Origin of the sequence: Streptomyces sp. NPDC056580 (genome assembly GCF_042793175.1) — a bacterium.
In the GTDB taxonomy this organism is placed as follows: domain Bacteria; phylum Actinomycetota; class Actinomycetes; order Streptomycetales; family Streptomycetaceae; genus Streptomyces.
The window spans coordinates 1-57,671 of the sequence record NZ_JBHTVE010000025.1; the positions used below are offsets into that span (position 1 = coordinate 1).

At 72.9% G+C, this 57,671-nt stretch carries 42 protein-coding genes, 10 tRNA genes, 1 other RNA gene and 1 riboswitch (1 of these 54 running past the window's edge); of the genes, 29 read left to right on the forward strand and 24 right to left on the reverse strand.

Features of this window, described 5'->3' with window-relative positions; translation table 11 throughout:
- Positions 1–228: 228 nt before the first annotated feature.
- Positions 229–316: transfer RNA gene (locus ACFQ9Z_RS36295), tRNA-Ser, on the reverse strand.
- Positions 317–388: 72 nt separating this feature from the next.
- Between ACFQ9Z_RS36295 and ffs the strand changes: the two genes are divergently transcribed.
- The 6 genes from ffs (at position 389) to ACFQ9Z_RS36325 (ending at position 9,074) form a co-directional block, all read left to right on the forward strand.
- Positions 389–487: signal recognition particle sRNA small type (ffs, locus tag ACFQ9Z_RS36300), an RNA gene on the forward strand.
- A gap of 92 nt (positions 488–579) precedes the next feature.
- A complete protein-coding gene (locus ACFQ9Z_RS36305; protein WP_383030234.1) occupies positions 580–2,880 on the forward strand; it encodes a DNA polymerase III subunit gamma and tau in 2,301 nt (766 codons plus the stop codon).
- Between the two features lie 95 nt (positions 2,881–2,975).
- Positions 2,976–4,226 carry a phosphoribosylamine--glycine ligase gene (gene purD, locus ACFQ9Z_RS36310; RefSeq protein ID WP_383030237.1) on the forward strand — a complete coding sequence of 417 codons (1,251 nt, stop codon included), beginning with the start codon at positions 2,976–2,978 and terminating at the stop codon, positions 4,224–4,226.
- Positions 4,227–4,531: 305 nt separating this feature from the next.
- Positions 4,532–6,382: a hypothetical protein gene (locus ACFQ9Z_RS36315; RefSeq protein WP_383030239.1), complete on the forward strand. Its 1,851-nt coding sequence runs from the start codon at positions 4,532–4,534 to the stop codon at positions 6,380–6,382.
- A gap of 226 nt (positions 6,383–6,608) precedes the next feature.
- Positions 6,609–8,105 carry a N,N-dimethylformamidase beta subunit family domain-containing protein gene (locus tag ACFQ9Z_RS36320; protein ID WP_383030242.1) on the forward strand — a complete coding sequence of 499 codons (1,497 nt, stop codon included), beginning with the start codon at positions 6,609–6,611 and terminating at the stop codon, positions 8,103–8,105.
- A gap of 69 nt (positions 8,106–8,174) precedes the next feature.
- Positions 8,175–9,074 carry a phosphoribosylaminoimidazolesuccinocarboxamide synthase gene (locus tag ACFQ9Z_RS36325; protein WP_383030245.1) on the forward strand — a complete coding sequence of 300 codons (900 nt, stop codon included), beginning with the start codon at positions 8,175–8,177 and terminating at the stop codon, positions 9,072–9,074.
- Positions 9,075–9,143: 69 nt separating this feature from the next.
- Here the strand turns inward: ACFQ9Z_RS36325 and ACFQ9Z_RS36330 are convergent.
- From ACFQ9Z_RS36330 to ACFQ9Z_RS36345, 4 genes are all read right to left on the reverse strand, one after another.
- Positions 9,144–9,219: transfer RNA gene (locus ACFQ9Z_RS36330), tRNA-Gly, on the reverse strand.
- Between the two features lie 331 nt (positions 9,220–9,550).
- A tRNA-Gly gene (locus ACFQ9Z_RS36335) sits at positions 9,551–9,623 on the reverse strand.
- An 81-nt stretch (positions 9,624–9,704) separates the two neighbouring features.
- Positions 9,705–9,776 (reverse strand) — tRNA-Gly (locus ACFQ9Z_RS36340).
- Positions 9,777–9,933: 157 nt separating this feature from the next.
- Entirely contained in the window at positions 9,934–10,251 is a 318-nt protein-coding gene (locus tag ACFQ9Z_RS36345) for an Lsr2 family protein (RefSeq protein WP_383030247.1), read from the reverse strand.
- Positions 10,252–10,562: 311 nt separating this feature from the next.
- On the opposite strand from ACFQ9Z_RS36345, the gene purS reads away from it, so the two are divergent.
- The 7 genes from purS to purM all read left to right on the forward strand — a co-directional run bounded on the left by purS (position 10,563) and on the right by purM (position 18,157).
- Positions 10,563–10,835 (forward strand): phosphoribosylformylglycinamidine synthase subunit PurS, encoded by a 273-nt coding sequence (gene purS, locus ACFQ9Z_RS36350; RefSeq protein WP_137307596.1) that lies wholly within the window; start codon positions 10,563–10,565, stop codon positions 10,833–10,835.
- Entirely contained in the window at positions 10,832–11,512 is a 681-nt protein-coding gene (purQ, locus tag ACFQ9Z_RS36355) for a phosphoribosylformylglycinamidine synthase subunit PurQ (protein ID WP_383030252.1), read from the forward strand. Before purS ends, purQ begins: the two co-directional genes overlap by 4 nt.
- On the forward strand, positions 11,509–13,767 hold the full coding sequence (gene purL, locus ACFQ9Z_RS36360; protein WP_383030255.1) for a phosphoribosylformylglycinamidine synthase subunit PurL: 2,259 nt from the start codon (positions 11,509–11,511) through the stop codon (positions 13,765–13,767). The genes purQ and purL overlap by 4 nt, the downstream gene beginning before the upstream one ends.
- 253 nt (positions 13,768–14,020) lie before the next feature.
- On the forward strand, positions 14,021–14,818 hold the full coding sequence (locus ACFQ9Z_RS36365) for a sterol carrier family protein (protein ID WP_383030258.1): 798 nt from the start codon (positions 14,021–14,023) through the stop codon (positions 14,816–14,818).
- A 57-nt stretch (positions 14,819–14,875) separates the two neighbouring features.
- The gene (locus ACFQ9Z_RS36370) at positions 14,876–15,322 is read left to right on the forward strand and encodes an META domain-containing protein (protein WP_383030261.1); all 447 of its coding nucleotides are present in this window, start codon (positions 14,876–14,878) and stop codon (positions 15,320–15,322) included.
- A gap of 202 nt (positions 15,323–15,524) precedes the next feature.
- A complete protein-coding gene (purF, locus tag ACFQ9Z_RS36375) occupies positions 15,525–17,054 on the forward strand; it encodes an amidophosphoribosyltransferase (protein ID WP_383030263.1) in 1,530 nt (509 codons plus the stop codon).
- A 35-nt stretch (positions 17,055–17,089) separates the two neighbouring features.
- Positions 17,090–18,157: a phosphoribosylformylglycinamidine cyclo-ligase gene (purM, locus tag ACFQ9Z_RS36380; protein ID WP_383030266.1), complete on the forward strand. Its 1,068-nt coding sequence runs from the start codon at positions 17,090–17,092 to the stop codon at positions 18,155–18,157.
- A gap of 65 nt (positions 18,158–18,222) precedes the next feature.
- Here purM and ACFQ9Z_RS36385 read toward each other — a convergent pair whose 3' ends face one another.
- Positions 18,223–18,471, reverse strand: a complete 249-nt coding sequence (locus tag ACFQ9Z_RS36385; RefSeq protein ID WP_143640034.1) for a DUF3073 domain-containing protein — start codon at positions 18,469–18,471, stop codon at positions 18,223–18,225.
- A 327-nt stretch (positions 18,472–18,798) separates the two neighbouring features.
- Complete coding sequence (locus ACFQ9Z_RS36390) at positions 18,799–19,893, reverse strand: Leu/Phe/Val dehydrogenase (RefSeq protein ID WP_383030269.1); 1,095 nt, start codon at positions 19,891–19,893, stop codon at positions 18,799–18,801.
- 198 nt (positions 19,894–20,091) lie between these two features.
- Between ACFQ9Z_RS36390 and ACFQ9Z_RS36395 the strand changes: the two genes are divergently transcribed.
- Together ACFQ9Z_RS36395 and bldC are read left to right on the forward strand one after the other, a co-directional pair.
- On the forward strand, positions 20,092–20,934 hold the full coding sequence (locus tag ACFQ9Z_RS36395; protein ID WP_383030272.1) for a hypothetical protein: 843 nt from the start codon (positions 20,092–20,094) through the stop codon (positions 20,932–20,934).
- A gap of 518 nt (positions 20,935–21,452) precedes the next feature.
- The gene (bldC, locus tag ACFQ9Z_RS36400) at positions 21,453–21,659 is read left to right on the forward strand and encodes a developmental transcriptional regulator BldC (RefSeq protein ID WP_003949541.1); all 207 of its coding nucleotides are present in this window, start codon (positions 21,453–21,455) and stop codon (positions 21,657–21,659) included.
- 463 nt (positions 21,660–22,122) lie between these two features.
- Here bldC and ACFQ9Z_RS36405 read toward each other — a convergent pair whose 3' ends face one another.
- The 3 genes from ACFQ9Z_RS36405 to hrpA form a co-directional block, all read right to left on the reverse strand.
- Positions 22,123–22,326 carry a DUF6274 family protein gene (locus tag ACFQ9Z_RS36405; RefSeq protein ID WP_383030275.1) on the reverse strand — a complete coding sequence of 68 codons (204 nt, stop codon included), beginning with the start codon at positions 22,324–22,326 and terminating at the stop codon, positions 22,123–22,125.
- 257 nt (positions 22,327–22,583) lie between these two features.
- Positions 22,584–22,658: transfer RNA gene (locus tag ACFQ9Z_RS36410), tRNA-Asp, on the reverse strand.
- 94 nt (positions 22,659–22,752) lie between these two features.
- On the reverse strand, positions 22,753–26,697 hold the full coding sequence (gene hrpA, locus ACFQ9Z_RS36415; protein ID WP_383030277.1) for an ATP-dependent RNA helicase HrpA: 3,945 nt from the start codon (positions 26,695–26,697) through the stop codon (positions 22,753–22,755).
- 128 nt (positions 26,698–26,825) lie between these two features.
- On the opposite strand from hrpA, the gene ACFQ9Z_RS36420 reads away from it, so the two are divergent.
- Positions 26,826–27,866 (forward strand): ABC transporter permease, encoded by a 1,041-nt coding sequence (locus tag ACFQ9Z_RS36420; RefSeq protein WP_383030280.1) that lies wholly within the window; start codon positions 26,826–26,828, stop codon positions 27,864–27,866.
- A gap of 15 nt (positions 27,867–27,881) precedes the next feature.
- On the opposite strand, the gene ACFQ9Z_RS36425 is transcribed toward ACFQ9Z_RS36420, so the two are convergent.
- From ACFQ9Z_RS36425 to ACFQ9Z_RS36445, 5 genes are all read right to left on the reverse strand, one after another.
- Positions 27,882–28,193 carry a hypothetical protein gene (locus ACFQ9Z_RS36425; protein ID WP_383030282.1) on the reverse strand — a complete coding sequence of 104 codons (312 nt, stop codon included), beginning with the start codon at positions 28,191–28,193 and terminating at the stop codon, positions 27,882–27,884.
- 141 nt (positions 28,194–28,334) lie between these two features.
- Positions 28,335–28,408 (reverse strand) — tRNA-Phe (locus ACFQ9Z_RS36430).
- 24 nt (positions 28,409–28,432) lie between these two features.
- Positions 28,433–28,507 (reverse strand) — tRNA-Asp (locus ACFQ9Z_RS36435).
- 36 nt (positions 28,508–28,543) lie between these two features.
- A tRNA-Glu gene (locus ACFQ9Z_RS36440) sits at positions 28,544–28,616 on the reverse strand.
- A gap of 80 nt (positions 28,617–28,696) precedes the next feature.
- On the reverse strand, positions 28,697–30,250 hold the full coding sequence (locus ACFQ9Z_RS36445) for a metallophosphoesterase (RefSeq protein ID WP_383030284.1): 1,554 nt from the start codon (positions 30,248–30,250) through the stop codon (positions 28,697–28,699).
- Positions 30,251–30,333: 83 nt separating this feature from the next.
- Between ACFQ9Z_RS36445 and ACFQ9Z_RS36450 the strand changes: the two genes are divergently transcribed.
- From ACFQ9Z_RS36450 to ACFQ9Z_RS36465, 4 genes are all read left to right on the forward strand, one after another.
- Positions 30,334–30,684: a metallopeptidase family protein gene (locus ACFQ9Z_RS36450; RefSeq protein ID WP_185091318.1), complete on the forward strand. Its 351-nt coding sequence runs from the start codon at positions 30,334–30,336 to the stop codon at positions 30,682–30,684.
- 838 nt (positions 30,685–31,522) lie between these two features.
- The gene (locus ACFQ9Z_RS36455) at positions 31,523–33,679 is read left to right on the forward strand and encodes a DEAD/DEAH box helicase (protein WP_383030288.1); all 2,157 of its coding nucleotides are present in this window, start codon (positions 31,523–31,525) and stop codon (positions 33,677–33,679) included.
- A 186-nt stretch (positions 33,680–33,865) separates the two neighbouring features.
- Positions 33,866–35,392 carry an amino acid permease gene (locus tag ACFQ9Z_RS36460; protein ID WP_383030291.1) on the forward strand — a complete coding sequence of 509 codons (1,527 nt, stop codon included), beginning with the start codon at positions 33,866–33,868 and terminating at the stop codon, positions 35,390–35,392.
- An 89-nt stretch (positions 35,393–35,481) separates the two neighbouring features.
- Positions 35,482–35,554, forward strand: a tRNA-Lys gene (locus ACFQ9Z_RS36465).
- 235 nt (positions 35,555–35,789) lie between these two features.
- On the opposite strand, the gene ACFQ9Z_RS36470 is transcribed toward ACFQ9Z_RS36465, so the two are convergent.
- Positions 35,790–35,939, reverse strand: a complete 150-nt coding sequence (locus ACFQ9Z_RS36470; RefSeq protein ID WP_383030293.1) for a hypothetical protein — start codon at positions 35,937–35,939, stop codon at positions 35,790–35,792.
- Between the two features lie 279 nt (positions 35,940–36,218).
- Here ACFQ9Z_RS36470 and ACFQ9Z_RS36475 point away from each other — a divergent pair, with 279 nt between their 5' ends.
- Positions 36,219–36,998 (forward strand): SDR family NAD(P)-dependent oxidoreductase, encoded by a 780-nt coding sequence (locus tag ACFQ9Z_RS36475; protein WP_383030296.1) that lies wholly within the window; start codon positions 36,219–36,221, stop codon positions 36,996–36,998.
- 54 nt (positions 36,999–37,052) lie between these two features.
- Here ACFQ9Z_RS36475 and ribA read toward each other — a convergent pair whose 3' ends face one another.
- Positions 37,053–37,697 (reverse strand): GTP cyclohydrolase II, encoded by a 645-nt coding sequence (gene ribA, locus ACFQ9Z_RS36480; protein ID WP_383030299.1) that lies wholly within the window; start codon positions 37,695–37,697, stop codon positions 37,053–37,055.
- 137 nt (positions 37,698–37,834) lie between these two features.
- Positions 37,835–38,374 carry a MarR family winged helix-turn-helix transcriptional regulator gene (locus ACFQ9Z_RS36485; protein ID WP_383030302.1) on the reverse strand — a complete coding sequence of 180 codons (540 nt, stop codon included), beginning with the start codon at positions 38,372–38,374 and terminating at the stop codon, positions 37,835–37,837.
- Between the two features lie 69 nt (positions 38,375–38,443).
- Here ACFQ9Z_RS36485 and ACFQ9Z_RS36490 point away from each other — a divergent pair, with 69 nt between their 5' ends.
- From ACFQ9Z_RS36490 to ACFQ9Z_RS36510, 5 genes are all read left to right on the forward strand, one after another.
- Positions 38,444–39,577 (forward strand): dihydrofolate reductase family protein, encoded by a 1,134-nt coding sequence (locus tag ACFQ9Z_RS36490; RefSeq protein WP_383030305.1) that lies wholly within the window; start codon positions 38,444–38,446, stop codon positions 39,575–39,577.
- Between the two features lie 65 nt (positions 39,578–39,642).
- A tRNA-Met gene (locus ACFQ9Z_RS36495) sits at positions 39,643–39,716 on the forward strand.
- 215 nt (positions 39,717–39,931) lie between these two features.
- Positions 39,932–41,104 (forward strand): PP2C family protein-serine/threonine phosphatase, encoded by a 1,173-nt coding sequence (locus tag ACFQ9Z_RS36500; protein WP_383030308.1) that lies wholly within the window; start codon positions 39,932–39,934, stop codon positions 41,102–41,104.
- 235 nt (positions 41,105–41,339) lie between these two features.
- Positions 41,340–41,506: riboswitch (cyclic di-AMP (ydaO/yuaA leader) on the forward strand.
- Positions 41,507–41,515: 9 nt separating this feature from the next.
- A complete protein-coding gene (locus ACFQ9Z_RS36505) occupies positions 41,516–42,562 on the forward strand; it encodes a M23 family metallopeptidase (RefSeq protein ID WP_383030312.1) in 1,047 nt (348 codons plus the stop codon).
- 155 nt (positions 42,563–42,717) lie between these two features.
- Positions 42,718–43,665: an aldo/keto reductase gene (locus ACFQ9Z_RS36510; protein ID WP_383030314.1), complete on the forward strand. Its 948-nt coding sequence runs from the start codon at positions 42,718–42,720 to the stop codon at positions 43,663–43,665.
- Between the two features lie 28 nt (positions 43,666–43,693).
- On the opposite strand, the gene ACFQ9Z_RS36515 is transcribed toward ACFQ9Z_RS36510, so the two are convergent.
- From ACFQ9Z_RS36515 to ACFQ9Z_RS36530, 4 genes are all read right to left on the reverse strand, one after another.
- The gene (locus tag ACFQ9Z_RS36515; RefSeq protein ID WP_383030316.1) at positions 43,694–45,160 is read right to left on the reverse strand and encodes a PrsW family glutamic-type intramembrane protease; all 1,467 of its coding nucleotides are present in this window, start codon (positions 45,158–45,160) and stop codon (positions 43,694–43,696) included.
- Between the two features lie 44 nt (positions 45,161–45,204).
- On the reverse strand, positions 45,205–46,056 hold the full coding sequence (gene trmB / locus ACFQ9Z_RS36520) for a tRNA (guanosine(46)-N7)-methyltransferase TrmB (RefSeq protein WP_383030320.1): 852 nt from the start codon (positions 46,054–46,056) through the stop codon (positions 45,205–45,207).
- A gap of 65 nt (positions 46,057–46,121) precedes the next feature.
- Positions 46,122–47,339, reverse strand: coding sequence for an L-2-hydroxyglutarate oxidase (gene lhgO, locus ACFQ9Z_RS36525; RefSeq protein WP_383030338.1), 1,218 nt, complete (start codon positions 47,337–47,339; stop codon positions 46,122–46,124).
- 61 nt (positions 47,340–47,400) lie between these two features.
- The gene (locus ACFQ9Z_RS36530) at positions 47,401–48,825 is read right to left on the reverse strand and encodes an MFS transporter (protein ID WP_383030322.1); all 1,425 of its coding nucleotides are present in this window, start codon (positions 48,823–48,825) and stop codon (positions 47,401–47,403) included.
- A 743-nt stretch (positions 48,826–49,568) separates the two neighbouring features.
- Between ACFQ9Z_RS36530 and ACFQ9Z_RS36535 the strand changes: the two genes are divergently transcribed.
- Positions 49,569–51,647 (forward strand): asparagine synthase-related protein, encoded by a 2,079-nt coding sequence (locus tag ACFQ9Z_RS36535; RefSeq protein WP_383030325.1) that lies wholly within the window; start codon positions 49,569–49,571, stop codon positions 51,645–51,647.
- Between the two features lie 371 nt (positions 51,648–52,018).
- Here ACFQ9Z_RS36535 and ACFQ9Z_RS36540 read toward each other — a convergent pair whose 3' ends face one another.
- Positions 52,019–53,938 (reverse strand): sigma-70 family RNA polymerase sigma factor, encoded by a 1,920-nt coding sequence (locus tag ACFQ9Z_RS36540; protein WP_383030328.1) that lies wholly within the window; start codon positions 53,936–53,938, stop codon positions 52,019–52,021.
- A 324-nt stretch (positions 53,939–54,262) separates the two neighbouring features.
- Positions 54,263–55,066 (reverse strand): TetR/AcrR family transcriptional regulator, encoded by an 804-nt coding sequence (locus tag ACFQ9Z_RS36545; protein ID WP_383030330.1) that lies wholly within the window; start codon positions 55,064–55,066, stop codon positions 54,263–54,265.
- A 379-nt stretch (positions 55,067–55,445) separates the two neighbouring features.
- Here ACFQ9Z_RS36545 and ACFQ9Z_RS36550 point away from each other — a divergent pair, with 379 nt between their 5' ends.
- Both ACFQ9Z_RS36550 and ACFQ9Z_RS36555 read left to right on the forward strand, forming a co-directional pair.
- Entirely contained in the window at positions 55,446–56,825 is a 1,380-nt protein-coding gene (locus tag ACFQ9Z_RS36550; protein WP_383030333.1) for an NAD(P)/FAD-dependent oxidoreductase, read from the forward strand.
- A 134-nt stretch (positions 56,826–56,959) separates the two neighbouring features.
- Positions 56,960–57,671, forward strand: partial view of a SpoIIE family protein phosphatase gene (locus ACFQ9Z_RS36555; protein WP_383030341.1) — the beginning only. Its footprint extends 935 nt past the window's final position; the window shows 712 of its 1,647 coding nt (coding positions 1–712); its start codon is at positions 56,960–56,962; its stop codon lies off the right edge, out of view.

The following is a 57,671-nucleotide window of genomic DNA, read 5'->3' on the forward strand; positions in this document are numbered from 1 at the left end:
TCACCCACCGGCTGCCCCTGACCGAGGCACCGACCGGCTACGACCTGTTCAAGAACAAGAAGGACCACTGCGAGAAGGTCGTCCTCAAGCCGTGACAGCAGGTCGGTGACGTCTGGGCGCCTCCCGGCTCCGAGGAAAAAGCCCACTGGGACGGAAACCGAGACGCACGATGTCGAAGGGCCCCACCGCAAGCGGTGGGGCCCTTCGACATCGTGCCCGGTGAGGCACTGGCGGAGGATACGAGATTCGAACTCGTGAGGGGTTGCCCCCAACACGCTTTCCAAGCGTGCGCCCTAGGCCTCTAGGCGAATCCTCCGCCGGAAACATTACATGACCGAGGGGAGTGCTCGCGAACTCGTTCTCGCACGCCGCCATCGGGTACTGTGGGCGCAGCCCCTCACGCGGCGCTATCTGACTGAACTCCCCCAGGGCCGGAAGGCAGCAAGGGTAGGTTGGCTCTGGCGGGTGCGTGAGGGGCGCTTGCGTTCCCGGGCGGGGGCGGGGGCGGGGGCGGGTCGGGTCCGGGCCGGGAGCCTTGGGCGGGGTTGGTTGTCAGTGGTCGCCTATAACCTCGTATGCGTGTCGTCTCTCGCGCTGTACCGCCGCTATCGCCCGGAGACCTTTGGCGAGGTCATCGGGCAGGAGCATGTCACCGACCCGCTGCAGCAGGCGCTGCGGAACAACCGGGTCAATCACGCGTACCTGTTCAGCGGGCCGCGTGGCTGCGGGAAGACGACCAGCGCGCGCATCCTGGCCCGCTGCCTGAACTGTGAGCAGGGCCCCACCCCGACCCCCTGCGGCGAGTGCCAGTCCTGCCGTGACCTGGCCAGGAACGGGCCGGGTTCGATCGACGTCATCGAGATCGACGCGGCCTCTCACGGTGGTGTGGACGACGCCCGTGAGCTGCGCGAGAAGGCCTTCTTCGGACCCGCGAGCAGCCGCTACAAGATCTACATCATCGACGAGGCCCACATGGTCACGTCGGCCGGCTTCAACGCGCTGCTGAAGGTCGTGGAGGAGCCCCCGGAGCACCTCAAGTTCATCTTCGCCACCACCGAGCCCGAGAAGGTCATCGGCACGATCCGGTCGCGGACCCATCACTACCCCTTCCGGCTGGTCCCGCCGGGCACCCTGCGGGACTACCTGGCCGAGGTGTGCGGGCGGGAGGACATCCCGGTCGAGGAGGGCGTGCTGCCGCTCGTCGTGCGGGCCGGCGCCGGATCCGTGCGTGACTCGATGTCCGTCATGGACCAGCTCCTCGCCGGCGCGGCCGAGGAGGGTGTGACGTATGCCATGGCCACCTCCCTGCTCGGGTACACCGACGGGTCGCTGCTCGACTCCGTCGTCGAGGCCTTCGCCACCGGTGACGGGGCCGCCGCCTTCGAGGTCGTCGACCGGATCATCGAAGGCGGCAACGACCCGCGCCGTTTCGTCGCCGATCTGCTGGAGCGGCTGCGGGACCTGGTGATCCTCGCGGCGGTTCCGGACGCCGTCGAGAAGGGGCTGATCGACGCCCCGGCCGACGTGCTGGAGCGCATGCAGGCGCAGGCCTCCATCTTCGGCGCGGCCGAGCTGAGTCGCGCCGCCGACCTCGTCAACGAGGGCCTCACCGAGATGCGGGGCGCCAACTCGCCGCGCCTCCAGCTCGAACTGATCTGTGCCCGGGTGCTGCTCCCCGCTGCCTACGGCGACGAGCGGTCCGTCATGGCCCGCCTGGACCGGCTGGAGCGCGGCGTCGACCTCTCGGGCGGCGGCGCGCCCGCCATGGGGTACGTCCCGGGCCCCGGCGCCCACGCGGGTACGGCCCCGGTCGGCGCGCCGGTGCCGCCCGGCGGCGGCCCCGCCGCGGCCCGCGCGGCCGTACGGGGAGCGGGCGGACCGCCCGCCGGACCCGATGGGCCCGCCGGCCCCGGTCCCGGGGGCCCGGTCACCGGGCAGCCGACGGCGACCGAACCCGCACCGGCGCCCGCTCCGGCACCGGCTCCCGCACCCGCCACGGCCTCCCCCGCGCCCGCACCCGCTGCGCAGGCCCCCGCGCCCGCGGCGGCCGCTCCCGCCGAGCCCTCGGCCCCCGCCTCCGCGCAGGCCCCCGGCGCCTGGCCGACCGCCGCGACGGCCGGTGGCGGGCGGCGGCCCGGCGGCTGGCCGACGGCCGCAGCGGCGGGCTCGCAGCAGGGCGGCGCCGATCCGGCCCGCTCCCAGCCGCAGCGCCAGGCGCCGTCCGCTCCGGCGGCCCCCGCGCCGGGCGCCCCGGCCCCGGCGGCGGCACCGGCCGGCGGGCTGGACCCCCGCATGCTCTGGCCCGACATCCTCGAGGCCGTCAAGAACCGCAGGCGCTTCACCTGGATCCTGCTCAGCCAGAACGCCCAGGTGGCCGGGTTCGACGGCACCACCCTCCAGCTCGGCTTCGTCAACGCCGGCGCCCGGGACAACTTCGCCGGCAGCGGCAGCGAGGATGTGCTGCGCCAGGCGCTGGCCGAGCAGTTCAACGTGCAGTGGAAGATCGAGGCGGTCATCGACCCCTCGGGCGGCTCCGCGCCCCCGGCGCCCGGCGGCGCTCCGGGCTTCGGCGGGGGCGGCGGCGCGGGCTACGGCGGCGCACCCGCCGGCGGCTACGGCGCCCCGGCCGCCCCCCGCCCCGCCGCGCCGCAGCCGGCCGCGCCCGCACCTGCCGCGTCCCAGGGCGGCGCACCGCCCGCCCCGGCGCGGACCGCCCCCGCTCCACAGCCCGCCCGGGCGCCCGAGCCTGCCCCAGTCGCCCCCGAGGACGACATCCCCGAGGACGACGACCCCGACCTCGACGAGTCCGCCCTGTCCGGACACGAGCTGATCGTGCGGGAGCTGGGGGCGACGGTCGTGGAGGAGTTCACCAACGAGTAGCGGGCCGCGGCCGGCGGCTCGGGCCCGCCGTTCGTAGGAACCCACAGGAAACCCGCCCGGCGGACTTCGGCAACCTTGCCATTAGGCTGAACCCCGTGAAGGTCCTCGTCATCGGCAGCGGTGCCCGCGAACACGCCCTGTGCCGCTCCCTGTCCCTCGACCCCGACATCACCGCCCTGCACTGCGCACCCGGCAACGCCGGCATCGCCGAGGTGGCCGAGCTGCACCAGGTCGACGCGCTCGACGGCAAGGCCGTGGCCGCGCTGGCCGGTGACCTCGGGGCCGACCTCGTCGTCGTCGGCCCGGAGGCCCCGCTGGTCGCCGGCGTGGCCGACGCGGTGCGGGAGGCGGGCATCCCGGTGTTCGGCCCCTCCCGGGAGGCCGCGCGGCTCGAGGGATCCAAGGCCTTCGCCAAGGACGTGATGGCGGCGGCCGGCGTGCCGACCGCGCGGTCGTACGTCTGCACCACCCCGGCCGAGGCCGCCGAGGCCCTGGACGCCTTCGGGGCGCCCTACGTCGTCAAGGACGACGGTCTCGCCGCCGGCAAGGGCGTCGTGGTCACCTCCGACCTCGACGCGGCCAAGGCGCACGCGGCGGCCTGCGCGCAGGTGGTCGTCGAGGAGTTCCTCGACGGCCCCGAGGTGTCGCTGTTCGCCATCACCGACGGACGGACCGTCGTACCGCTCCAGCCCGCCCAGGACTTCAAGCGCGCCCTGGACGGCGACGAGGGTCCCAACACCGGCGGCATGGGTGCGTACTCGCCGCTGCCGTGGGCGGACCCCAAGCTGGTCGACGAGGTGCTGCAGACGGTGCTGCAGCCCACCGTGGACGAGATGCGGCGCCGGGGCACCCCGTTCTCCGGACTTCTGTACGCCGGTCTCGCGATCACCTCGCGCGGCGTGCGCGTCATCGAGTTCAACGCCCGCTTCGGCGACCCCGAGACCCAGGTCGTGCTGGCCCGGCTGAGGACCCCGCTGGGCGGCGTGCTGCTCTCCGCGGCGAACGGCACCCTGGCCGACCTCGAGCCGCTGCGCTGGAGCGAGGACGCCGCCGTCACCGTGGTGGTCGCCTCGCACAACTACCCCGGCGCCCCACGCACCGGTGACCCCATCACCGGCCTGGACGAGGTGGCCGCCGAGGACGCCCCGCACGCCTACGTACTGCACGCCGGGACCAAGCGGGACGGCGACGCGGTCGTCAGCGCGGGCGGGCGGGTGCTGTCGGTCACGGCGACCGGCGAGGACCTCGCCGGGGCGCGCGAGCGGGCGTACCGGGCGGTGGCCCGGATCAGTCTCGACGGCTCCCAGCACCGCACGGACATCGCTGAGCGGGCGGCGAGCGCCTGACCGGCCCGCTCAGCGGGCGGCGAGCGCCTGACCGGCCCGCACCGCCCTCCCGAACACCGCAGGCCCCGGATCCCGAATCCGGGGCCTGACCCTTGCTGTCCGTCACCCACCTCTGACCAAAGCCATTCCATCGAGTGAGCAATCCCCCATACGGCTGACTTGGCCCGGAGCCCCAACTATGGTGCGGCGCAAGCGTTCCGGCACTTGGCTCACCGGCATTGCGATGTCAGTGACGGGTGTCACAGTGGGGGAGTGAGCAACGCCAGGACAGCGCGGCACCGGCAGGGAGGGGGTGAGGTCGGGTCATGACCGCGAGCGGAACGGGACTCGGAGCCGAGGCGGGCGCGCGGGCCGCGCGCTCGTGGGCCCTGGCCGTGCTGCGCGTCCGCGGCCGGGCACTGGGCGTGGCCCTGCTGCCGGCGGCCGTCGAGGTGGTCCTGCTGACGGGCGGCGCCACCGGCAGGCTCACCGGCCCGGGCTGGGACACCGCCCGCTGGGCCGTGGGCGTGCCGGCCGCGCTCGTGCTGCTGGCCGCCACCGGCATCGCGCTGGTGGTGGCTCGCGCCCGCCCGGCCGTGAGCCCCACGGTCCCGGTCGCGGAAAAATCGGCCCCGGACCTGTACCGGCTGGTGCGCGACCTCGCCGACCGGCTCGACGTCCCCGCGCCCTCGGCCATAGCGCTCACCCCGGACTGCGACAGCTGGCTGGAGGACCGGACCCACCCGGCCCACGGTCCGCCCCCGCGGCCCGCGCACGACGAAGTGCCCGGCCCCGGCGGACCGGGCCCCGACGGGCGGCGGCGGCCCGCCACCGCCCCCGTCCTCGTCATCGGCTCTCCGTTCCTGTGGTGGATGCGCGTCGGTGAGCTGCGCGCGGTCCTCGCCCCGGTCGTCGCCGGTACGGGCCCCTCCGCGCACCCGGACATAGCCGCCGCCCGCCGCTTCGTACGCGGTCTCGACGCGGCGGTGGCGGTCGCCTCCACGCCCGGCCGCTGTCCGCTGACCAGGGCCGTGTGCGCGGCCCTCGGCTGGGTCGCCCGGCTGATGCTGCGCGGCTGCAGAGAACAGGCGGCCCTGATGGAGCGCGGGGTCGCCGCGGCCGCCGCCGAGCGCGCGCAGACCGTGGACTACGGGCTGCGGATCGTCGCCCAGGAGCAGGTCGGCCTCGCCTACGCGGGCTGGGACCGGCTGCTGACCAAGGTGGCGCTGCCCGCCTGGCGCATGGGCCGCTGGCCCTCCCGGCTGGACGCGGGTGTCGTGGCCGCCCTGACCGAGCTGTCCCGGCGGGACCGGCTGGCCGAGGGCTTCGCGTCCCGGCTTGGTGAGCGTCCCGCCTGCGACCTCCTGGAGGAGCCCGGCGTGGTGGACGAGGCCGCCTCCCTGCTCGCCGCCCGCCTCTTCCACGGCGGCCCGGCCGAGAACGGCCCGGACTGGGCGCCGGTGGACTGGCAGGCGTACCCGGAGGAGGTCGTCGACCGCACCTGGCGCGCGCACGCGGCACGGCTGCACCGCGTCCTGGACTCCCTCGGCGTCCGCCCCGCCGCCGGCACCCCCGACCGGGGCGGCCCCACGCTGGCCCGGGTGATGGACCACCTCATGGACGCCGCCCCGGCCGGCGCGGACGCCACCGCGGACGGCCACCTCGCCGCACCCGCCGGGCCGTCCGCCGCCCCCGCCACCGGGGACGACGAGACCGGCGGCGACACCGACACCGACGGTGGCACCGATGCCGATGCCGATGCCGACATCGACCCCGGCACCGGGCGCGGCGCGCTCCTCGCCGCCGGGCTCACCGCCGAGCTGGCCCGGGAGGAAGCCGCCGCGCCGAAGGGGGCGACCGCGGCCGGGCTGTTCCCGGACACCTCGCTGTGGGACGACGGCGCCCTGCCGCTGTTCCCGCTCCAGCCCCCGCGCACCGGACGCGACCTGCTCGCCGACCACGTCACGGCGATGGTCTGCTGTGCCGCCGTGGACACGGCCGGCGCGGCCCCCGCCCTCGACTGGCTGGACGGCCCCTCGCTGCTGCTGGACGGCGAGCGGGCGGCCGACCTCGGGCCCAAGGTGCTGCACCTGATCGAGGAGGGCGACCCCGGCCCGCTGCGCGACTGGCTGAGCGCGACCGGGATACGCCCGGAGAAACCGGTCCGGCTGGTCTGACCCGCCGGACGCCCGTGACGAATCCGCCGGGTCGTAGCGGATCCGGAGCCGTAACGGAGGGCAGACTTCCAGTTCAGGTCAATTCGCAACGAACAGTGACCGTGTCCGTGCGTTATGTGATGTGCTGGGACCGACCGCGCACATGGCAAAGGCATGCGACATACGACAGCACGACCGAGCAGCACGCACCACGCTGGCAACGGGGGCATGAGGGAGGGGAGCGTCCATGGCCTCGGACCACATCCGCCGCTGGGAGTCCGGAGCGCTCGCGCACGCCGTCACGGACCCCTTCGGCCAGGGCCCGGTGCCCTGGTTGCGCGGCAGTGAGACGTACTTCGACGACACGGGGCACGTGGTGCCCTGGTACGTCGACCCGAGCCCGCAGCAGCCCGCCGGCGAGCGGCCGCGCGTCCCCGCGCCGCGCACCTCCGGGCCGGGGCCCCGCTCGGCCGACGACGTGTACCGCCAGATCAAGGGCTTCACCTCGGCCGGGGCGGTCGCGCCCGGCGAGGCGATCGACTTCCACATCACGGTCGACCCGCCGCAGCAGTTCGGTGTCGACATCTACCGCATCGGCCACTACGGCGGCGACGGCGCCTCGAAGATCACCACCAGCCCCCGGCTCTCCGGCATCGTCCAGCCCCCTCCGCTGGCCGCCGACCGCACGGTGTCCTGTCACCACTGGTGGCTCTCCTGGCGCCTTCAGGTGCCCTCGCACTGGACCGTCGGCGCCTACGTGGCGGTCCTCACCACCGCCGACGGCTACCGCTCCCACGTGCCCTTCACGGTCCGCGACGACCACCCGGCCGATCTGCTCCTGCTGCTGCCCGACGTCACCTGGCAGGCGTACAACCTCTACCCGGAGGACGGCCGCACCGGCGCCAGCCTGTACCACGCGTGGGACGAGAAGGGCTGCCTGCTCGGCGAGGCGGACGCGGCCACCACGGTCTCCTTCGACCGCCCGTACGCGGGCGCCGGCCTGCCCCTGCACGTCGGCCACGCCTACGACTTCATCCGCTGGGCCGAGCGCTACGGCTACGACCTGGCCTACGCCGACGCCCGCGACCTGCACGCCGGCCGCGTCGACCCCACCCGGTACCGGGGCCTGGTCTTCCCCGGCCACGACGAGTACTGGACGGTCCCGATGCGCCGGGCCGCCGAGAACGCCAGGGACCACGGCACCTCCCTGGTCTTCCTCTCCGCGAACACCATGTACTGGCAGGTGGAGCTGGGCCCGTCCCCGTCCGGTGTCCCCGACCGGCTGCTGACCTGCCGCAAGCGCAAGGGCCCCGGGAAGCCGGTGCTCTGGCGCGAGATCGACCGGCCCGAGCAGCAGCTCGTCGGCATCCAGTACGCGGGCCGGGTCCCCGAGCCGCATCCGCTGGTCGTGCGCAACGCGGACCACTGGCTGTGGGACGCGACCGGGGCGCACGAGGGCGACCAGATCGAGGGCCTGGTCGCGGGCGAGGCGGACCGTTACTTCCCGCGCACCCCGCTGCCCGAGCACGACGAGCGCATCCTGCTCGCGCACTCCCCCTACACCGACAACGACGGCGTCCAGCGGCACCAGGAGACCTCCCTGTACCGGGCCCCCTCCGGCGCCTGGGTGTTCGCCTCCGGGACCTTCGCCTGGTCACCGTCCCTGGACCGCCCCGGGCACGTGGACCCGCGCATCCAGCGGGCCACGGCGAACCTGCTGGACCGCATCTGCAAACGGGACTGACCCTGGCCGCACCCCGAGCACCGGCATACGGGAGAATCGAGGCATTGGACAGAACCACGGGGAGGAACCGTGTCCGGATTCGTAGAAAAGCCCGAGCCGCTCCAGGTTCCGGGCCTGGTGCACCTGCACACCGGCAAGGTGCGCGAGCTGTACCAGAACGAGGCGGGCGACCTCGTGATGGTCGCCAGCGACCGCATGTCCGCCTACGACTGGGTGCTCCCGACGGAGATCCCCGACAAGGGCCGGGTGCTCACCCGGCTCTCCCTGTGGTGGTTCGACCAGCTCCGGGACCTGGCCCCTAACCATGTGATCAGCACCGAGCTCCCCGAGCACGCCCCCGCCGACTGGGCGGGCCGCACGCTGGTCTGCAAGTCCCTGAAGATGGTCCCGGTCGAGTGCGTGGCCCGCGGCTACCTCACCGGCTCGGGCCTGGCCGAGTACGACGAGTCCCGCACGGTCTGCGGACTGGCGCTGCCCGAGGGTCTGGTGGACGGCTCGGAGCTGCCCGCCCCGATCTTCACCCCGGCCACCAAGGCCGAGGTCGGCGAGCACGACGAGAACGTCTCCTACGAGGAGGTCGCCCGGCAGGTCGGCGCGGACACCGCCGCCCAGCTCCGGCAGGCGACGCTCGCCGTGTACTCCCGCGCCCGGGACATCGCCCGCGACCGCGGGATCATCCTGGCCGACACCAAGTTCGAGTTCGGCTTCGACGGCGACACCCTGGTCCTCGCCGACGAGGTGCTCACCCCGGACTCCTCCCGCTTCTGGCCGGCCGATCACTGGCAGCCCGGCCGCGCGCAGCCGTCGTACGACAAGCAGTACGTCCGGGACTGGCTGACCTCCGCCGAGTCCGGCTGGGACCGCAGGAGCGAGCAGCCCCCGCCGCCGCTGCCCGAGCGGGTCGTCGAGGCCACCCGGCGGAAGTACGTGGAGGCGTACGAGCGGCTGACCGGCATGAGCTGGTCCTGACGCCGAGGCCCCTCGGTGAGAAGCCGGGGGCACGCAGAAAGCCCCCGGCCGGAACCGGGGGCTTCTCCGTGGAGCGGACGACGAGGCTCGAACTCGCGACCTCAACCTTGGCAAGGTTGCGCTCTACCAACTGAGCTACGTCCGCACTGCGCCGTGGCGCGAGAGCAACTATACCCAACCTCGCCGCTGCGCGGGACGCACTGCCGCACGCCGGTGCCGGCGCCGTGCCGCGCCAGGGCGGCGACGGGCCGGCCCCGCACGTCCGGTGGATCTCCGGCGAGCAGCAACTCCTGGGCCGTGCAGCGCTTTCCGGGGCGCGCGGGGCGGGTGGCACGGGTGGGACGACGGCTCGGCCGGGGCCGCCGGATGTGGTGGTCTTCACACGTCCGTTCACATGTCCGGTGCCGACGGCGAGTGTTCGGCGGAACCGGACGCACAAAAAAGCCCCGGTCCAGAAGACCGGGGCTTTTCCCCTGAGCGGACGACGAGGCTCGAACTCGCGACCTCAACCTTGGCAAGGTTGCGCTCTACCAACTGAGCTACGTCCGCACTGCCCCCGACCGGCTCCCACCGATCGGTGCGAGCACCAGCCTACCTGATCCACAAGAGTGGTCGTGTCGACCGGTGCAGAGCGGGTGACAGGAATTGCACACTGCGCCTTCCCCCTGGAAGGGGGATGTTCTACTACTGAACTACACCCGCACGGTCCGTGGGATCCGGCCTTCCGGCCTCGCCCCGCGGCGTGTCCCAGACATTAGCTGATCAGCAGGGGGGTTGCGCAAGTCGGCTCCCGGCGCGGCCAAGTGCACGGCCCCCAGGGCCCGCTGACGGACCCTGAGGGCTCGCCCCTTCGCGGGCCTCACTGCGCGGCGCTGAACGCCTCGTAGACCTTCTTCGGGATGCGTCCGCGCGCCGGCACGTCCATCTTGTTCGCCTGGGCCCAGGCGCGTACGGCCGCCGGATGCGGGGCGACCTCCGTCTGCTTGTACGCCTTGCCGGACCGCGAGCGCTTGCGGCCCGCCTCCACGTAGGGCTCGAGCGCCTTGCGCAGTTTTCCGGCGTTGGTTTCGTTCAGGTCGATCTCGTACGACTTGCCGTCGAGTCCGAAGGCGATCGTCTCCGCCGCTTCCGAGCCGTCGATGTCGTCGAAGAGAGTGACCACGACCTTTTGCGCCACGAATATCGGTCCCTTCGTGCGGCACGTCGATACAGCTCATCGGTGATGACGTGCCGAGTATCGGCTATTGCCAATTCATTTGTACAGTGCCCGGCAATGCAAAGTGAAGCCCGACTAAATCCGCCCGCGTGTCCCCGTGCAATACATGTCGTGGGTGGGTCCGTGGAACTTTCCCAGAACTTTTCGCGAGGGGGCGCGCCCGTCACCCGATCGTGATGCGGCTCACGTAGTTTCCTACAACTCTACCCGCGTAGAAATTTTGTGCGGGTAGTCTGAAGGAACCTGCTCAGCACCACACACCGGGAGTGCCAGTGGCACGCGTCGTAGTCGACGTCATGCTCAAGCCGGAGATCCTCGACCCCCAGGGCCAGGCGGTCCAGCGTGCGCTGCCGCGCCTGGGTTTCGAGGGGATCTCGGACGTCCGTCAGGGAAAGCGTTTCGAACTGGAAGTTGACGGGCCGGTCGACGAGGCCGCGCTCGCCCGCATCCACGATCTTGCGGAATCCTTCCTCGCCAACACGGTGATCGAGGACTTCACCGTCAAGGTCGAAGAGGGAGCGGAAGTCGCGGAGGCGGCCAAGTGACCGCTCGTATTGGCGTCGTCACTTTCCCGGGAAGTCTCGACGACCGGGACACCCAGCGCGCGATCCGCCTCGCTGGTGCCGAACCGGTCGCACTCTGGCACAAGGACAAGGACCACAAGCAGGTCGACGCCGTCGTGCTGCCCGGCGGTTTCTCCTACGGCGACTATCTGCGGGCCGGCGCCATCTCCCGCTTCTCGCCGGTGATGGAGACGCTCATCGAGCAGGCGAAGGCCGGACTCCCGGTCCTCGGCATCTGCAACGGCTTCCAGGTCCTCACCGAGGCCCACCTCCTGCCGGGCGGCATGCTCGGCAACGACCACCTCCACTTCGTCTGCCGCGAGCAGAAGCTGCGGGTGGAGAACGCGCAGACCGCCTGGACCAGCGACTACCGCGCAGGCCAGGAGATCCGCATCCCGCTGAAGAACATGGACGGCCGCTACGTCGCCGACCAGTACACGCTGGACAAGCTGGAGGCGGAGGGCCGGGTCGCGTTCCGCTACCTGGACCACAACCCGAACGGCTCGCTCAACGACATCGCCGGCATCACCAACGAGGCCGGGAACGTCGTCGGCCTCATGCCGCACCCCGAGCACGCCGTCGAGCCGCTGATCGGTACGGGCCGTACCGACGGCCTGCCCTTCTTCACCTCGATCCTCAAGAAGCTGGTCAACGCATGAGCCGGACGCCTCTGGACACGGTCGAGCACGCGGCCGCGACCCCCGACGTCGAGCTGCCCTGGGCCGAACTCGGCCTGAAGAAGGACGAGTACGAGCGGGTGGTGGAGATCCTCGGCCGCCGCCCGACCGGCGCCGAACTCGCCATGTACTCGGTCATGTGGTCCGAGCACTGCTCGTACAAGTCCTCCAAGGTCCACCTGCGCCAGTTCGGCGAGAAGGCGCCCCAGTCGGACGCGCTGCTCGTCGGCATCGGCGAGAACGCCGGCGTGGTGGACGTCGGCCAGGGCTACGCGGTCACCTTCAAGGTCGAGTCGCACAACCACCCGTCGTACGTCGAGCCCTACCAGGGCGCGGCCACGGGTGTCGGCGGCATCGTGCGCGACATCATCGCGATGGGCGCCCGCCCGGTGGCCGTGGTCGACCCGCTGCGCTTCGGCGCCGCCGACCACCCCGACACCCGGCGCGTGCTGCCCGGCGTGGTCGCGGGCATCGGCGGCTACGGCAACTGCCTGGGCCTGCCCAACATCGGCGGCGAGGTCGTCTTCGACGCCTGCTACCAGGGCAACCCGCTGGTCAACGCGGGCGCCATCGGTGTCATGCGGCACGAGGACATCCACCTCGCCAAGGCCTCCGGCGCGGGCAACAAGGTCATCCTGTACGGCGCCCGGACCGGCGGCGACGGCATCGGCGGCGCGTCCATCCTCGCCTCCGAGACCTTCGACGACGCCAAGCCGAGCAAGCGCCCGGCCGTCCAGGTCGGCGACCCCTTCCAGGAGAAGCTCCTCATCGAGTGCACCCTGGAGGCGTTCAAGGAGAAGCTCGTCGTCGGCATCCAGGACCTCGGCGCGGCCGGCCTGTCCTGCGCCACGTCCGAGCTGGCCTCCAACGGCTCCGGCGGCATGCGCGTCACCCTGGACGACGTACCGCTGCGCGACTCCACGCTCTCGCCCGAGGAGATCCTCATGAGCGAGTCGCAGGAACGCATGTGCGCGGTGGTCGAGCCGGCGAAGGTCGACCGGTTCCTCGAGATCTGCGACAAGTGGGACGTCATCGCCACCGTCGTCGGCGAGGTCACCGACGGCGACCGGCTGGAGATCTTCTGGCACGGCGGCAAGATCGTCGACGTCGACCCGCGCACGGTCGCCCACGAGGGCCCGACCTACGAGCGCCCGTACGCCCGCCCGTCCTGGCAGGACGAGCTCCAGGCGGACGACGCGAACAAGCTGCCGCGGCCGGCGACGAGCGAGGAGCTGAAGGACCAGGTCCTTAAGCTGGTGGCCTCGCCCAACCAGGCCTCCAAGAAGTGGATCACCTCGCAGTACGACCACTTCGTGCAGGGCAACACCGTCCTCGCCCAGCCCGAGGACTCCGGGATGATCCGCATCGACGAGGAGTCCGGCCTCGGCGTCGCCATCGCGACGGACGGCAACGGCCGGTACGCCAAGCTGGACCCGTACACGGGCGCCCAGCTGGCCCTCGCCGAGGCCTACCGGAACGTGGCGACCACCGGCGCGAAGCCGCTCGCCGTCTCCGACTGCCTGAACTTCGGCTCGCCCGAGGACCCGGCGGTGATGTGGCAGTTCGCGGAGGCCGTCCGCGGGCTCGCGGACGGCTGTCAGCAGCTCGGCACGCCGGTGACCGGCGGCAACGTCTCGCTCTACAACCAGACCGGCGAGGCGGCCATCCACCCGACCCCGGTGGTCGCCGTCCTCGGCGTCATCGACGACGTGGCCCGCCGCACCCCGGTCGCCTTCCAGGAGGAGGGCCAGCTCCTGTACCTCCTCGGCGACACGCGTGAGGAGTTCGGCGGCTCGGCCTGGTCCCAGGTGGTCCACGACCACCTCGGCGGCCTGCCCCCGAAGGTCGACCTGGAGCGCGAGCGCCTGCTGGCCGAGATCCTGATCTCCGCCTCCCGCGACGGCATGATCGACTCCGCGCACGACCTGTCGGACGGCGGTCTCGTCCAGGCGGTCGTGGAGTCGGCGCTGCTCGGCGGCAAGGGCGCGCGACTGATCGTCCCGGACGGCCTGGACGCGTTCACCTTCCTGTTCTCCGAGTCGGCCGGCCGCGCCGTCGTCGCCGTGCCGCGCTCGGAGGAGGTCCGCTTCAACGACATGTGCGGCGCACGCGGCCTGCCGGTCACCCGCATCGGCGTCGTGGACGGCGACTCCGTCGAGGTCCAGGGCGAGTTCACCCTGCCCCTGACCGAGCTGCGCGAGGCCCACGAGGCGACGATCCCGGCCCTGCTGGCGTAACACCCCGGCGCCTGTCGCCCCGCGGGCCCCGTCCGGCACTCCGGACGGGGCCCGCGGGTCTTCCGGTGCCCGAGGCCTCCGGACGCGCGCCGAGCGCACCCCCGGGGGCCGAAGGACGCGGCCGGGGCGGGCGGCCGGCGGGCCGCGCGGTACGGCCGCCTGCGGCGTGCTGGAGGGCGTGCTGGAACCCCGGGAGCGGGCCGACGGGGTGATGCAGGTGATGCCCGGTCCCGTGCGGCATAGGGTCGCTGTCATGTCTCCGGCCAAGAGGCGCGCCCGCGCATACGACCCCGCCAGGACCCGTGCCGCGGTCCGCGCCCAGCTCGGCAACGTACGGGAGGGCGTCCGGGGCCTGGATCCAGGGCGGCTCGCCCTGCCCACCCGGCTCGGCGCGTGGACCGTACGGGAGCTGGTCGCGCACATCGGCATGGCCGTCACGGCGGTCCACCGGGCGCTGGAGCTGCCGGCCCCGCCGAAGCAGGACGTCCAGGTGGCCGAGTGGCCCTTCGCCACCGCGGCCGACTCCGCCGCGATCGACGAGTTCACCCGCGGTCTCGTCACCGAGCGGCCCGACCTCGACGCCTACCTCGCCGAGGCCGACGCCGGCCTGCGCGCCCTGCTCGACGCCCACCCCGGCGGCCGGCTGCTGCGGACCAACGCGGGCGCCCTGCCCCTGGACGACTACCTGGTCACCCGCGCCGTGGAACTCGTCGTGCACACCGACGACCTCAACGCCGCCGTACCCGGCCTGGAGGTGCCCTGCGACCGGCAGGCGCTGGCCGCCGCCACCCGGCTCCTCGCCGACGCCCTCGCCCTGAAGGCGCCCGGCGCCTCCACCGAGGTGAGGGTGCCGCCGTACGCCGTGGTGCAGTGCGTCGAGGGGCCCCGGCACACCCGGGGCACTCCGCCCAACGTCGTGGAGACCGACCCGCTGACCTGGATCCGGCTGGCCACCGGCCGGCTGGACTTCGCGGACGCCGTGGCCGCGGCGAAGGTCAGCGCCAGCGGGGAGCGGGCCGACATCGGGGCGCTGCTGCCGCTCATGGCGTGACGGGAACCGGCGGGCGGGCGGCCCCGTCGAATCCATATGAACCGGTACAAGCAGCGCATGTCCCTGACGGCGGCCGCCGTGCTCGTCCCGCTCGTGGTGGCCTGTGGCGGTACCCCCGCCGGGCAGACGGGCAGCGGTCCGGGCGGCGGGCGGCAAGAGCCCGTGACCGGCGTCGACTGGCGCGTCGACGGCCTCACCGCGGGTGGCACCACCCTGCGGGCGCCCGCCACCGCCCGCCTGCGGATCGACGCCGACGGGCAGGCGTCGGGGAACCTCGGCTGCAACGGTTTCGGCGCCCGGGCCACCGTGCACGGCGACCGGATCACGTTCGGTGACATCCGGTCCACCAAGATGGCCTGCGGCGAGGACCGGATGACCTTCGAGCGCGCCTTCGCCCGCTTCCTCACCACCGGCACCATCACCGCCACGACCGCCGACCGGAAGCTCACGCTCACCGACGGGGACGGCGACCGCCTGCACCTCAGCCGTGGCGCCCCCGGATGATGTGCGACACCTCACTCACGCATTCCGCCGGCGCCCCAGGACCGCGGCCCGAGGGAGCGGGCCCACGCCCGGAACCGGTCCAGCGGCACCCCGCTGACCTGCGAAGTCCGGGAAACCGCCAAGGTGATCGACAAACACCGTCCCGGGGCGGCCGGGCATCCCCAATTCGGACCAGTGGTCGACCTCGCCTACACTCGGTGGCGTGCCACGTGGTGACGGTCGACTCAATCACGATCTGCTTCCCGGCGAGAAGGGCCCCCAGGACGCTTGCGGCGTCTTCGGTGTCTGGGCTCCGGGTGAAGAGGTCGCAAAGCTCACGTACTTCGGGCTCTACGCCCTCCAGCACCGGGGCCAGGAATCCGCGGGAATCGCGGTCAGCAACGGCTCCCAGATCCTCGTCTTCAAGGACATGGGCCTGGTCTCCCAGGTCTTCGACGAGACCTCGCTCGGTTCGCTCCAGGGTCACATCGCGGTCGGACACGCCCGCTACTCGACCACCGGCGCCTCCGTGTGGGAGAACGCCCAGCCGACGTTCCGTGCCACCGCGCACGGCTCGATCGCGCTCGGCCACAACGGCAACCTGGTCAACACGGCGCAGCTCGCCGAGATGGTCGCCGAACTGCCCAAGGACAGCAACGGCCGTTCCACCCGGGTCGCGGCCACCAACGACACCGACCTGCTGACGGCCCTGCTGGCCGCCCAGGTCGACGAGGACGGCAAGCCGCTGACCATCGAGGAGGCCGCCCACGCGGTCCTCCCGCGGGTCAAGGGCGCCTTCAGCCTCGTCTTCATGGACGAGCACACCCTCTACGCCGGCCGCGACCCGCAGGGCATCCGCCCGCTGGTCCTCGGCCGGCTGGAGCGCGGCTGGGTGGTCGCCTCGGAGTCCGCCGCCCTCGACATCTGCGGCGCGAGCTTCGTGCGGGAGATCGAGCCGGGCGAGTTCGTCGCCATCGACGAGAACGGCCTGCGCACCTCGCGATTCGCGGAAGCGAAGCCCAAGGGCTGTGTCTTCGAGTACGTGTACCTGGCCCGCCCTGACACCGACATCGCCGGCCGGAACGTGTACCTCTCCCGCGTCGAGATGGGCCGCCGCCTGGCCAAGGAGGCCCCGGTGGAGGCCGACCTGGTCATAGCGACCCCGGAGTCGGGCACCCCGGCCGCCATCGGCTACGCGGAGGCCTCCGGCATCCCGTTCGGCTCCGGCCTGGTGAAGAACGCCTACGTCGGCCGGACCTTCATCCAGCCCTCGCAGACCATCCGCCAGCTCGGCATCCGCCTGAAGCTGAACCCGCTGAAGGAAGTCATCAAGGGCAAGCGGCTGGTCGTCGTCGACGACTCGATCGTGCGCGGCAACACCCAGCGGGCCCTGGTGCGCATGCTCCGCGAGGCGGGCGCGGCCGAGGTCCACATCCGGATCTCCTCCCCGCCCGTTAAGTGGCCCTGCTTCTTCGGCATCGACTTCGCCACGCGCGCGGAGCTGATCGCCAACGGGATGACCATCGAGGAGATCGGCACCTCGCTCGGCGCCGACTCGCTCGCCTACATCTCCATCGACGGCATGATCGAGGCGACCACCATCGCCAAGCCGAACCTGTGCCGCGCCTGCTTCGACGGCGAGTACCCGATGGAGCTTCCGGACCCCGAGCTGCTCGGCAAGCAGCTGCTGGAGACCGAGCTCGCGGCCGGTCCGGCCGCCACGGCCGCCTCCGACGCGATCCGGCGCCCGTAACACCCCTGCAGTACGACACGAAAGCTCTCACAGTCATGTCTGAGACAACTGGTGCCAGCTACGCAGCGGCGGGCGTCGACATCGAGGCGGGAGACCGCGCGGTGGAACTCATGAAGGAGTGGGTGAAGAAGACCCGCCGCCCCGAGGTCCTCGGCGGCATCGGCGGCTTCGCCGGGCTCTTCGACGCCTCCGCCCTCAAGCGCTACGAGCGCCCGCTGCTCGCCTCCGCCACCGACGGCGTGGGCACGAAGGTGGACATCGCGCGCCGGCTGGGCGTCTACGACACCATCGGCCACGACCTGGTCGCCATGGTCATGGACGACATCGTGGTGTGCGGCGCCGAGCCGCTGTTCATGACCGACTACATCTGCGTGGGCAAGGTCCACCCCGAGCGTGTCGCGGCCATCGTCAAGGGCATCGCCGAGGGCTGTGTGCTGGCCGGCTGCGCCCTGGTGGGCGGCGAGACGGCGGAGCACCCGGGCCTGCTGGGCGCGGACGACTTCGACGTCGCCGGCGCCGGCACCGGTGTCGTGGAGGCCGACCGCCTGCTGGGCCCGGATCGTATCCGCAAGGGTGACGCCGTGATCGCCATGGCGTCCTCCGGGCTTCACTCCAACGGGTACTCCCTGGTCCGCCACGTGCTGCTGGACCGTGCCGGCCTGACCCTGGAGACCGAGGTCGCGGAGCTGGGCCGGACGCTCGGCGAGGAACTGCTGGAGCCGACGAGGATCTACTCGCTGGACTGCCTGGCGCTGACCCGCACCACCGAGGTGCACGCGTACAGCCACGTCACCGGCGGCGGGCTCGCGGCCAACCTGGCCCGGGTCGTCCCCGACGCGCTGCACGCCGTGGTCGACCGCTCCACCTGGACCCCGGGCGCCGTCTTCGAGCTCGTCGGCAGGACCGGCGACGTCGAGCGCCTGGAGCTGGAGAAGACGCTCAACATGGGCGTCGGCATGATCGCGATCGTCCCCGAGGAGTCCGCGGAGGCGGCCCTGACGACCCTGGCCGACCGCGGGGTCGACGCCTGGGTGGCCGGCGAGATCACCGACCGTGGCGACAAGGCGACCGGCGCCGAGCTGGTCGGTGACTACGCGGTCTGACCTGCGGACAGCACAGAAGCCGGTCGGTGGCTGTGCCACCGACCGGACAAGTGCTCAGTGCAAGGTCAAGCGCCGCGACGATGTTGTGAGGGTCCCTCGTCCTCGTCCTCGTCGTCCTCATAGAGGTCGGCGTAGCGCGAGTACAGGTCGTCCTCGTCGTCCTCATCGTCCTCGAACGGCTCGCCGTTCGGCGGCTGGCTCGAAGTCGATGCGCCCAGTTCACTGGCCAGACGTGACAGGTCAGTCCCACCGCTGTTGTACTTCAGCTGGCGGGCGACCTTTGTCTGCTTGGCCTTGGCCCGGCCGCGCCCCATGGCTCGACCCCCTCGGTGACGGGGCTCGACGGCCCCAGAGTCTGACACGCGTTCATGATCGGAACGGGCCCTCCGTGGAGAGGCCGGTCCGTAGGGCTTCCACGGTACCTGAGCCCGCGCCCATACGGTACGTCGCCCGCAGCACGCGCGTGTGCACAGGACCCGCGAGGTGCCCCGTCCTCGCTGGTCAGTGGCGATTTTAACCACTTATCGGGGTACGACCCGCCGACGGAAGTGAGAGTTCTCTCGAAGTTCCCGTCGGCGGGTACCGCTCACCTGTGCGACCGGACGTCCGGTCGCGTCGCCGGCGGCTCGTCGCGGGGCGGGTCAGCGGGAGGCGCGGGCCTCGGCCATGCGCTGCTCGGCGATCCGGTCGGCCGCGGCGGCCGGCGGGATCCCGTCCTCCTTCGCACGTGCGAAGATCGACAGAGTGGTGTCGAAGATCTTCGCCGCCTTGGCCTTGCACCGGTCGAAGTCGAACCCGTGCAGCTCGTCCGCCACCTGGATGACCCCGCCGGCGTTCACCACGTAGTCCGGCGCGTAGAGGATCCCGCGGTCGGCGAGGTCCTTCTCCACACCCGGGTGGGCGAGCTGGTTGTTGGCCGCGCCGCAGACCACCTTGGCGGTGAGCACCGGCACGGAGAGGTCGTTCAGGGCGCCGCCGAGGGCGCAGGGCGCGTAGATGTCCAGCCCCTCGACGCGGATCAGCGCCTCGGTGTCGGCGACCGCCGTCACCGAGGGGTGCTGGTCGAGGACGCGCTGGACGGCCTCGGCGCGCACGTCCGTGATCACGACCTCGGCGCCCTCCTCCAGCAGGTGCCCGACCAGGTGGTGGCCGACCTTGCCGACGCCCGCGACGCCGACCTTGCGGCCGCGCAGCACGGGGTCGCCCCACAGGTGCTGGGCGGAGGCGCGCATGCCCTGGTAGACGCCGAAGGCGGTGAGCACGGAGGAGTCGCCGGCGCCGCCGTTCTCGGGGGAGCGGCCGGTGGTCCAGCGGCACTCGCGGGCCACGACGTCCATGTCGGCGACGTACGTGCCGACGTCGCACGCGGTGACGTAGCGGCCACCGAGCGAGGCGACCATGCGACCGTAGGCGAGCAGCAGCTCCTCGGTCTTGTCGCGCTCGGGGTCGCCGATGATCACGGCCTTGCCGCCGCCGTGGTCCAGACCGGCCATGGCGTTCTTGTACGACATCCCGCGCGCGAGGTTGAGGGCGTCGGCGACGGCCTCGGCCTCGGTGGCGTAGGGGTAGAAGCGCGTACCGCCGAGGGCCGGGCCCAGGGCGGTGGAGTGGATGGCGATCACGGCCTTGAGGCCGCTGGCGCGGTCCTGGCAGAGCACGACCTGCTCATGGCCGCCCTGGTCCGACTGGAACAGGGTGTGCAGGACATCAGCAGGCGCGCCGGTTACGTCGGTCACTGTGGTGACTCCTGAGTAAGTAGCGGCGAGTGGGGTCGGGCCCCGTACGGGTGGCGGGGCCGTGGCATGAGCGTAGAGCCTCGGGTCCCTCACCATCCGCGCAGTGTTCAGGATCACTCGCGAGGGCTCTTCGCGCACGTATCGCCGTGAAACGATTTGGTGTGGTTTCGAGCCGGGCCCGATGGGGAGGGAGCAGGCGTGCCCAAGGTGTCCTCCGTGGTCGTCCCGTATGCCGCGTACCTGCGCGTGTACGAGCCGCTGACCGCCTTCCCGGAGCCCGAGCGCACCCACTGGGCCCGCTACGCCCGGCGCCCGGACCGGCCCTCCTACCAGGACGAACTGCGCCGGTCGCTGGCCGACTTGCTGCCCACCCCGCCGGTCCCGGTCCCGGTGCACGAGAGCGGCGACGCCTTCGTGCTGGAGGCCGACGGGGTGCTCAGCGTCTGCCCCTGGCGGACCCGGCTGCGCGGCTGGCTGGCCCTGGCGGAGCTGGGCGGGGAGCTGCCCCCGCCGGTGCTGGACGCGGTGCTGCCGCCGGTGGTGCGCCGCCAGGCGGCCCAGGACTACGAGCGCTGGCTGGACCGCAACCCGGACGCGCGCCCCTGGATCCGCACCGCGACCTGGCAGATCCCGCTGAACTGGTTCGTGCTGGTCGCCGACGCCGAGCGGCGCTACGAGAAGGCGTCCGGCGAGGTGCCGCCGATGCTGCGCTACCGCACCCCGATGGTGCAGGCCCGGCGGCGGGTGGCCCGGGCGCTGCGCACGCTGAAGGACACGATCGGGGAAGGGCCGCTGATCGACGGCCTGGTGGACGTCGGCCGCTGGCTGGAGGAGTTCCACCCGCGCTCGACCGTGGAGCTGGACTACGGCGGCCTGGTGCACGCGGTGCCGGCCGGCGAGCTGGAGGACGACCACTCTGCGGCGGACGTGGCGGCCGGCATCGAGGCGCTGCGCCAGGGCGACGGGACGGCCGCCGGCGAGGCCTACGGGCGGCTGGTGGAGCGGTGGCGGGCGGTACGGGACCGGCGCTCCGCCAACTAGTGACGCAGGTCACGGTCCGAACGCTCCGGGCGGCGTACGGTCCAGGGCACTTGGATCACCTGACGGGACGTTGGTCCCGATCCGGGCTTATGTCCCAAGGGTGATGGACGGCACTTACAAGAGCCTTGCCCAAGTTGCCACCCCTCATGCCAAAATAGGACAAGGAGTCCGGGGAGGGCTCCGTCCGCTCAACTATGCTCCATCGTGGGCGGATTCTCCGCATTGCACGCTATAGGGGGTCTGGTGACTCCTGATCGCCGCTGTGACTGATCGTCACAGTGGCGTGACTGTCCGCTATGGCATGGTCCATCGGCTTCCGTCGCTGATGAACACCTGGGAGGGCAATTCCATCGGTTTGGCCGACGCGGCTGGACAGATGGTGTAGTTGTAGTGCCGAGGACAAGCCGTTCGTCCTATAACCGACTCGACCCGCGTCCACCATTTCGGGCAACGCGGGTCAAGGTGCAGAATTTAGAGGAAAGAACCGAGAAGGTTCGGTTCTCCCGAGGAGGCCGCTCATGACCGCTCGCACCCCTGATGCCGAGCCGCTGCTGACCCCGGCTGAGGTCGCCACTATGTTCCGTGTCGACCCCAAGACGGTCACGCGGTGGGCGAAGGCCGGCAAGCTCACGTCGATCCGTACGCTCGGCGGGCACCGCCGCTACCGCGAAGCCGAGGTCCGCGCACTGCTCGCGGGCATCCCGCAGCAGCGCAGCGAGGCCTGAACAACTCAATACCGGGCGAAACGGCCGTTCCCCAAACTGGCCACGACGCCCGAACCCCTAGCTCCAAGCGACGCGGGACCTGCCCCAACAGGGCCCACGCCCAGGCCGAAGAGAACGTCGTCGGCAGCGCCACAGGGTGCGTCGTAGATCGCGCTGGACTCCGCCGGGTCCAGCGCGATTTTTTTGTGCGCCGGCCCGGGCCCGGTGCGGCGGTTGTGAGCGTCCTTGTCGGACTCTGGGGAGGGCTGTCGGATCGGCTGTGCGGGCCCTCTGGGAGCGGTGCAATTGCACATATTAAATTGACCTGTTGTATGAGGGGGGTAAGTTCTGCTGTTTCAGAAACTCATACAGTGACTCCCGTCACACAGCGGGACGCTTGTTGCCTGCATCCTGTGTGCGCTAATGGAGCGGCACGCTCCCGACGCCCCCCGCGCGTAAGGGTGTTGGGGCGGCCGGCCGGTGGTCAGGCACTGCGCGGCCGCTCGTCCTCGACGGACTCCTCGCCCCGCTCCCCGTCCGCGTCCACGGAGCAGGGGCCGGCGTCCATCACCAGCCGCAGCAGGCGATGGCAGACGGGGCAGTGGCGGGTGAGGTGCCCGTAGGACGACGCGGCCGCCAGATGCGCCCTCAGCAGCGCCCGCGTCTCGTGCCTGGCCGATGCCGCCATACGCCACCTCCAGAGGCCGCACGCGGGGAAACGCGCTCTGCCTTCTGGGTACCGAGCCGAGATGACGCCGTCAAGGGCGCGGACGGCCGCACGGGGACCGGAGAGCGGCCGTCCGGGGCCCGGGGGACGGCCGGAGCGGGGTGTGACGGCAGGCCGGAGCAGGGCGCGAAGGCCAACCGGAGCCCGCGCGACGGCGAACCGGGAGCCCGGCGCGACGGCAAAAGAAGAAGGGCCCCTCTCGGGGCCCTTCTCACTTGCGGTCCTGACGGGATTTGAACCCGCGGCCTCCACCTTGACAGGGTGGCGAGCACTCCAAACTGCTCCACAGGACCAGGTTTCGCGGCACTTGCTGCTGCGCTGTGCTGCGAGAAGGACTGTACAGGAGGGTGAGCCCCCTGGTCGAACTCACCCACCGTGCCCGCCCGGTTACGGCGCCGCGGCGTCGATCGCCTTCACGATCCGCTTGTCCGAGACCGGGTACGCCGTGCCCAGCGCGTGGGCGAAATAGCTGACCCGCAGCTCCTCGATCATCCAGCGGATGTCCAGCACGTGCTGCGGCACCGGCCGTCCCTGCGGGAGCTGCTCCAGCAGCCAGGCGTACTCGTCCTGCATCTCGTGGACCTTCTCCATGCGCGTGGTGTCCCGCTGGACGCCCGTCGGCATCTGCTGCAGGCGCCGGTCTGCGGCCACCAGGTAGCGCATCAGGTCGGGCAGCCGCCTCAACCCCGCCCACGTCACGAAACCGGGCTTCACAAGGGCGTCGAGCTGCTTGCGGACGTCCGTCAGGTTCGCCAGCAGCGCGGGGCTGCGAACGGCCTTCAGGCGGCGCTCACAGGCCTGCCAGGCGGCCAGCACCTGCTGCACCTGCCCGACCGTGCGGACCGTCGTGTCGACGATCTCGGCGCGCACCTTGTCGAAGAGCTTCCGGTACGACTCCTCGTCCCACACCGGCCCGCCGAAGTCCCCGATCAGCTTGTCCGCCGCCGCCGTCGCGCAGTCGTCGAAGAGCGCCTGCACGGAGCCGTGCGGATTCGCCGACAGCGCGAGCTTCTGGGCGTTCGTCAGCCGGTCGCTCGCGAACTTCGCCGGGTTCACCGGGATGTTGCGCAGGATCAGCCGGCGGGTGCCCCGCCACATCGCCTCGGCCTGCTCGGCCTCCGTGTCGAACAGCCGCACCGAGACCGTGTCGCCGTCGTCCACCAGCGCCGGGTACGCCTTCACCGGCTGCCCCGCCCGGCGCGTCTCGAAGACCCGGGTGAGCGCGCCGATCGTCCAGTCGGTCAGGCCCGTGCGCTCCAGGGACTCCCCGCCCTGCCGGGACGCGGTGGCCGCGGCGGCCTGCGAGAGCGCCTTGCGCGCCTTCGGCTTCAGGCTCAGCCGCAGCGCCTCCAGGTCCTTGTCCTCGGCGAGCGTGCGGCGCCGCTCGTCGACGATGCGGAAGGTGATCCGCAGGTGGTCCGGCACCTTCGACCAGTCGAAGTCCTCCGCGTCGAAGGGCACGCCCACCATGCGCCGCAGCTCGCGCGCCATCGTCACCGTCAGCGGCTCCTGCAGCGGCACCGCCTTCTCCAGGAACGCCTTCGCGTAGTTCGGCGCGGGCACGTAGTTGCGGCGGACCGGCTTGGGCAGGGATCGGATCAGCTCCGTCACCACCTCCTCCCGCAGCCCCGGGATCTGCCAGTCGAAGCCCTCGTCGGTGACCTGGTTGAGCACCTGCAACGGGATGTGCACGGTGACGCCGTCCGCGTCCGCGCCCGGTTCGAACTGGTACGTCACCCGGAACTTCAGCGGCCCCTGGCGCCAGGTGTCCGGGTAGTCGGCCTTGGTGACCGCCTCCGCCGACTCCCGGATGAGCATCTCCCGCTCGAAGTCGAGGAATTCGGGCTGCTCCTGCCGCTTGCGCTTCCACCAGGAGTCGAAGTGGGCGCCGGACACCACGTGTTCGGGCACCCGCTGGTCGTAGAAGTCGAACAGCGTCTCGTCGTCCACGACGATGTCCCGGCGCCGCGCCCGGTGCTCCAGCTCCTCGACCTCGCTGAGCAGCCTGCGGTTGTCCGCGAAGAACTTGTGGTGCGTGCGCCAGTCGCCCTCCACCAGCGCGTTGCGGATGAACAGCTCTCGGGAGACCTCCGGGTCGATCCGGCCGTAGTTCACCTTCCGCTGGGCGACGATCGGCACGCCGTACAGCGTCACCTTCTCGTACGCCATCACCGCCGCCTGGTCCTTCTCCCAGTGCGGCTCGCTGTACGTCCGCTTCAGCAGGTGGCCGGCCAGCGGCTCCACCCACTCCGGCTCGATCCTCGCGTTGACCCGGGCCCACAGCCGGCTGGTCTCCACCAGCTCGGCCGACATCACGAACCGCGGCTGCTTACGGAACAGCGCCGAACCCGGGAAGATCGCGAACTTGGCGTTGCGGGCGCCCAGGTACTCGTTCTTGTTTCCGTCCTTCACGTCCTTCATCCCGACGTGGGACAGCAGCCCTGCGAGCAGCGAGACATGGACGCGGTCGGCCGGGGCGTCCTCCTCCGACAGGTGGATGCCCATCTGCTTGGCGACCGTGCGGAGCTGGGTGTAGATGTCCTGCCACTCGCGGATCCGCAGGAAGTTCAGGTACTCCTGCTTGCACATCCGCCGGAACGAGCTGGAACCCCGCTCCTTCTGCTGCTCGCGCACGTACCGCCACAGGTTCAGGTACGCCAGGAAGTCACTGGTCTCGTCCTTGAACCGGGCGTGCTGCTGGTCCGCCTGGGCCTGCTTCTCCGCCGGGCGCTCGCGCGGGTCCTGGATGGACAGCGCCGCCGCGATGACCATCACCTCGCGGACACAGCCGTTCCGGTCCGCCTCCAGCACCATCCGGGCCAGCCGCGGGTCGACCGGAAGCTGGGCCAGCTTGCGGCCGGTGTCCGTGAGCCGCTTGCGCGGGTCCTTCTGGGCCGGGTCCAGCGCGCCCAGCTCCTGCAGCAGCTGCACGCCGTCACGGATGTTGCGGTGGTCCGGCGGATCGATGAACGGGAACTTCTCGATGTCGCCCAGGCCGGCCGCGGTCATCTGCAGGATGACGCTCGCCAGGTTCGTCCGCAGGATCTCCGCGTCCGTGAACTCCGGCCGCGCGAGGAAGTCCTCCTCGCTGTACAGCCGGACGCAGATGCCGTCCGAGGTACGGCCGCAGCGGCCCTTGCGCTGGTTGGCGCTCGCCTGCGACACCGGCTCGATCGGCAGCCGCTGCACCTTCGTACGGTGGCTGTACCGGGAGATCCGGGCGAAACCCGGGTCGATGACGTACTTGATCCCCGGCACCGTCAGGGACGTCTCCGCGACGTTCGTCGCCAGGACGATCCGCCGGCCGGTGTGCGGCTGGAAGACCCGGTGCTGCTCCGCGTGCGACAGCCGCGCGTACAGCGGCAGGATCTCGGTGAACCGGTAGTTCTTCCGGGTGAGGGCGTCGGCGGTGTCCCGGATCTCGCGCTCGCCGGAGAGGAAGACGAGGATGTCGCCCTTCCCCTCCCCCATCAGCTCCTCCACGGCGTCCGTGATCGCGGTGATCTGGTCCCGGTCGGCGTCGTCGGAGTCCTCCTCCAGCAGCGGCCGGTAACGCACCTCCACCGGATACGTCCGCCCGCTCACCTCGACGATCGGCGCGTCGCCGAAATGCCGGGAGAAACGCTCGGGGTCGATGGTGGCCGAGGTGATGACGACCTTCAGGTCGGGCCTGCGCGGCAGGAGCTGCGCGAGGTACCCCAGCAGGAAGTCGATGTTCAGGGACCGCTCGTGGGCCTCGTCGATGATGATCGTGTCGTAGGCGCGCAGCTCACGGTCCGTCTGGATCTCCGCGAGCAGGATGCCGTCCGTCATCAGCTTGATGAACGTGGCGTCCGGGTTCACCTGGTCGGTGAAACGCACCTTCCAGCCGACGGCCTCCCCGAGCGGCGTCCGCAGTTCCTCCGCGACCCGCTCGGCGACCGTGCGGGCGGCGATCCGGCGCGGCTGCGTGTGCCCGATCATGCCGCGCACGCCGCGGCCCAGCTCGAGGCAGATCTTCGGGATCTGGGTCGTCTTGCCCGAACCCGTCTCACCGGCCACGATCACCACCTGGTGGTCCCGGATGGCGGCGGCGATGTCGTCCTTCTTCTGGCTGACCGGAAGCTGCTCCGGATAGCCGACCGCGGGCAGCCGGGAGCGCCGCTCGTCCATCCGGGCCTCGGCCTTGCCCACCTCGCCCTCGATCTCGGCGAGGACGGCGGCGCGGGCCTCCGGCTTACGGATCTTGCGCGCGCCCTCGAGCCGCCGGCCGATCCGGTGCGCGTCGCGCAGCGAGAGTTCGGTCAGACGGGGGGCGAGGGTGCCGAGGGCGGGGGCGGGATGCGTAGACATACGCGGTCCAGGATCTCACCTCACGGAAATCCCTGGCGAACGATTTGCCCGCGGGCCGCGTACGGCCCCGTGCCGAGCGGGTGCCGTCATGCCGCCACCGGGCCGAGGGATGATCTAGCGTGGGCGACATGTCCGATTCGCCGCACGGCGCCCACGGCCGGCCGCCCACCCGGGCCGAGCGCTGGGCCGCCTTCCGCGAGTCGCCCTTCCTGCCCGCCACCGTCCTGCTGCTGATCCTCGCCGCCTCCGCCGGGCTCTTCGCCGGCTCCTACACCTACGCGATGGCCAACCCGACCCCGCACACCATCCCCGCCGCCGTCGTCGGCCCTCACGGCGCACCCGCCGCCCGGCGCTTCATCGACGGCATGGAGCAGGCCCTGGACGCCTCCCTGGCGCTGCGGCCCTACGCCACCCGGGCCGGCGCGGTACGGGCCGTCGACGAGCAGAGGGTGTTCGCGGTGATCGAGGCGACCGACGGCGGCCGGGTGATCACCCTGGACGTCTCCTCGGCGTCCGGCGCCGGCGTCGCCCAGCTCCTCGCGGAGGCGGCGGTGAAGGTGAGCAGGGCCACCGGCACCACCGTCGCCGTGCACGACCTCAAGCCCCTCCAGCGGGGCGACCCGCGCGGCCTCGCCATCTTCTACATCTCACTGGCCGCCGTGATCATCGGCTTCGTCGGCTCCATCCAGCTCAGCGTGCACGCGCGGGCCCTGAACCCGATGGAGCGCATCGCCTTCACCGCCGCCTACTCCCTGCTGGGCGGGTTCACCATCGCCGCGGTGGTGGACTGGCTGCTGGGCGCGCTGAAACTGCCGTTCGTCGAGTCCTGGCTGATCCTGGCCCTGACGATGTTCGCGAGCGGCATGGTGTTCACGATGTTCAACACCCTGGTCGGCCGCTGGGCCATGCTGCCCACCTGGGGGCTGATGGTGCTCCTCGGCAACCCCTCGTCCGGCGGCGCCGTCTCCTGGCCGCTGCTTCCCTCCCCGCTCGGCACGGTCGGCCGCTGGCTGCCGCCGGGCGCGTCGGTGAACGCCCAGCACACCGCCGTCTACTTCCGCGGCCACCAGCACGCCTACCCGTTCCTGGTGCTGGCGGGGTGGGCCGTCGTCTCCGTCGCGGTCTTCCTGATCTGGCGCCACCGCCATCCGGGCGGCCGCCCGGTCTGACGGGGACCGGACCGCCTAGGACGCGGGCGGTTCGGCGGGCGCCGCCGCCCTTGCGGCCCGGCCTGAAGCGTTGCCGAGCGCGATCGACCGCGCGGTGTTGGACACGGCCTTGATGCCGAGGTAGGCGGTGGTCACGCTGCTCACCGCGGTGAACGCGGCGGTCAGCACGCTGACGATCACGGCCTTGTCCCCGCCCAGCCGCCACACCCCGAAGGCGGCGACCCCGGCGATGGCGACATTGCTGACCACGACGGCGAGCAGCCCGTACCGGGCCCGGTACTTCTCCAACTCCACGTCCTGAACCACCCGCGCCTCGTCCCGGCCCATCTCTTCCCCCGTTCCGGCGGCCCTGTCCAGCAGCGAGAACGTAGCGCCCCGCGCTGCCCGGCGCCACCGACTCGCTGAGCGGGGGGACCGGGACGACCGGAACGCAACAAGGCCCCGATCCGGGGATCGGGGCCTTCGTTGTGGCTGGGGCCGGGGTCGAACCGGCGACCTATCGCTTTTCAGGCGATCGCTCGTACCAACTGAGCTACCCAGCCACGAGGCTTCCGGGGAAGCCTCAGCGGTCCTGACGGGATTTGAACCCGCGGCCTCCACCTTGACAGGGTGGCGAGCACTCCAAACTGCTCCACAGGACCAAGCTTGCGTGCAACAGTGTCGCACACGGTATTGCGTGCCCCCAACGGGATTCGAACCCGTGCTACCGCCTTGAAAGGGCGGCGTCCTAGGCCGCTAGACGATGAGGGCTATCGGCCCGCCTGGGCGCTTCTCAGCGCGTCGGGGACGTGAGAAGCATATGGGATGGCGGCGGGGTTCGCCAAAACGGTTTACGGGGCGGCGGGGGAGGCGGTGTCCGGGGCGGGGGTGGTGCCGGGGCGGCGGTGGTCGAGGACCTCGTGCGGGAGGTGGCGGCTGACCTCCGCCGTGGTCAGGCCGAGGCCGCCGAGCCTGATCTCGTCCCAGGCCTGGAGGCGGCGGCTGTCGCGGTCGACGTAGAGGATCGAGGCCTCGATGGGGTCGGGGTACTTGCCCTCCACCGCGCGCAGGCCGCTGCCCCCGGTCGAGCCCTCCATGCGCAGCCGGGTGCCGTACCTCAGCAGTTCGGTGCCCTCGTGGTGCAGGTGGCCGCAGAGCACGAGCGGGACGGTGCCGTCCGTCTCGCGGGCGGCCACGGGTTCGTGGGCGACGGCCACGTCCACCGGGGTGCCGGCCGCCCGCTGGTCGCGCAGGGCCGAGGCCAGACGGTCGCCGGCGAGCCGTTCGGCCGCGTCGCCGCCGGTGGCGACCGAGCGGTCGGGGGTGTACTGCGGGTCGCCGATCCCGGCGAAGCGCAGGCCGGCGACGGTGCGGGCGCGGCCGTCGTCCAGGACGTGGACGTTCTTCATGCGTTCCAGGTAGCGCTGGGTGGCGCGCGAGTCGTGGTTGCCGCGGACCCAGACGTAGGGCACGCCCAGGTCGGCGATCGGGTCGAGGAAGCCGTTCTCGGCCGCCGTGCCGTGGTCCATGGTGTCGCCGGAGTCGACGATCACGTCGACCTTGTACTGCTTCACCAGCGAGGCGATGATCTTCCAGCTCGCCGGGTTGAGGTGGATGTCGGAGACGTGCAGCACGCGCAGGGTGGCCGGGTCCGGCTGGTACGCCGGGAGGGTGGAGGTGACGTCGTAGAGCTTGGTCACGTTGGTGACCAGGCGTGCCAGCTCCTTCTGGTAGACGTCGAACTCGGTGACGATGCTGCGCGCGTTGCCGACCACGGACGGCGCCGAGGACAGCAGTCCGGAGAACCGCGGTTCGAGTACGGACTTGGGGTTCCAGGTGGCGTAGGCGCAGGCCCCGGAGGCCGCGAGCAGGGTGAGGGCGAGTCCGCCGGCGGTGACGGCGCGGCGGGGGCGGCGGTAGACGGCGAGGCCGAGGGCGGTGGCGCCGGTGACGACGGCGGCGCAGGAGCGCAGGGCCAGGTCGAGGGTGCCGTGCTCGACGTCCCGGGCGACCTCGTCCTGGAGCCCGGAGATGCGTTCGGGGTGGTCGACGAGGGTCTGGGCGCGCAGCGGGTCGAGCTGGTCGACGTTGACGTCCAGGCGGACCGGGGCGACGTGGCTGTCCAGGGTCAGCGCGCCGAGCGGCGAGACGTTGATCTTCGTGCCGCCGGAGAGGGAGGGGCGCAGGGCCATGGTGGTGTTCATCGGTCCGACCGGGGCCCGTACGTTGCCCACGACGAGCAGGCCGAGCCAGGCGCCGACGAGGACGACGGCGGTGAGGCCGAGGGCGTTGGCCCAGGGGCGGGGGCGGGCGGCGAGTTCGAGGTCGGGGAGGCCGCCGGCGCGGGTGCGGCCGGGCTTGCGGTGGAGCCTGCGGGTCAGGGCTGCGAGGGGGACGCGGACCATTGGGCCCGTATGCCCACCGCCCGGCGCGGATATGCGGCGGCCGGACTGACTCCCGGGGCCGTTCCGTACCGGACAATGACCGTGTGCTGGAGATGACGCGCGAGGAGTTCGAGGAACTGGTCGCCGAGGCGCTCGACCGGATTCCACCGGAGCTGACGCGGCTGATGGACAACGTCGCGGTGTTCGTCGAGGACGAGCCGCCGGCCGACGATCCGGAGCTGCTCGGGCTGTACGAGGGGACGCCGCTGACGGACCGGGGCGAGTGGTACGCGGGGGTGCTGCCGGACCGGATCACGGTGTACCGGGGGCCGACGCTGCGGATGTGCGCGTCACGGGAGGACGTCGTCGCCGAGACGGAGGTCACGGTGGTGCACGAGATCGCGCACCACTTCGGCATCGACGACGCCCGGCTGCACGCGCTCGGGTACGGGTGAGCGGGCCGGAGCCGGTTCGGGCGCGGTGCGTGTCCTCTTGCGGGCGGCGGGAGTTGGGGAGGTTGACTTCCTTTCCCGCCTCCGGAGGTGGCCGCCGTGCGCCGCTGTTACGTATCCGTCCGTCTGGCCGTCACGGCGCTGGCGGTGTCCGTGGCCGCGGGATGTGTGAGCGTCGGTGACGACGACGGCGGAGCCCGTCCCGCGCATTCGGCGGGGCGGCGTGACGGCGGGGCGCCGGACGGTGCTCCGGGTGGTGGCGGGGGCGGCTTCGGGTACGGCGGTTCGGGGGGTGACGGAAAGCACGAGCACGGGGGGAAGGCGAAGCCCGGGAAGTCGGCCTCGGCCTCGGCGTCGCCGTCCGGGCAGGACGGTGAGCCGTCGGCGCCGGCGGAGCCGGGGAAGAGTTCGCAGCCGGGGGATCCGGCGCCGACCAAGGCCCAGCCGTCGCCCCCGGTGACCTCGGCGCCGCCCGAGCCGCCGGTGTCGACGCCGCCCGAGCCGAGTTCGGAGCCGCCGTCGGCGGAGCCGTCCGCGTCGGCCCACGAGGAGGCGCGGGCGCAGTTGGTGCGGCGGGTGCCGTCGCCCGCCGCGGGGGTACCGGCGTGAGGTGTGGCGGGCGGGGTGCCGCTGACCTGTGCCGATGGGTTCGGTTTGCCTTTGGGGGTGGTAGGTGCGTATGGTGGTAGATCGTTTGATCCCATTTGCCCGGCGCCACCACAGAGCGCGCCGTGTGGCGCGTACTCTCCTTTGCCGTGGCGGACCGCATTGAGGCGGTCGTATGCGAATCACGGAGTTGACGGGCGCGTGCCGAAGAGACTCCGGAAGGTTTCGCATTCGCATGTCCGTGTCCAGTACTGATCAGATCGTCATGCCCGAGAACGAGAACGTCAACGACGAACTCGTGGCCGGGACGACCGAGATCACCGAGGTCGCCGAGACCGCTGACACCCCCCAGCCCCCCCAGATCACCTTCTCCGACCTCGGTCTCCCCGAGGGCGTCGTGCGCAAGCTCGCGCAGAACGGCGTGACCACCCCCTTCCCGATCCAGGCCGCGACCATCCCGGACGCCCTGGCCGGCAAGGACATCCTCGGCCGTGGCCGCACCGGCTCCGGCAAGACCCTCTCCTTCGGTCTGCCGACGCTTGCCACGCTGGCGGGCGGCCGCACCCAGAAGCACAGGCCGCGTGCCGTCATCCTGACCCCGACGCGCGAGCTGGCCATGCAGGTGGCCGAGGCCCTCCAGCCGTACGGCGACGTCCTCGGCCTGAAGATGAAGGTCGTCTGCGGCGGCACCTCGATGGGCAACCAGATCTACGCCCTGGAGCGCGGCGTCGACATCCTCGTCGCCACCCCGGGCCGGCTGCGCGACATCATCAACCGCGGCGCCTGCTCCCTCGAGGACACCCAGATCGCCGTCCTCGACGAGGCCGACCAGATGTCCGACCTGGGCTTCCTGCCCGAGGTCACCGAGCTGCTCGACCAGGTCCCGGCGGGCGGCCAGCGGATGCTGTTCTCCGCGACCATGGAGAACGAGATCAAGACGCTCGTCGACCGGTACCTGAACAACCCGGTCAGCCACGAGGTGGACGCGGCCCAGGGCGCGGTGACGACCATGTCGCACCACATCCTCATCGTGAAGCCCAAGGACAAGGCGCCGGTCACGGCCGCCATCGCCTCCCGCAAGGGCCGCACGATCATCTTCGTCCGCACCCAGCTCGGCGCCGACCGGGTCGCGGAGCAGCTCCGCGACGCCGGCGTGAAGGCCGACGCGCTGCACGGCGGCATGACCCAGGGCGCCCGCACCCGGACGCTGGCCGACTTCAAGGACGGTTACGTCAACGTCCTGGTCGCCACGGACGTCGCGGCGCGCGGCATCCACGTGGACGGCATCGACCTGGTGCTGAACGTGGACCCGGCCGGCGACCACAAGGACTACCTGCACCGGGCCGGCCGTACCGCCCGCGCGGGCCGTACCGGCACGGTCGTCTCCCTGTCGCTGCCGCACCAGCGGCGCCAGATCTTCCGGCTGATGGAGGACGCGGGCGTGGACGCCGCGCGCCACATCATCCAGGGCGCCGGCGCCTTCGACCCCGAGGTCGCCGAGATCACCGGCGCCCGGTCGATGACCGAGGTGCAGGCCGAGTCCGCGAACAACGCGGCCCAGCAGGCCGAGCGCGAGCTGGCCCAGCTCACCAAGCAGCTCGAGCGCGCCCAGCGCCGGGCCACCGAACTGCGCGAGGAGGCCGACCGCCTCGTCGCCCGGGTCGCCCGGGAGCGTGGCGAGGACCCGGAGACCGCGGTGGCCGAGGCCCAGGCGGCCGCGGCTGAGGCCGTGGTCGAGGCCGCCGCGCGGCAGCCGGCGGAGCGCGAGACCGAGCGTGAGGACCGTCCGGCGGCTTCGGCGCCGTACGAGCGCGGTGACCGTGGTGGCCGTGGCTTCGAGCGTCGTGACGACCGGGGTGACCGTGGCGGTCGTGGCTTCGAGCGTCGTGACGACCGGGGCGAGCGCGGTGGCCGCGGTTTCGAGCGTCGTGACGACCGGGGTGACCGTGGTGGCCGCGGTTTCGAGCGTCGTGACGACCGGGGTGACCGTGGTGGCCGTGGCTTCGAGCGTCGTGACGACCGCCGTCCGTTCGACCGCGACCGTGACCGCGACCGTGGTTTCGAGCGTCGCGACGACCGTGGTGGCCGTGGCTTCGAGCGTCGTGACGACCGGGGTGACCGTGGCTTCGAGCGCCGCGACGACCGCCGTCCCGCCGACCGTGACCGTGGCGGCCGTTCCTTCGACCGCCGTGACGAGCGGGGCGGCTTCCGCCGCGACGACCGCAGCGGCCACCGGGGCAGCGACCGTCCCTTCAACCGCGACCGCCGCGACGACCGTCCGGGCTTCCGGTCCGCCGGTCACGACCGCCCCTACGGCCGTCGTGACGACCACCGCGGCACCGGCTCCTTCGGCCGCCGCGAGGACAAGCCGCGCTGGAAGCGCAACGGCTGAGGCCGGATGACCGGCTGACCGCCGGTCTCCACCGCCTGTGCACGACGGCCGCGGGCCCCGGGAACTCCTCCCGGGGCCCGCGGCCGTTCCCGTCGGCCACGCCACGGGCCGCCCCCGCGCCCCCAGCAGCCAGGACGGCGCCCCTGTGACGCATGTCACGGCATGGGGAAGGGAATCGCTGGGGGCATGACAGATGACGCGATAGCGACGAGTGGCACGGGCGGGCCGTCGGACGAGGAACGGCTCGCCCAGCTCGGCTACACCCAGGTCCTCGCCCGCCGTATGTCGGCGTTCTCGAACTACGCCGTGTCCTTCACGATCATCTCGGTCCTGTCCGGCTGCCTGACCCTGTACCTCTTCGGCATGGTGACCGGCGGACCGGCGGTGATCACCTGGGGCTGGGTGGCGGTCGGCCTGATGACTCTGTTCGTCGGTCTGTCGATGGCCGAGATCTGTTCGGCGTACCCGACGTCGGCGGGCCTGTACTTCTGGGCCCACCGTCTGGCGCCGCCCCGCTCGGCGGCGGCCTGGGCCTGGTTCACCGGCTGGTTCAACGTGCTGGGCCAGGTGGCGGTGACCGCCGGCATCGACTTCGGCGCGGCGTCGTTCCTCGGCGCCTGGCTGAACCTCCAGTTCGGCTTCGAGGTGACCCCGGGCCGCACCGTCCTGCTCTTCGCGGCGATCCTGCTCCTGCACGGCCTGCTGAACACCTTCGGCGTCCGGATCGTCGCCTTCCTGAACGGCGTCAGCGTGTGGTGGCACGTCCTGGGCGTGGCGGTGATCGTCGGCGCGCTGGCCCTCGTCCCCGACCACCACCAGCCGGCGTCCTTCGTGTTCACGAAGTTCGTCAACGAGACGGGCTGGGGCAGCGGCTTCTACGTCGTCCTGCTCGGCCTGCTCATGGCCCAGTACACCTTCACGGGCTACGACGCCTCCGCCCACATGACGGAGGAGACCCACGACGCCTCCACGGCGGGCCCGAAGGGCATCGTGCGCTCCATCTGGACCTCCTGGATCGCCGGCTTCGTCCTGCTCCTCGGCTTCACCTTCGCCATCCAGTCCTACGACAAGGAGCTGGCGTCCCCGACCGGCGCGCCACCCGCCCAGATCCTCCTGGACGCGCTGGGCGCCACGGCGGGCAAACTCCTGCTCCTGGTGGTGATCGGCGCCCAGCTCTTCTGCGGGATGGCCTCGGTGACGGCCAACAGCCGCATGATCTACGCCTTCTCCCGTGACGGGGCGCTGCCCTTCTCCCGCGTCTGGCACACCGTCAGCCCCCGCACCCGCACCCCCGTGGCGGCGGTCTGGCTGGCCGCGTTCGGCGCCCTGGCCCTGGGCCTGCCCTACCTCATTAACTCCACCGCCTACGCCGCCGTCACCTCGATCGCGGTGATCGGCCTCTACATCGCCTACGTCGTCCCGACCTTCCTCCGCGTCCGCAAGGGCGACGCCTTCGAGCGGGGCCCGTGGCACCTGGGCCGCTGGTCGGTCCCCATAGGCCTGGTCTCCGTCACCTGGGTGGCCGTCATCACGGTGCTCTTCATGCTCCCGCAGGTCTCCCCGGTCACCTGGGAGACCTTCAACTACGCGCCGGTCGCCGTCCTCGTGGTCCTTGGCTTCGCCGCCACCTGGTGGCTGGCCTCGGCCCGCCACTGGTTCCTGCGCCCGGCCCGCGTCCACGCCCCCGAACCGGCCGAACCGGTCGAGAACTAGCCACGTCGCCCACGCCGACGCGGCCGGTCGCCGATACCCGATCGGAGACCCGGCCGCGTCCGGCTATGCTCGGACAGGCAACATCGCCCGGGCCCTTAGCTCAATTGGCAGAGCAGTGGACTTTTAATCCATTGGTTGTGGGTTCGAGTCCCACAGGGCCTACCGCCGCGGGGGAGGGTTCACCCCCTCCGGCCTGCTACGCAGCGCCTGATCCGGCTTCGGCCGAGTCGGGCGCTGCGCCGTTCCCGGGGTCTGTGCGAGCGGCGCGCCGTCAGCAGCGGTGTGCCCGCCGCGGCCGGCGCCCCGGACGTCACCGGCAGGGCGGGAGGCGTACCGAGCCGCCGTGGGACGGGGCGGCCCCGCCCACCGGCCCACGAGCGCCCGCGGCCCCACCCGCTCAGTTCCGCCGCAGCACCCGGTTCAGCCCCGTCGCCACCGTCGTGGCGAGCAGCCACCCGGCGGTGACCAGGGCGACGACGGCCCAGCGCAGGGCGCCGTGCGGGGCGTACGCGGTCTGCCGGCCGAAGGCGACGACGGGGATCAGCACGTCGAGGGTGAGATGGCCGGCTGGAACCCCGGGGGTGTGTCGTCGCCGGACGGGGCGGGTGGGACGGCGGCGAAGACGGCGGTGCCCGCCGCGAAGGCCGCCGGCAGCCGGACCGCGCGCTGCGGCCGGTACCCGGCGGCCCGGAGTCGAAGGCGGCCGGCAGGGCGGCGTGCCCCGCGTCCGCCACGCGTCTGCCGGTCACGCCGGCGGGGATGTCCCGGTGTCGCCCGACGGGTGGGGCGGTTCCGGGGACTTCGGTGTGGGGCCTAGGGTGCGGGGATGGGTTCGCGGGAGTATCTGTCGGAGCTGTTCTCGCTGGACGGCCTGGTCGCGGTGGTGACCGGGGGCAGTTCCGGCATCGGGCGGGCCGTCGCGGCGGCCCTGGCGCGGGCCGGGGCGAGCACGGTGGTCGTGGCGCGCGGTGAGGCGCGACTGGCGGCCACGGTGGACGAGTTGACGGCACACGGCTGCCGGGCGGCCTGGGTGGGCGCCGATCTGGGCACCCGCGACGGGGTGCGCGCGGCGGCCGAGGAGGCGGCCGGGGTGTTCGGGGAGCCCGACATCCTCGTCAACAGCGCCGGGATCAATCTGCGGCCCCCGATGGGCGAGCTGGGCGAGGACGTCTGGGACGCCACCATGGCGGTGAACCTGGAGGCGCCCTACCTGCTGGGACAGCGTTTCGGGCCCGGCATGGCCGAGCGCGGCTTCGGGCGGATCATCCACGTCACCTCCCAGCAGGCGCACCGCGCGTTCGTGCGGAGCGGCGCCTACGGCGTCTCCAAGGGTGCGCTGGAGTCGCTGGCCCGGTCGCAGGCGGAGGCGTGGTCGCCGTACGGCGTCACCTGCAACACGCTCGTGCCGGGGTTCGTCATGACGCCGCTGAACGCGCGTCTGTCGTCCGACCCGGAGCGGGTGGCGGCGCTCGCCGCGCGCACGATGACGGGCCGCAACGGCCTGGCCGAGGACTTCGCGGGCGCGGCGGTGTTCCTGGCGAGCCGTGCCTCCGCCTACGTCACCGGCCAGTCGGTCTTCGTCGACGGCGGCCTCTCCGTGCACTAGCGTCTCGCGCCGGGATCCCGCCGGGCCCCGGAGCCCGGCGCCGCCCGGCCCCGCTCAGCCGGCGCTCAGTTCCGGCAGGACGTCCAACTCGCCCAGCGGCAGCGTGTGCTGCGTCTGCAGGACCTTCGCGCGCAGGTAGCGGACGTTGTGGGCCGTGGTGAAGACACCGGTCGGCACCCGGTCCCGGACCAGGACGCCGAGGGAGCGCAACTGCTCCGCCTTGTCGGGGTTGTTGGAGAGCAGGTCCAGCTCCCTGACGCCGAGCGCGCCCAGCATCTGCGCGGCGGCCGTGTAGTCACGGGCGTCCTCCGGGAGACCCAGCGCGGCGTTCGCCTCGTAGGTGTCGAGGCCCTGGTCCTGGAGGGCGTAGGCGTCGAGCTTGTTGTAGAGGCCGATGCCGCGTCCCTCCTGACGGAGGTAGAGCAGTACGCCCCCGCGCTCGGCGATGCGCTCGACCGCCTCGCGCAGCTGCGGCCCGCAGTCGCAGCGGGCCGAGCCGAAGACGTCCCCGGTCAGGCACTCGGAGTGCAGCCGCACCAGTGGAACCGCCCCGGGCTCGCCGAGCACGAGGGCGACGTGCTCCCGGCCGTCGGCAAGTCCGTGGAAGGTGACCAGTTCGGCGTCGGCGCGGTAGCCGTCGTGGAAGTGCAGCGGCACCCGGACGCGGGCGCGCGGGGTGGCGGCGGGGGTGTCGGACATGCGGGCCTCCGGGTTCCGTCCCTTGGCATCTGCTTCAGATTTGAATCAGTAGCTCGGTCCGGGACACTACCTCATGCTTAAAAGTTCAAGCAATGCATTTCGCACGGTCTCACAGGGCCCCCGGGGCCGGACCGTGCTCAGGGGCGGGGCGGCTCCGGCGGCCGGCCGGAGCAGGGCGACGACCGCCGCCGCCACGGCACGTCCTCCGCCGCGGCCCCCGTCTCCTCGCCCTCCAGCACCCTGGCGACCCCGGCGCAGATCTCCTCGAGCTGCCCCACCTGCTCGGGTGTCAGCCGGTCGAACAGGGTGGCGCGGACCGTCTCGACGTGTCCGGGTGCCGTACGCTCCAGCACGGTCGTCCCCTCCGGGGTCAGCACCGCGAGGCTGCTGCGCCGGTCCCAGCGGCAGTTCTCCCGGCGCACCAGCCCGTCCCGCTCCAGCCTGGTCACCGCGTAGGTCAGCCGGCTGCGGGTGATCTTCAGCGTCTCGGCCAGGTCGGTCATGCGCAGTCGCCGGTCGGGGGCCTCGGAGAGGTTGGCCAGCACCGAGTAGAACAGGTGGGGCATGCCGGCCTCCTGCTGGAGCTGCCGGTCGATGGCGTCCTCCAGCAGCCGGGAGGCGGCGATGTAGGCGCGCCAGGCGCGCTGCTCCTCGGGAGTGAGCCAGCGGGTCGTCATGCCGCCAGTGTAGGTTTGTTTCAAACTTGAACCAAGGCTCCGCCGGGGTCTTCGCGAGGGAGCGCGCCGATGCCGTACCCGTACGTCCTGCTGTCCGCCGCCGTCTCCCTCGACGGCTGCCTGGACGACACCGGCCCCGACCGGCTGCTGCTCTCCAGCCCGGCCGACTTCGACCGGGTCGACGAGGTGCGGGCCTCGGCCGACGCCATCCTGATCGGCGCCGGCACCCTTCGCGCCGACAACCCCCGGCTCCTGGTCAACTCGCCCGAGCGCCGCGCCGCCCGGGTGGCCGCGGGCCGGCCCGAGTACCCGCTGAAGATCGCGGTCACCGCCTCCGGGGATCTCGACCCCGCCGCCGCCTTCTGGCACACCGGCGGGGAGAAGCTCGTGTACACCACGGACCGGGGCGCCGTACGGGCCGCCCGCGCCCTCGGCCGGACCGCCGACGTGGTCCCCCTCGGCCCCGCGCTCGACTGGCGGACCCTGCTGGAACACCTGCACGACGTGCGCGGGGTGCGGCGCCTGATGGTCGAGGGTGGCGGGACCGTCCACACCCAGCTCCTCCAGCAGGGCCTCGCCGACGAACTCCAGCTCGTCCTCGCCCCGCTGTTCGTCGGCGACCCGGCCGCCCCGCGCCTGTTCGGCCCGGGGGCGTACCAGGGCGGCCGGCTCCGGCTCACCGAGTCCCGCCGGATCGAGGACGTCGTCCTCATGCGCTACGAACCCACCGCCCCCGGCGCCGGCCCCTTGCCCGCCGCCGCCGACCGGCACTGGCTGGCCGCCGCCTGCGAGCTGGCCGCCCTGTGCCCGCCGTCCCGCACGGCGTTCAGCGTCGGCGCTGTGGTGGTGGCCGCCGACGGCACCGAGCTGGCCCGCGGCCACTCGCGCGAGGGCGGCGACCCGGTGGTGCACGCCGAGGAGGCGGCCCTGGCGAAGCTCGATCCCGCCGACCCGCGGCTGCCCGGCGCCACCGTCTACAGCAGCCTGGAGCCCTGCTCCCGCCGCGCCTCCCGGCCCGCGCCCTGCGCCGAACTGATCCTGCGCGCGGGCGTGCGCCGGGTGGTCACGGCCTGGCGCGAGCCGGACACCTTCGTGCCGGGCGCCGACGGCACCGGGGTGCTGGCGGCCGCCGGCGTGGACGTCGTCCTGCTGCCCGAGTACGAGGGTCAGGCCAAGGCGCCGAACGCCCATCTGCTGCCCTGAGCGGCGCCGCGCGGAAACGTGTGCGCGGACCACCCCGAACATGGCGTATGCTTGAGACACAACGACGCGGGGTGGAGCAGCTCGGTAGCTCGCTGGGCTCATAACCCAGAGGTCGCAGGTTCAAATCCTGTCCCCGCTACTGAAGGCCCAGGGCCGGGATCCAGTTCATGGATCCCGGCCCTGGGTGTTTTCCGCCGTGCTCCCGGCCGGGGCCGGAAAGGCCGCCTCACGAGTCGAGTGGCGTACGTCACAGCAGGTCATCCGCTCGGGCCACAGCAGTCGCCCGCCTCCCCTGGCCCCGCCACGCTGGTCGTACGTCGAGGACACGGGAGACCAGCAGTGCGCCCTGGTGAGGTGGAGGAGAATCCGTGCGCCAGGGCGGGGAGCCGGTCCCCCGGCGACCCCGCTCCGCACCCGGACCCCGGCACCGGCCGTACGCCCCGCCCGTCCGAGCGGGCCCGCCGCGCCGGCCCGCGCACCCTGCCGCGTGCCCTCTCCCCCCTGCTCATAGCCGGCGGCCTGCTGTACGACCTGCTCACCCCGCGCGCCTTCACCGCCGTGCCCTTCTTCACGGCCGCCCCGCTGGTCGCCGCGCCCCTGGCCTCGCTGCGCACCACGCTCCTCACCGGGCTGGCCGCGCTGGCCGCCACCTGCGTGATGCACGCCCGCTTCGGTCCGGGTCTGGGCGTCGACACCGTCACCCAGATGGTCACCGTGGCGACGGTCGCCCTGCTGGCCGCCGTCATCAACCGTGTCGTACGCCTCGGCGACCGGCGGCTCGCCTCCGTCCGGGAGATCGCCGAGGCCGCCCAGCGGGCCGTGCTGCCCGAGCCCGCCGCCCGCATCGCCGGCTTCGACATCGCGGCCCGCTACGAGGCGGCGCAGGAGGGGGCGTTCATCGGCGGCGACCTGTACGCGGTGCAGGACGGCCCGTACGGCGTGCGGCTGGTCGTCGGGGACGTGCGGGGCAAGGGCATCGGGGCGGTCGCCGCCGTCGCCGTGGTGCTCGGCGCGTTCCGGGAGGCCGCCGAGCAGGAGGCCACTCTGGAGGGGGTGGCCGGGCGGCTGGAGCGCGCCCTGGCCCGCGAGGGCGCCCGGCGCGACGGAGTCGAGGCCGCCGAGGGCTTCACCACCGCGGTCCTCGCCGAACTGCCGCCGGGGGAGGGGGTGGTGCGCATCGTCAACCGCGGCCATCCACCGCCCCTGCTGCTGCACGCCGACGGTACCCTGCGCGTCCTGGCCGCGGACGAACCCGCGCTGCCGCTCGGCATGGGCGACCTGGGCCGGTGGCCCGACCACGCGGCCCGGTACCGCTTCCCGGGCGGCGCCACCCTGCTGCTCCACACCGACGGCCTGTCCGAGGCCCGTGACGCCCACGGCCGGTTCTACGACCCGGTGCGCCGGCTCGCCGGGCGCCGCTTCCCCGACCCGCGCACACTGCTCGCCCGGCTCGCCGCGGAGGTCGGGCGGCACTCCGGGGGCGGCATGGCGGACGACATGGCGCTGCTGGCCGTCAGACGCCCCTGACGGAATGTGACCGAAAGTGATCGGACGACAGCCCTCCGCTTAGCGTCTGAGTCACCATCAAAAACGACGTGACTCATGGACGACGGTCAACTCGCCCGTTTTCCACCGGTCGTGCCGCCTACGTCCACCATGAAGCGCGTTAATGATCAAGCCGAACGGCTTGGAATCTCACAGGTGGGTCTATTAACGTTCGATAACGCAGCGCGGTCGTCCCAGCCGTCACAAGAGGCGGCTCCGTGCGCACGCGCCGAATCCCGCGAGGGAACCGGGGAACCACCACCTTGGGGTGAATCACGCGGATGCCACCGTGAACCGATCCGGTTCCCGGTACGTATACGCGCGTAGGAGACCTTCCTGCTCCGAACCCGTCAGCTAACCCGGTAGGCGGAGGAGGGAAAGGAGAACGCCCGCGTGGCGTCCAACCGGCCTGCCCCCGAGGCCCCGTTCGTGCCCGGCCAGCGTGACACCGAAACGTTCGGCTACGGCGGTTACCGCGCCGAAGAGGGCCCCTGGGAGGAGTGGAACCCCACCGAGGAGTCCATCCGCCCCGTACGCGGCCGGCACCGCGTCGCCAAGCAGCGCGGCGGCGGACTCGCCCGCAGCTCCACCGTCCTCGGCGTCGGCGTCATCGCGGCCGTCGGCGCGGGCGGCATGGCCAGCGCCCAGACCGGCAAGCCGCCGGTGTCCATCTCGATGCCGGACCTGCCCTCCGTCGGCTCCCTCTTCGACGACGGCCCCTCCGATGTGCCCAAGGCCACCGAGGCCTCGCTGAGCACGGTCGGCACCACCACCACCACCGCCGCCGGCGACCAGCAGGAAGCCTCCGACGCGGGCGAGACCCTGCGCAACCGGATCATGGCCCAGGCCGAGCAGCAGCAGAGCAGGGCCGACTCCAGGGCCGCTGCCGTCGCCGCGGCCGCCGCCGAGAAGCAGGCCGCCGAGGCGGCCGCCAAGGCGCAGAAGGAAGCCGCCGCCAAGGCCGCCGAGGCCAAGAAGGAGGCGGAGGCCGCGGCCGAGAAGAAGGCCGAGGAGGAGCGGCTGGCCGCGCTGGCCAAGCAGTACACGCTGCCGACCTCGTCGTACACGATCACCTCGACCTTCGGCCAGGCCGGCTCGATGTGGTCCTCCGGGTACCACACCGGCCTCGACTTCGCCGCGCCCACCGGCACCCTGATCAAGGCCATCCACAGCGGCACCGTCACCGAGGCGGGCTGGGCCGGTTCCTACGGCTACCGCACCATCCTCACCCTCGACGACGGCACCGAGCTCTGGTTCTGCCACCAGTCCTCGATCAGCGTCTCCGTCGGCCAGAAGGTCAGCACCGGCGACGTCATCGGCCGCGTCGGCGCCACCGGCAACGTCACCGGCCCGCACCTGCACCTCGAGGTCCACCCCGGCGGCGCCGCCACCGGCATCGACCCGATGGCGTGGCTTCGCGACAAGGGCCTCAACCCCTGAGCCCGGCCCGAGCCTCCTGACCCCGTCCGGCACCCCGAACCGCCTCCCCGGCGGCCCTGACTCCATCCCCCCGGCGTCAGGGCCGCCGGTCGCGTTCCGGCATCCGTCGCGCGGTTCCGGAATGAGCGGTACCGGATTGATCGTTGTAACAAGGCATGACTGTCCAACTGCGCAAACTCGGCTCCTCCGACCTCGAGGTCTTCCCGCTCGCCCTCGGCGGCAACGTCTTCGGCTGGACCGCCGACGAGAAGACCTCCTTCGACGTCCTCGACGCCTACACGGCGGCCGGCGGCAACTTCGTCGACACCGCCGACTCCTACTCGGCGTGGATCGAGGGCAACAAGGGCGGTGAGTCGGAGACCATCATCGGCAAGTGGGTCAAGGCCCGCGGCAACCGCTCCGACGTCGTCATCGCGACCAAGGTCAGCCAGCACCCGGAGTACCAGGGGCTGAGCGCGGCCAACATCAGGGCCGCCGCCGACGCCTCCCTGCGGCGCCTGGACACCGACTACATCGACCTCTACTACACGCACTTCGACAAGCCCGAGGTGCCGGTGGAGGAGATCGTCGGCGCCCTGGACGAGCTGGTGAAGGCGGGCAAGGTCCGCCAGATCGCCGCCTCCAACATCAGCCCGGAGCGGCTGCGGGCCTCCCTCGACTTCTCCGACCGGGAGGGCCTGGCCCGGTACGTCGCCCTCCAGCCCCACTACAACCTGGTCTCCCGCGACACCTACGAGGGGCCGCTGCAGGACCTCGCCGCCCGTGAGGGCCTCGCGGCGGTCCCGTACTTCTCGCTCGCCTCCGGCTTCCTGACCGGCAAGTACCGCCCCGGCACGACGGTCGACAGCGCCCGCGCCGGCTCGGCCGCCAAGCACCTGGAGTCCGAGCGCGGTCAGCGGGTGCTCACGGCCCTGGACGAGGTCGCCGCCGCCCACGACGTCCCGGTCGCCACGGTCGCCCTCGCCTGGCTGGCCGCCCAGCCGACGGTCACGGCTCCCATCGCCTCGGCCCGCACGGTGGAACAGCTCCCGGCGCTGCTGGGCGTGGCGGAGCTGCGGCTCTCTCAGCAGGAGCTGGACCGGCTGACCCAGGCCTCCGCCTGATCCACGGCCGGGGGCGGCGGGAGGCGCCCTAGGACCGGTACGGGTTGTGCCGGGGGTACGGGTCCGGCGGCCCGTACGCATCGCCGTACGGCACCGCCCGGTCTCCCTGGGGCGCCGCCGGATATCCGTACGGCGCCGGCCGCCCGTACGGCACCGCCGGGTTCGGCTGCCCGTACGCCGCCGGGTATCCGTACGCCGCGGGGTGCCCGTAGGCCGCCGGGCGGCCGGAAGGCGCCGCCGGGTATCCGTACCGCGCCCAGTGCGCGGTCACCCTCGGCACCGGTGCCACGGTCGTGGCCGCGTGCTCCAGCGCCGGCCGGGCCACCTCACGGCGCCGCCACAGCTCGGCGAGCAGCTCCCGCTCCCGGGCCACGGCGCCCGCGCCGGCCCGCCCCCGGCGCCCCCGGTGCCGCAGGAAGGCCAGCGAGGTGGCGTACGCCTCGTACTGCGCGACGGCCCGCGCGGCGGGCCGCCCGCCGAGGTGGCGGCGGGCGTGGTCCCGGGCGGCGCGCCGCGCCCGCATCGACCCGAGGACGAACGGCTCGGCCGGCCCCAGCCACCCGGCCCGCACGTACGCCGGCAGCTCCTCCCGCACGGTGCGCAGCTCCCGCTGCCGGGTCCAGACCGCCAGCCAGGTCAGCAGCCCGAACGCGGGCACCATGAAGGCGGCGTAGACGGCGAGGAAGCCGAACTGGCCGAAGGTCGCCGAGCCGTTCCACAGGGCGTGCATGCCCATCGCCAGCAGCAGTCCGCCGAGCGGGACCAGCAGGCGCCGGGCGGGCTGCCGTTCGGCGGAGAGCGCCGCGACGCCGAAGCCGATGCCGGTGAGCACGGTGAACAGGGGATGCGCGAACGGGGACATCACCACGCGCACGAAGAAGGTGGCGGCGGTGACGGAGGCGATGCCACGGCCCCCGGTGAGCTGGTCGGTCCCGAAGGCCGTGCCCAGGTAGAGGATGTTCTCGGTGAACGCGAAGCCGGTGGCGGTGACCCCGGCTATCACCACGCCGTCGACGATCCCGGTGAAGTCCCGTCTGCGGAACAGGAAGACCAGCAGCACGGCGGCGGCCTTCGCGGACTCCTCCACGACGGGCGCTATCACGGTGGCGCCCAGGGTGTCGGCGCCGGCCGGGTCGGCGGTCGAGGTGGCTATCCACTTCGTCGCGAAACTGTTGGCCACGATGGCTATCAGCGCCGCCGCGCACGCGCCCCAGGCGAACGCGAAGACCAGGTTCCGCCGGGGACCGGGTTCGACCCGGTCCAGCCAGCGGAAGGCGGCCAGGAGCCAGGGCACGGGCAGGACGGCGAGCCCGAGCCCGACCAGGAAGCCCTGGGTGCCGGTCTGCCGGCGCACCAGCGCCAGGATGACCAGGCCGGACAGTGCCAGCAGCGTGATCAGCGCCCCGTAGCGCACCCACCGGCGCTGCCACCAGTGCGGGTGCGTTCCGCTTCCGGGGCCGGGTGAGTAGCTCGGGTACGGAGGACTGATGGCCACGGCATCGACCCTAACGGTGACCGGGGGAGGGGCTGTCGGCTGGTTCAGGCCTGGCGGTCCCGGTGCGGTACGCGGCGGAAGAGCAGATCGTTCACCACGTGCCCCTTGTCCAGCCCCTGTCCCTCGAAACGGGTCAGCGGCCGGAACGGGGGACGCGGCGCGAAGCCGCCGTCGGCCCGGGTGTTCTCGAAGTCCGGGTGCGCGGTGAGCACCTCGAGCATCTGCTCGGCGTACGGCTCCCAGTCGGTCGCGCAGTGCACGACCGCGCCGGGCTTCAGCCGGCTCGCGGCCAGCGTCAGGAACTCGGGCTGGATCAGCCGCCGCTTGTGGTGCCGCTTCTTCGGCCAGGGGTCGGGGAAGTACACCCGCAGCCCGTCCAGCGAGTCGGGCGCGAGCATCTCCCGGAGCAGGATGATGGCGTCGCCGTTGGCCACCCGGACGTTGGACAGCCCCCGCTGGTCGGCGAGGTTGAGCAGGTTGCCCTGACCCGGGGTGTGCACGTCCACCGCGAGGATGTTGGTGCCGGGGTCGCCGGCCGCCATCAGCGCGGTGGCCTCGCCCATCCCGAACCCGATCTCCAGCACGACGGGACCGCCGTCGCCGAACAGCTCGCCGAGGTCGATGACGCGCTGCCCGTCGATGTCCAGCCCCCACTTGGGCCACAGCCGCTGCAGGGCGTCGGCCTGCCCCGCCGTGACCCGGCTCCGCCGCGGCTGGAAGCTGCGGATCCGCCGCTCGAAGTGCGACCCGGCCGGGTCGGCCCTGGGCCCGTCGGGGAACCGCGGCTCCCCCTTGGCCCGGCTGTGCCGCACGGACACACCGGGGACGTGCGAGGGCCGCGGCGCGGCGGCGGCCACGGGCCGGGGGGCTTCGGGGAGGTTCAGGGAGTCAGACACAGTGACACCGATTTTACGGCGGCGGCGGGATTTCCCGGGACGGCGCCCGGGGCCCGCGAGCGACGTCACAGCGCACCGAGCATGTCCAGCGCCCGGCGCCCGACCTCCCTGCCGATCGGCAGCGAAGCGGTCGCCGCGGGGGACGGGGCGTTGAGCACGTGCACCGCACGGCTCCCCTCCCGGATCAGGAAGTCGTCCACCAGCGTTCCGTCCCGCAGCACCGCCTGCGCCCGCACCCCGGCGGGGGCGCGCACCAGATCGGCCTCCTCGGCGGCCGGCAGCAGTCTGCGCACCGCCGTCAGAAACGCCCTCTTCGACACCGACCGGCGCAGCTCCCCGGCCCCGTACCGCCAGTGCCGCCGGGCGATCACCCACGAGCCGGGCCACGCCACCGTCCCGGCCAGCTCCCCGGGCCGTACGACACCCCAGCCGTACCCCTCCCGGGCCAGGGCCGGGACCGCGTTCGGCCCGATGTGCACGCCTCCGTCGATCCCCCGGGTCAGATGCACGCCGAGGAACGGGAACGCCGGATCGGGCACCGGGTACACCAGGCCGCGCACCAGCTCCGGGCGCGCCAGCTCGTAGTACTCGCCCCGGAACGGCACGATCCGCACCCCGGGCTCGTCCCCGGTGAGCCGGGCCACCTCGTCGCAGTAAAGCCCGGCGCAGTTGACCAGCACCCGGCCCCGCACGACGTCCCCGGACGCGGTCAGCACGGCCACGCCCCGCTCCGGGCGCCGGTCCACCCGGACCACCCGCGCGCCGTACCGGATCTCCGCGCCCGAGGCCCGCGCGAGCTGCCGGGCCACGCCCACGAAGTCGCACACCCCGGTCGTGCCGACGTGGATCGCGGCCAGCCCGCGCACCTCCGGCTCGTACTCGCCGATCTGCGCGGCGCCCAGCTCGCGCACCGGGATCCCGTTCTCCCGGCCGCGCTGGACGAGTGCGTGCAGCCGGGGCAGCTCGTCCCGCTCGGTGGCCACGATCAGCTTCCCGGTGACGGCGTGCGCGATGCCGTACTCGGCGCAGAACTTCACCATCTCGGCCGCGCCGCGCACGGCGAACCGCGCCTTGAGCGAGCCCGGGCGGTAGTAGACGCCGCTGTGGATGACGCCGCTGTTGCGCCCCGTCTGGTGCCGGGCCGGGCCCGGCTCCTTCTCCAGCACGGTCACCCGCGTACCCGGCGCCGCCCGCGTGATCGCGTAGGCCGTCGACAGGCCGACGATCCCGCCTCCGATCACCAGCACGTCGCAGTCGTACGCACCCTCACGCACCCGCACCACCTCCCGGCTCCGATAGTGCACTGCGCCACTGACAACGCCTTCAAACCCGGACCGGACGGTTCTACGCAGGGGCGACCAGCAGGGGCCGCGCCCGCTCCCGCAGCTCCACCACCCGTGGCTCGTCGCCGTACGGCTCCAGCCGGTGCAGCAGGTCCTTGACGTACTCGGTGGTCCGCGCGGACGAGATCCGCCCCGCCACCTCCACGGCCCGCACCCCCTGCTCGCAGGCGGCGTCCAGGTTGCCCGACTCCAGCTCGGCGACGGCCGAGACCACCAGGCGCAGCCCGTGCGACCGCACGAACTCCTCCGTCGGCTTCGACAGCGCCTGTTCGGTGAACCGCCGCACCTGGCGCGGCGCCTTCAGATCGCGGTAGCACTCCGCCGCGTCCGCGGCGAACCGGTCATAACCATAGAAACCAAGCCACGAAGGGTCGTTGTCACCGTCCCTGGATCGTTCGAGCCAGCTCTCCGCCGCCTTCAGGGCCGCCCCCGCGGCCGGCGCGTCCCCCGCGCGCGCGTGGGCCCGCGCCTCGACCAGCCGGAAGAAGCTCATGGTGCGGGCGGTCGCCAGCCCCCGGTTGCGCTCGAGCGCCGCCTGCGCCAGGTCGACGCCCTCGTCGCCGAAGCCCCGGTACGTCGCCTGCAGCGACATGGAGGCCAGTACGTAACCCCCGAGCGGGACGTCCGCCGCCGCCCGGGCGAGCCGCAGCGCCTGGATGTAGTACCGCTGCGCCGCCTCCTGCTGCCCGGTGTCGAAGGCCATCCAGCCGGCCAGTCTGGTCAGTTCGGCGGAGGCCCCGAACAGCGCGCGGCCCACCTCGTCGGAGTAGGAGCCGAGCAGCAGGGGCGCCGCCTCCACCCGCAGGCACTCCGGCACCATGGACGAACGCCAGTCGCCGCCTCCGTACTTGGAGTCCCAGCGCCTGGCGTCCTCGGCGGCCTCCCGCAGTTTCTGCACATCGCTGTGGCCGACTTTTATCGGTGCTCCGGAGCTCTCGGCGGTGTTCGCCTCCCGTGCGACCGAGCTGTCGGCGGGGGTTATCAGCCATCGTGACGCGGGCGTCGCGTACGCGCTCACCGCGAACGATCCCGCGAGGGACTGCCAGATGCCGCCGGCGCCGGCCCGGCGCCCGGCGAGGTCGAGCCGGTACAGCTCGGTGGCGGACCTCACCGCCTGCCCCACGTCCCGTGGGAAGGCGAGGCCCACTTCGGGTGCGGGGTCCGCGTCCGCCAGGCCTATCTCGTGCAGCGGCACCGGGCGGCCGAGCTTCTGTCCGATGGCGGCCGCGATGAGGTGCGGCGCCGCGCCCTGCGGCACCATCCCCTTCGACACCCAGCGCGCCACCGAGGTCTTGTCGTAGCGAAGCGTCAACCCGCGCTGGGCGCCGAGGTCGTTGACGCGCCGCGCGAGTCCCGCGTTGCTGATTCCCGCGAGGGCGAGAACGGTGCCGAGCTTTTCGTTCGGCCCGCGTTGCTCCCTGGACATGCGCCACCCCTCGACACAGACGGCTGCCGCGCTGGCATAACCGTGCGGCATTCGTAAACCCAGCGTAGTTCGCCGCATCCCAAGCGTTAAGGGGCATTGTTCCGGATGGCGGGATTGTGGTCCGTACGGGAGTACGGCCCTGTACGCACCGTGCACGGGGCGTCGCGACGTGCCCCCGCACGTGTGGCCGTGCGCCCGTCCGTGCGCTCTTCTCCGGCCATCCGGCAAGCGGTTCCATGGTTGTCGCGTGGGTCGGCCCGCTGTACTGGATCCAGTGGGCTGGGGGACACCGCCGCCTTCATCCCCGCGGGTGGCGGACCGGTCCGGGAGGCGATGACCGCCTCCCGGACTGTGCGCGTGCCCGCGTCGGCGGGCGTTGCGCAGGCCTGTACGGAGCGTGCTCAAACCTCCGCGGCTGTCCCCGATTTGGCTGAAAACAGGCCCTGCCCAGGATGAGCGATTACCGCTCCCACCACGGCAGTTGAGGGCGCGAAAGGCGTTCTCGGGGCGCATAGAGGGGCGCATTCGCGTCGCACCCGTCGTGCCCGTCTCCACCGGCCGCCGGTCGCCCGGGAGTTCACCCGTCGGCCCGCAGCCGGTACTCTGCCGCCCCTCGCGGACCCGTCGCCCGGTTTCCCTCGATCGAAGGCGGCGTCGCCGCGCCTCCGTGGCGCGTTCTTCATGGCAGCATGGGGACCCGGTTCGTACGGTGCAGTGGTTGTCCACGCTGTGTGGAGGCGTCGATGCGGTGGTTGGTGGGTTGGAGCAGCACCGCCGCTGCCGTCGCCGGAATCGGCTCAGCGGGCGCCACCGGACACGACGGCGAGACGCTGCACCCGGTCGGCTCCCAGCTCCTGTGGGGCGACCCCGACCCGCTGTGGGCCGTCGGCGACTGGCGCCCCGACGAGGTGCGCGTGGTCCACGCCGACGGGCAGAACCGCATCGCCGTCCTCGGCACCTGCGGCGCCACCGACGAGGAGCTGCGGCGCGGCCTGTTCACCGCGCGCGGGGGCGCACTGCGCCATCTGACCGCCTGGCCCGGAAGCTACACGGCCGTCGTCCAGGTGGGCCGCCGCATCACCGTCTGCGGCGACCTCGCCGGCGCCCGCCCCGTCTTCCACACCCCCTGGGACGGCGGCACGGCCTACGCCACGGCAGCGCTGCCGCTCGCCGACCTCGTCGAGGCCAACCTCGACTTCGGTCACCTGGCCGCCCTGCTCGCCGCCCCCGACGTGCCGGCCGCGTTGCGCGACACCACCCCGTACGAAGGCGTACGCCGCGTACCGCCGGGGCACGCCCTGGTACTGCGCGCCGGAGCGCGCGAGATCACCGGCTACGAGCCGGTCGCCTCCCTCGCGGTCGCCGCGCCCCCCGCCGACCCGGACCGCGCGGTGGACGCCGTACGCGACGCCCTCGTCGAGGCGGTTCGCGCGCGGCTGTCGGCGCCCCGGCACGTACCCGGCCTCGACCCCGGACCGGTGCCCGGCATGGGACCGGCCGAGCGGCGGGCCGCGCGCGGGATGCCCGTGCCCGGCATCGGCGCCGACCTGTCCGGCGGACCGGCCTCCGGCACGCTGGCCCTGCTGGCCGCCGGACTGCCCGGCAGGCCCGGCACACTGCTCGGCCACGGCACCGGCGCCGGGGAGCGGCTGCTCGCCGTCACCTTCAACGACCTGGCCGTCGGCGGCCGCGAGTCCGAGGTCGAACGCGCCGGCACCCTCGCGGCCAACCCGCGCCTGCACCACGTCGTGGTCACCGGCGACGAGCGGACCCTGCCGTACGCCGACCTCGACGGTCCCCTCACCGACGAGCCCGGCCCGTCCCTGGTGACGGCCGCCCGCCACCGCGCCCGCCTCGCCGCGGGCAGCGCCGACCACTTCACCGGTCACGGCGCCCGCCAGGTGCTGGACGCCCACCCCGCCCGCCTCGCCGACCTCCTCATGGACCGCAAGCGCCGCCACCTGGTCCGGCCCGTCGCGGCGCTCGCCCGGGCCGACGGCTCGGTGATGGTCCCCGCGCGCGTGTACGGCGCCGCCCGGCGGCTGGCCCGCACTCCGTACCGGACGGGCCTCGAACTGCTCGCCGAGCGGCTGATGCGCCACCGCTTCGACGAGCCGAAGGGCGCGGTCGGCGCCTCCCTCGCCGGTCTCGCCTGGGCCAGACCCGGGCCGGCGGCCCGCTGGCTGACCGGGGAGGCACTGGCTGAAGTATCGGTTCTGCTGCAGGGGGAGGCGGACCGCTCCGCCCTCGGCTCCGCCCAGCGCCCCGGCGACTACCGCGCGCGTGCCGCCCTCGCCCGCCACGCCGCCGACCTCCGCGTCCTGGAACAGGCCGCCGAGGTCCGCTCCCAGCGACTGCACGCGCCCTTCCTCGACAACCAGGTCGTCCGTGCCTGCCGCGCCCTCCCCGAGGCCCTGCGCGTCCAGCCCGGCGCCCGCTCCGCCGTCCTGCGCCGGGTCCTCGAAGGCGCCGGCGTCACCGACCTCCCGCCCGGCTGGGGCGCCCCGCCCCACGGCTCCTCGGCGGCGGCCACCCGCGCGGGCCTGCGCCTCGCCGCCGACGACCTCATGGACCTCTTCGCCACGCCCCTGCTGGCGGACGCGGGCCTGGTGGAGGCCCGGGTGGTGCGCAAGGCCGTCCGCGCCGCCGCGACGGGCGAGCCCCTGCCCCTCGACGGCCTGGCCGACCTGACCTCCCTCGAACTCTGGCTCCGCCGCCTCCTGGCCCGCCGGGGCACCTGCTGGACCGGCACCCCGGCCCGCGCCCGGGCGGTCCCCTCCGGAATCCAGCCCCGCCGCAACGCCCTCGCCTCCGGCGCCTGACCGGCACCCGGGCACCTGCGCCGCGGCGGGGCACCCGCGGCGCGGCACCCGCACCGTGGCCGCGGGCGCGTGGGCCCGCGTGGCCTGCGGGCGTGTCGCGGGGGTCGGAGGCCTTCCGGTGGTGGCTCGGGCGGGGGCGCGGCCGCGGGTATCCGGGCGTGGCGGCTGCGGGGACCGGGCCCGCACGGCTGCGGGCATGCGCGCCGGCGAGGGCGGCACGGGCGGGTGCGGCGGTACCTCTTCGGCGCGGGTACGCGATCCGCCCCCGGCCCACCGTCGCTCAGGACGCCGGGCGAACACCAGCGGCGAAGTCCCGAGCAGCGCTCAGAGCGGACAGCACCGGTCCGGCGTCCCGACCCCGCCAGACGCCCTCAGCAACTGAACCGCGCCTCGGCCCAGTCGGCCAGCGCCACCCGGTCAAGCCCCGCGCCCCGCGCCGACACCTCCAGCCGTACCGTGCCGCGCCCGGTGAGATCGACATGCACCGGCACCGCCGCGTCCCGCCCCGCGACCACCCCGGACCGCCACACCAAGACCCCGTCGGCGTACACGGCGAAGACGGCCCTGCCGAGCCCGAGGGCCATGTCGTCGACGCCGACGAGGGCGTCATAGGCGGTGCACGGGCGATTGAGGTCGACGACGACGGATGAGCTCCCGTGCACGGACACGCCACGCGCGTACCGCTTCCCGCCGACCGACATCCCGTACCGCTGCCACACCCAACTGCTCCGCCACAGCCGCATCTCCGGCACGGTCCCGTCCCCGTCGGCGTCGTAACGCAGGCGGCTCCACTCGTAGACCACGGGAGCCGGGGCTGGAGGGGGAGCCGTGGTCGGGGCGGCCGTCGGGGACGGCTCAGGACTCGGCTCCGACGTGGGCCGCGGAGCACCCGTCGGCCCCGGCGCGGGCGCGGAAGCGGGAGGCGAGGAGACCGGCGCCGGCGCCGAGCCCGTCCTGAAGACCGGCGCCACCGGCTGGGCGGCGGGCGGCTTCTTCCCGGTCGGCGACGGAGCGGGCGGCGAAACGGGCGCGGGTGACGAGACCGACGGCGGCGGTGTCCGCAGGACGGGAGCGGACGGCGCCGGCCCGGCCACCTCCAGGGCCGGACGGCCGTCGTTCACCAGGGCCAGCGCCACCGCGGCCGCGGCCACCGCGACCACACCGGCCGCGATCCCGGCCTTCACCGGCGCGCCGAGCCCCTCGGCGGCGGCCGCGCCCCCGCCCGCACCCGATCCCGCGGAGGCCCCGCCGGCCGCGGAGGACCCCCCGGCCGCTGCGGCACCCGCCGCACCCGCCCCGGCGCCACCGGCGATGACCGCGAGGGCCTTCCCGTACCCGGCGGCCCCGAACCAGCCGATGACCGCGACCGGCACCACGGCGGGGATGCCGCCCGCGACCTCCTCGATCTGCGCGGCCGCCAGCCGGCACCTGGCGCACTCCTCCAGGTGCTTGCGCAGTCCCCGTTCGGCACGCAGCCGCAGCTTGCGGCGGGCGTAGGTGCCGAGTTGGTCGGCGTAACGGGCGCACTCCTCGTCACCGGTCAGCGCCGCGCTCACATGGGCCTGCAGATAGGCCTGCCGCAGTCCCTCCCGGGCCCGGTTCGCCAGCACCCGGGTGCCGTTGGCGTCCAGTCCGAACAGGACGGCCACCTCACCGGGCGACTCGTCCTCCACCTCGGTGTGCCACAGCACCGCCTGCCAGCGCTCGGGCAGCGAGCGGAAGGCCCGCAGCGCCATGGACTGCTCGGCGTCGTGCAGCGCACGGACGTCCGCGCCCACGTCCACCGCCTCGTCGCCGGCGCCCTGGGCGGGCCGTGCCGCCTGCTGGGCGAAGACGGCGAAGTCGTCGACGAGTTGCTCGCGCCGGGCGGACCTGGCCCAGTGCGCGGCCACGCGCCGTACCGACGTGAGCAGATAGGCGCGCACGGCGTACTCGGGCCCCGCGCCGCCCCGTACCGCCTGCAGCATGCCGGCGAAGACCTCGGCGGTGAGGTCGTCCGCGGTGTGCGCGTCGCGGCAGCAGGTACGGGCGTAGCGCCGCACGGCGTCCGCGTGCCGCCGGTACAGCTCCTCGTAGGCGGAGTCGTCCCCCGCGCGCATCCGGTGGATCAACTCGCCGTCCGCGGGCGGCGTCCGGCGGTGTGCGGGGACCCTGCCGTCCCGCTGGGCGGGCACGCCCGCTTCGGCGCCCGCTTCGGCCGGGCCGCCCTGCTTCGGCACCTGGGGCGAGGTCAGCCCGCCGGCCTCGGATTCGCCGTCACCACGCGACTCGTCCCACCCGTCAGCGCCCATCGCGCAAAGCCCCCGAAACCGGCAAAGCCCAACCCGTCACCGGCTCAGGGTGCCACAGCACCCTTCCCGGCAGTACCGGGCGTCACCCGAACGAGAAATTCGGTCACCGGGCTCCCAGTTGGCACGACGCCACGCACGCCACGCGGGCCACCCGCACCACCCGGCCGCGATGGCGCACGGGTGGCGCGGGTCCGGAACAAGATCCCGCCGAAGCCGAAGCCGAAGCCGAAGCCGAAGCCGAAGCCGAAGCCGAAGCCGAAGCCGAAGCCGAAGCCGAAGCCGAAGCCGAAGCCGAAGCCGAAGCCGGGGGCCGGACGGCCACCGCTACACCGGCCGGGACCGGAGCCCCTCCAGCAGGATGTCCAGCAGCCGCGCCGAAGCAGCGGCCTGCTGCGCCGCGTCCGGCAGCGACGGAGCCGCCGTGGCGATCACGAGCAGCACGTCCGCCACGGACACGTCCGTCCGGAGCTCGCCCGCCTCCCGGGCCCGCTCCACCAGCTGCCCGACGACCTCCAGCAGGGCGCCGACCCCGGCGTCGTCCGCCACGGCCGCGGACGCGCCCTCCGGCACCAGCCGCAACTCGCCGGTCCCCGGCTGCACCCGCTGCTGCGGCACCCGGAGCTCATCGCCCGAGCCGCCCGAACCCGGCGCGACGACCAGCCCGACCGGGCCGTCCGAGTCGCCGGTGCCGGCGGAGCCGACCCGCAGCACCTGCGGCGGCAGCAGCCGCCCCGCACCCGACGCCACGGACGTCCGCAGGAAGCGGGACAGCGCCGACCACGGCTCGTCCTCCTGCCCGAGAGCGGTCCGCGCCTGCTCGGTCAGCCGCGCGGTCTCCTCCTCGGCTATCCGCCGGACCAGCACGTCCTTGCTCGGGAAGCGCCGGTACACCGTGCCGACCCCGACCCGCGCCCGCCGTGCCACGTCCTCCATCGGCGCGCCGTAGCCCAGCTCGCCGAACACCTCACGCGCCGCTCGCAGCACGTGCTCCAGGTTGCGCTGTGCGTCCACCCGCAGCGGCGTCGTGCGCGCCGAGTCCGCGCGCCCGTTGCCCCCCGCCGCGCTCACCGGCGTGCCGCCCGATGCGAGTGCGGCTGCCGACGACCAATGAGTGTCCTGAACATGCATGTGTTCCCCCGGTAAATGACGTCTCCCCCCGGAGACTCTCCCCGCCACTGATTCCGGAGTGCGCGGACCCGGCAACGGTCCCTGACCGGGACCGCCCTTCGCGGACCCGTTCGGCCACATCCCCTACACCCCGTCGACACACGAACATAGTTGAGAGGCAGTCAATTCAGAAGGGGCAGGTTCCGCACAGTGCGCCCCTCGATCGGAGTACGGGTCAGTTACGCCCCGATAACGCACCTTCACCCCCTCTCGCACGCCCCTGCTGACCTGCCCGCTTTCTCCCCGGCCCGGCGGCGCGCACCGGCGCGCACACACCCGCTCGCCGGTCACACAAATTGCCGGGGCTGTGGACAAACAACAGCTACGGGTGCGTCATGGGATGGTGAAGGAACGTGCGCGCATTCTGGTTGTCGGCGGCGGCTACGTCGGGATGTACACGGCCCTGCGCCTGCAGCGGAGGCTGAAGCAGGAGCTCAGGCGGGGGGAGGTCGACATCACCGTCGTCACTCCCGACCCCTACATGACGTACCAGCCGTTCCTCCCCGAGGCGGCCGCGGGCTCCATCTCCCCCCGCCATGTCGTCGTACCGCTGCGCCGCGTCCTGGACCACTGCCACATCGTCGTCGGTGAGGTCACCTCCATCGACCACGCGGTGCGCACCGCCGCCGTCACCACCCTCGCCACCGCCGACGAGGGCAGGGCCGCCGAACTCATCGGCTACGACGAACTCGTCCTCGCCCCCGGCTCGGTCGCCCGCACGCTGCCCATCCCCGGCCTCGCCGAGTACGGCATCGGCTTCCGGACCGTCGAGGAGGCCATCGGGCTGCGCAACCACGTCATCGAGCAGATGGACATCGCCTCCTCCACCCGCGATCCCGCGGTCCGCGACGCCGCACTCACCTTCGTGGTGGTCGGCGGCGGCTACGCCGGGGTCGAGGCGCTGGGCGAACTCCAGGACATGGCCCGCTACACCGCGCGCTACTACCACAACGTCCGCCCCGAGGACATGAAGTGGATCCTCGTCGAGGCCTCCGACCGCATCCTGCCCGAGGTCGGCGAGGAGATGGGCCGCTACACCGTCACCCAGCTGCGCCGCCGCAACATCCAGGTCCTGCTCGACACCCGCCTGGAGTCCTGCGCAGACCGCGTCGCCGTCCTCAGCGACGGCCAGCGCTTCCCGGCCCGCACGCTCGTGTGGACGGCCGGCGTCAAACCGCACCCGCTGCTCGCCGCCACCGACCTGCCCCTCGACGCGCACGGCCGCCTGAAGTGCACGGCCGAGCTGGCCGTCGACGGCGCCCCGCACGCCTGGGCCGCGGGCGACGCCGCGGCCGTCCCCGACGTCACCGCGGCCCAGCCCGGCACCCACACCGCGCCCAATGCCCAGCACGCCGTCCGCCAGGCCAGGACCCTCGGCGACAACATCGCCCACGCGCTGCGCGGCGAGCCCCTGGAGACGTACGCGCACAAGTACGTCGGCTCGGTGGCCTCCCTGGGCCTGCACAAGGGCGTCGCCCAGATCTACGGGCGCAAGCTGAAGGGCTACCCCGCCTGGTTCATGCACCGCGTCTACCACCTCAGCCGGGTGCCCACCTTCAACCGCAAGGCCCGGGTCCTGGCGGAGTGGACCCTCGCCGGTCTCTTCAAGCGGGAGATCGTCTCGCTCGGTTCACTCGAACACCCTCGCGCGGAGTTCGAACTCGCGGCCGGGGGAAAGCCTCCTCACAGCCCCTCCGACGACCCGAAGGGGCCGTCCTGACCTGACCCGGGAACTCCACGGGCCGCCCCCGGCGTCTGACGAATATCGCCGCGGACGACGGCCACCTGCCAGACTGCCCCACGTCCTCGGACGGGCACCCGCCCGCCCTCAGCACACACGAGGCTTTGCCCACTGTGAACTTCACGCGCTGGAGCACCCGGCTCCCCGGAACGCAGCGCCGCGCCGCCGCGCGGACCGACACCGCGGTCCCACCGGACCGCCGGGGGGAAGGCTCGGTGCCCGCGGCCCGCGCCGGCCGGCCGGTCGACGGTGCGCCGCCCGTGCCCGCCGTCGACGAACTGCCCGCCCGCGAGGTCCTCGACCGCGTCCCGGCCCTGGTCGCCCTCGTCCACGGCCCCGACCACCGCATCGCCTACGTCAACGACGCCTACACCTCGGCCTTCGGCGTGCGGACCCCGGGCCACCCCGCCCGCGAAGCGCTCCCGGAACTCGCCGAACTCGGCCTGCTCCCGCTTCTCGACCAGGTGCTGCGCAGCGGCAGACCGCGCACGCTGAAGTCCCGCAAGGCCGTCGACGGCCGCTCCTACACCTTCACCTGCACCCCGGTGGCCGAGGACGACGACCGGGACGCGGGCGTACTGGTCTTCGCCACCGATGTCACCGACCACGCCGAAGCCGCCGAACGCCTGCGCGCCAGCGAGCGCCGCCAGCGCGAGACCGCCGTCACCCTGCAGCGCTCCCTGCTCCCGCAGGAACTGGAACAGCCCGACGACCTGCGTATCGCCGCCACCTACCAGCCCGGCGGCACCGAGGCCGCCGTGGGCGGCGACTGGTACGACGTGATCACCCTCGGCGGCGGCCGCACGGCCCTCGTCATCGGCGACG

Coding starts and splice junctions, on each gene's coding strand:
- ACFQ9Z_RS36315 (WP_383030239.1), top strand. CDS start 4,532: ATGACCGCGAGCGGAACGGGACTCGGAGCCGAGGCGGGCGCGCGGGCC.
- purL (WP_383030255.1), top strand. CDS start 11,509: ATGAGCCGGACGCCTCTGGACACGGTCGAGCACGCGGCCGCGACCCCC.
- ACFQ9Z_RS36445 (WP_383030284.1), bottom strand. CDS start 30,250: ATGGTCCGCGTCCCCCTCGCAGCCCTGACCCGCAGGCTCCACCGCAAG.
- ACFQ9Z_RS36320 (WP_383030242.1), top strand. CDS start 6,609: ATGGCCTCGGACCACATCCGCCGCTGGGAGTCCGGAGCGCTCGCGCAC.
- ACFQ9Z_RS36405 (WP_383030275.1), bottom strand. CDS start 22,326: ATGGCGGCATCGGCCAGGCACGAGACGCGGGCGCTGCTGAGGGCGCAT.
- ACFQ9Z_RS36455 (WP_383030288.1), top strand. CDS start 31,523: ATGTCCGTGTCCAGTACTGATCAGATCGTCATGCCCGAGAACGAGAAC.
- purM (WP_383030266.1), top strand. CDS start 17,090: ATGTCTGAGACAACTGGTGCCAGCTACGCAGCGGCGGGCGTCGACATC.
- ACFQ9Z_RS36510 (WP_383030314.1), top strand. CDS start 42,718: ATGACTGTCCAACTGCGCAAACTCGGCTCCTCCGACCTCGAGGTCTTC.
- ACFQ9Z_RS36535 (WP_383030325.1), top strand. CDS start 49,569: ATGCGGTGGTTGGTGGGTTGGAGCAGCACCGCCGCTGCCGTCGCCGGA.
- ACFQ9Z_RS36460 (WP_383030291.1), top strand. CDS start 33,866: ATGACAGATGACGCGATAGCGACGAGTGGCACGGGCGGGCCGTCGGAC.
- bldC (WP_003949541.1), top strand. CDS start 21,453: ATGACCGCTCGCACCCCTGATGCCGAGCCGCTGCTGACCCCGGCTGAG.
- ACFQ9Z_RS36540 (WP_383030328.1), bottom strand. CDS start 53,938: ATGGGCGCTGACGGGTGGGACGAGTCGCGTGGTGACGGCGAATCCGAG.
- ACFQ9Z_RS36490 (WP_383030305.1), top strand. CDS start 38,444: ATGCCGTACCCGTACGTCCTGCTGTCCGCCGCCGTCTCCCTCGACGGC.
- ACFQ9Z_RS36385 (WP_143640034.1), bottom strand. CDS start 18,471: ATGGGGCGCGGCCGGGCCAAGGCCAAGCAGACAAAGGTCGCCCGCCAG.
- ACFQ9Z_RS36475 (WP_383030296.1), top strand. CDS start 36,219: ATGGGTTCGCGGGAGTATCTGTCGGAGCTGTTCTCGCTGGACGGCCTG.
- hrpA (WP_383030277.1), bottom strand. CDS start 26,697: ATGTCTACGCATCCCGCCCCCGCCCTCGGCACCCTCGCCCCCCGTCTG.
- ACFQ9Z_RS36420 (WP_383030280.1), top strand. CDS start 26,826: ATGTCCGATTCGCCGCACGGCGCCCACGGCCGGCCGCCCACCCGGGCC.
- ACFQ9Z_RS36550 (WP_383030333.1), top strand. CDS start 55,446: ATGGTGAAGGAACGTGCGCGCATTCTGGTTGTCGGCGGCGGCTACGTC.
- ACFQ9Z_RS36530 (WP_383030322.1), bottom strand. CDS start 48,825: ATGTCCAGGGAGCAACGCGGGCCGAACGAAAAGCTCGGCACCGTTCTC.
- ACFQ9Z_RS36365 (WP_383030258.1), top strand. CDS start 14,021: ATGTCTCCGGCCAAGAGGCGCGCCCGCGCATACGACCCCGCCAGGACC.
- ribA (WP_383030299.1), bottom strand. CDS start 37,697: ATGTCCGACACCCCCGCCGCCACCCCGCGCGCCCGCGTCCGGGTGCCG.
- ACFQ9Z_RS36370 (WP_383030261.1), top strand. CDS start 14,876: ATGTCCCTGACGGCGGCCGCCGTGCTCGTCCCGCTCGTGGTGGCCTGT.
- ACFQ9Z_RS36485 (WP_383030302.1), bottom strand. CDS start 38,374: ATGACGACCCGCTGGCTCACTCCCGAGGAGCAGCGCGCCTGGCGCGCC.
- ACFQ9Z_RS36425 (WP_383030282.1), bottom strand. CDS start 28,193: ATGGGCCGGGACGAGGCGCGGGTGGTTCAGGACGTGGAGTTGGAGAAG.
- ACFQ9Z_RS36545 (WP_383030330.1), bottom strand. CDS start 55,066: ATGCATGTTCAGGACACTCATTGGTCGTCGGCAGCCGCACTCGCATCG.